This is a genomic window from Actinobacillus indolicus, assembly GCF_004519515.1.
Lineage (GTDB): Bacteria > Pseudomonadota > Gammaproteobacteria > Enterobacterales > Pasteurellaceae > Glaesserella > Glaesserella indolica_A.
Genome location: NZ_CP038145.1, coordinates 461,371 through 519,041, shown reverse-complemented (window position 1 = coordinate 519,041; position 57,671 = coordinate 461,371). Strand labels below are relative to the sequence as shown.

At 40.4% G+C, this 57,671-nt stretch carries 49 protein-coding genes, 2 tRNA genes, 3 rRNA genes, 1 pseudogene and 1 riboswitch; of the genes and pseudogenes, 35 read left to right on the top strand and 20 right to left on the bottom strand.

What is annotated here, in order from left to right; genetic code table 11:
- Positions 1-263 precede the first annotated feature (263 nt).
- The 4 genes from EXH44_RS02460 (at position 264) to rrf (ending at position 5,334) form a co-directional block, all read left to right on the top strand.
- Positions 264-1,803 (top strand): 16S ribosomal RNA (locus tag EXH44_RS02460).
- Positions 1,804-1,906: 103 nt separating this feature from the next.
- Positions 1,907-1,982, top strand: a tRNA-Glu gene (locus EXH44_RS02455).
- A gap of 188 nt (positions 1,983-2,170) precedes the next feature.
- Positions 2,171-5,068: ribosomal RNA gene (locus tag EXH44_RS02450) — 23S ribosomal RNA — on the top strand.
- A gap of 150 nt (positions 5,069-5,218) precedes the next feature.
- Positions 5,219-5,334 (top strand): 5S ribosomal RNA (gene rrf, locus EXH44_RS02445).
- The 16S, 23S and 5S rRNA genes sit together here with 1 tRNA gene alongside, the layout of an rRNA operon.
- Positions 5,335-5,603: 269 nt before the next feature.
- Here the strand turns inward: rrf and tnpA are convergent.
- Positions 5,604-5,908: pseudogene (gene tnpA / locus EXH44_RS02440) on the bottom strand (IS200/IS605 family transposase); the annotation flags it as partial.
- Between the two features lie 320 nt (positions 5,909-6,228).
- Here tnpA and EXH44_RS02435 point away from each other — a divergent pair.
- The gene (locus tag EXH44_RS02435) at positions 6,229-7,119 is read left to right on the top strand and encodes an IS256 family transposase, variant Zn-binding type (RefSeq protein WP_425266860.1); all 891 of its coding nucleotides are present in this window, start codon (positions 6,229-6,231) and stop codon (positions 7,117-7,119) included.
- A gap of 138 nt (positions 7,120-7,257) precedes the next feature.
- Here the strand turns inward: EXH44_RS02435 and secF are convergent, their stop codons facing one another.
- From secF to yajC, 3 genes are read right to left on the bottom strand one after another with little or no spacing between them, the layout of a single operon-like run.
- Positions 7,258-8,229 (bottom strand): protein translocase subunit SecF, encoded by a 972-nt coding sequence (secF, locus tag EXH44_RS02430; protein ID WP_162856120.1) that lies wholly within the window; start codon positions 8,227-8,229, stop codon positions 7,258-7,260.
- Positions 8,230-8,239: 10 nt separating this feature from the next.
- Complete coding sequence (secD, locus tag EXH44_RS02425; protein WP_162856119.1) at positions 8,240-10,084, bottom strand: protein translocase subunit SecD; 1,845 nt, start codon at positions 10,082-10,084, stop codon at positions 8,240-8,242.
- A 28-nt stretch (positions 10,085-10,112) separates the two neighbouring features.
- Positions 10,113-10,406 carry a preprotein translocase subunit YajC gene (gene yajC / locus EXH44_RS02420; protein WP_135672878.1) on the bottom strand — a complete coding sequence of 98 codons (294 nt, stop codon included), beginning with the start codon at positions 10,404-10,406 and terminating at the stop codon, positions 10,113-10,115.
- A gap of 210 nt (positions 10,407-10,616) precedes the next feature.
- On the opposite strand from yajC, the gene EXH44_RS02415 reads away from it, so the two are divergent.
- Entirely contained in the window at positions 10,617-11,177 is a 561-nt protein-coding gene (locus EXH44_RS02415; protein WP_162856118.1) for a YtfJ family protein, read from the top strand.
- A 42-nt stretch (positions 11,178-11,219) separates the two neighbouring features.
- On the opposite strand, the gene ruvX is transcribed toward EXH44_RS02415, so the two are convergent.
- The 4 genes from ruvX to EXH44_RS02395 all read right to left on the bottom strand — a co-directional run bounded on the left by ruvX (position 11,220) and on the right by EXH44_RS02395 (position 13,603).
- Positions 11,220-11,633, bottom strand: coding sequence for a Holliday junction resolvase RuvX (gene ruvX / locus EXH44_RS02410; RefSeq protein WP_162856117.1), 414 nt, complete (start codon positions 11,631-11,633; stop codon positions 11,220-11,222).
- Positions 11,633-12,190 carry a YqgE/AlgH family protein gene (locus EXH44_RS02405; RefSeq protein ID WP_162856116.1) on the bottom strand — a complete coding sequence of 186 codons (558 nt, stop codon included), beginning with the start codon at positions 12,188-12,190 and terminating at the stop codon, positions 11,633-11,635. Before EXH44_RS02405 ends, ruvX begins: the two co-directional genes overlap by 1 nt.
- Positions 12,191-12,925 carry a 16S rRNA (uracil(1498)-N(3))-methyltransferase gene (rsmE, locus tag EXH44_RS02400; protein ID WP_162856115.1) on the bottom strand — a complete coding sequence of 245 codons (735 nt, stop codon included), beginning with the start codon at positions 12,923-12,925 and terminating at the stop codon, positions 12,191-12,193.
- 90 nt (positions 12,926-13,015) lie between these two features.
- On the bottom strand, positions 13,016-13,603 hold the full coding sequence (locus tag EXH44_RS02395) for a YajG family lipoprotein (protein ID WP_162856114.1): 588 nt from the start codon (positions 13,601-13,603) through the stop codon (positions 13,016-13,018).
- Positions 13,604-13,685: 82 nt separating this feature from the next.
- Here EXH44_RS02395 and EXH44_RS02390 point away from each other — a divergent pair, with 82 nt between their 5' ends.
- Both EXH44_RS02390 and EXH44_RS02385 read left to right on the top strand, forming a co-directional pair.
- Positions 13,686-13,997 carry a BolA family protein gene (locus tag EXH44_RS02390; RefSeq protein ID WP_162856113.1) on the top strand — a complete coding sequence of 104 codons (312 nt, stop codon included), beginning with the start codon at positions 13,686-13,688 and terminating at the stop codon, positions 13,995-13,997.
- Positions 13,998-14,104: 107 nt separating this feature from the next.
- Positions 14,105-14,194 (top strand) — tRNA-Ser (locus EXH44_RS02385).
- 148 nt (positions 14,195-14,342) lie between these two features.
- Here EXH44_RS02385 and EXH44_RS02380 read toward each other — a convergent pair.
- Together EXH44_RS02380 and EXH44_RS02375 are read right to left on the bottom strand one after the other, a co-directional pair.
- On the bottom strand, positions 14,343-14,714 hold the full coding sequence (locus tag EXH44_RS02380) for a copper resistance protein NlpE (RefSeq protein WP_162856112.1): 372 nt from the start codon (positions 14,712-14,714) through the stop codon (positions 14,343-14,345).
- Positions 14,715-14,732: 18 nt separating this feature from the next.
- Positions 14,733-15,041, bottom strand: coding sequence for a DciA family protein (locus tag EXH44_RS02375; RefSeq protein ID WP_162856111.1), 309 nt, complete (start codon positions 15,039-15,041; stop codon positions 14,733-14,735).
- Between the two features lie 104 nt (positions 15,042-15,145).
- On the opposite strand from EXH44_RS02375, the gene secM reads away from it, so the two are divergent.
- The 3 genes from secM (at position 15,146) to mutT (ending at position 18,803) form a co-directional block, all read left to right on the top strand.
- Positions 15,146-15,466 carry a secA translation cis-regulator SecM gene (secM, locus tag EXH44_RS02370; protein ID WP_162856110.1) on the top strand — a complete coding sequence of 107 codons (321 nt, stop codon included), beginning with the start codon at positions 15,146-15,148 and terminating at the stop codon, positions 15,464-15,466.
- Between the two features lie 162 nt (positions 15,467-15,628).
- Entirely contained in the window at positions 15,629-18,325 is a 2,697-nt protein-coding gene (secA, locus tag EXH44_RS02365) for a preprotein translocase subunit SecA (RefSeq protein WP_162856109.1), read from the top strand.
- Between the two features lie 70 nt (positions 18,326-18,395).
- Positions 18,396-18,803: an 8-oxo-dGTP diphosphatase MutT gene (gene mutT / locus EXH44_RS02360; protein WP_162856108.1), complete on the top strand. Its 408-nt coding sequence runs from the start codon at positions 18,396-18,398 to the stop codon at positions 18,801-18,803.
- Between the two features lie 53 nt (positions 18,804-18,856).
- Here mutT and recN read toward each other — a convergent pair whose 3' ends face one another.
- Positions 18,857-20,536, bottom strand: a complete 1,680-nt coding sequence (gene recN, locus EXH44_RS02355; RefSeq protein WP_162856107.1) for a DNA repair protein RecN — start codon at positions 20,534-20,536, stop codon at positions 18,857-18,859.
- A 99-nt stretch (positions 20,537-20,635) separates the two neighbouring features.
- The gene (locus EXH44_RS02350) at positions 20,636-21,823 is read right to left on the bottom strand and encodes a BaiN/RdsA family NAD(P)/FAD-dependent oxidoreductase (RefSeq protein ID WP_162856106.1); all 1,188 of its coding nucleotides are present in this window, start codon (positions 21,821-21,823) and stop codon (positions 20,636-20,638) included.
- A gap of 71 nt (positions 21,824-21,894) precedes the next feature.
- Between EXH44_RS02350 and EXH44_RS02345 the strand changes: the two genes are divergently transcribed.
- From EXH44_RS02345 to purT, 3 genes are all read left to right on the top strand, one after another.
- On the top strand, positions 21,895-22,833 hold the full coding sequence (locus EXH44_RS02345; protein ID WP_162856105.1) for a DMT family transporter: 939 nt from the start codon (positions 21,895-21,897) through the stop codon (positions 22,831-22,833).
- Complete coding sequence (locus EXH44_RS02340; protein WP_162856104.1) at positions 22,830-25,142, top strand: Tex family protein; 2,313 nt, start codon at positions 22,830-22,832, stop codon at positions 25,140-25,142. The genes EXH44_RS02345 and EXH44_RS02340 overlap by 4 nt, the downstream gene beginning before the upstream one ends.
- 121 nt (positions 25,143-25,263) lie before the next feature.
- Entirely contained in the window at positions 25,264-26,445 is a 1,182-nt protein-coding gene (gene purT, locus EXH44_RS02335) for a formate-dependent phosphoribosylglycinamide formyltransferase (protein WP_162856103.1), read from the top strand.
- Between the two features lie 44 nt (positions 26,446-26,489).
- Here purT and EXH44_RS02330 read toward each other — a convergent pair whose 3' ends face one another.
- Both EXH44_RS02330 and EXH44_RS02325 read right to left on the bottom strand, forming a co-directional pair.
- Complete coding sequence (locus tag EXH44_RS02330) at positions 26,490-26,687, bottom strand: YnbE family lipoprotein (RefSeq protein ID WP_162856102.1); 198 nt, start codon at positions 26,685-26,687, stop codon at positions 26,490-26,492.
- 22 nt (positions 26,688-26,709) lie between these two features.
- The gene (locus EXH44_RS02325; RefSeq protein ID WP_244238739.1) at positions 26,710-27,039 is read right to left on the bottom strand and encodes a helix-turn-helix domain-containing protein; all 330 of its coding nucleotides are present in this window, start codon (positions 27,037-27,039) and stop codon (positions 26,710-26,712) included.
- Positions 27,040-27,246: 207 nt separating this feature from the next.
- On the opposite strand from EXH44_RS02325, the gene EXH44_RS02320 reads away from it, so the two are divergent.
- The 3 genes from EXH44_RS02320 to EXH44_RS02310 all read left to right on the top strand — a co-directional run bounded on the left by EXH44_RS02320 (position 27,247) and on the right by EXH44_RS02310 (position 31,083).
- A complete protein-coding gene (locus EXH44_RS02320) occupies positions 27,247-28,533 on the top strand; it encodes a transferrin-binding protein-like solute binding protein (RefSeq protein ID WP_162856101.1) in 1,287 nt (428 codons plus the stop codon).
- Between the two features lie 247 nt (positions 28,534-28,780).
- Positions 28,781-29,260, top strand: a complete 480-nt coding sequence (locus EXH44_RS02315) for an REP-associated tyrosine transposase (protein ID WP_162856100.1) — start codon at positions 28,781-28,783, stop codon at positions 29,258-29,260.
- Positions 29,261-29,682: 422 nt separating this feature from the next.
- A complete protein-coding gene (locus EXH44_RS02310; RefSeq protein ID WP_162856099.1) occupies positions 29,683-31,083 on the top strand; it encodes a surface lipoprotein assembly modifier in 1,401 nt (466 codons plus the stop codon).
- 58 nt (positions 31,084-31,141) lie between these two features.
- On the opposite strand, the gene EXH44_RS02305 is transcribed toward EXH44_RS02310, so the two are convergent.
- The gene (locus EXH44_RS02305) at positions 31,142-33,859 is read right to left on the bottom strand and encodes a YdbH family protein (protein ID WP_162856098.1); all 2,718 of its coding nucleotides are present in this window, start codon (positions 33,857-33,859) and stop codon (positions 31,142-31,144) included.
- Positions 33,860-34,684, bottom strand: coding sequence for a hypothetical protein (locus EXH44_RS02300; RefSeq protein ID WP_162856097.1), 825 nt, complete (start codon positions 34,682-34,684; stop codon positions 33,860-33,862).
- 196 nt (positions 34,685-34,880) lie between these two features.
- Between EXH44_RS02300 and EXH44_RS02295 the strand changes: the two genes are divergently transcribed.
- Positions 34,881-35,987 (top strand): ABC transporter substrate-binding protein, encoded by a 1,107-nt coding sequence (locus EXH44_RS02295; RefSeq protein WP_162856096.1) that lies wholly within the window; start codon positions 34,881-34,883, stop codon positions 35,985-35,987.
- 75 nt (positions 35,988-36,062) lie between these two features.
- Here EXH44_RS02295 and EXH44_RS02290 read toward each other — a convergent pair whose 3' ends face one another.
- Together EXH44_RS02290 and EXH44_RS02285 are read right to left on the bottom strand one after the other, a co-directional pair.
- Positions 36,063-36,860 (bottom strand): ABC transporter ATP-binding protein, encoded by a 798-nt coding sequence (locus tag EXH44_RS02290; protein ID WP_135675121.1) that lies wholly within the window; start codon positions 36,858-36,860, stop codon positions 36,063-36,065.
- Between the two features lie 4 nt (positions 36,861-36,864).
- Positions 36,865-37,902 carry a FecCD family ABC transporter permease gene (locus EXH44_RS02285; RefSeq protein WP_425266852.1) on the bottom strand — a complete coding sequence of 346 codons (1,038 nt, stop codon included), beginning with the start codon at positions 37,900-37,902 and terminating at the stop codon, positions 36,865-36,867.
- 305 nt (positions 37,903-38,207) lie between these two features.
- Here EXH44_RS02285 and gloA point away from each other — a divergent pair, with 305 nt between their 5' ends.
- The 13 genes from gloA to oppF all read left to right on the top strand — a co-directional run bounded on the left by gloA (position 38,208) and on the right by oppF (position 50,627).
- Positions 38,208-38,612 (top strand): lactoylglutathione lyase, encoded by a 405-nt coding sequence (gene gloA, locus EXH44_RS02280; protein ID WP_005710446.1) that lies wholly within the window; start codon positions 38,208-38,210, stop codon positions 38,610-38,612.
- Entirely contained in the window at positions 38,612-39,262 is a 651-nt protein-coding gene (rnt, locus tag EXH44_RS02275; RefSeq protein WP_162856095.1) for a ribonuclease T, read from the top strand. The genes gloA and rnt overlap by 1 nt, the downstream gene beginning before the upstream one ends.
- Positions 39,263-39,501: 239 nt before the next feature.
- The gene (potA, locus tag EXH44_RS02270) at positions 39,502-40,614 is read left to right on the top strand and encodes a spermidine/putrescine ABC transporter ATP-binding protein PotA (protein WP_162856094.1); all 1,113 of its coding nucleotides are present in this window, start codon (positions 39,502-39,504) and stop codon (positions 40,612-40,614) included.
- Positions 40,601-41,461, top strand: a complete 861-nt coding sequence (gene potB / locus EXH44_RS02265; protein ID WP_162856093.1) for a spermidine/putrescine ABC transporter permease PotB — start codon at positions 40,601-40,603, stop codon at positions 41,459-41,461. Before potA ends, potB begins: the two co-directional genes overlap by 14 nt.
- Complete coding sequence (potC, locus tag EXH44_RS02260) at positions 41,461-42,228, top strand: spermidine/putrescine ABC transporter permease PotC (protein WP_135672912.1); 768 nt, start codon at positions 41,461-41,463, stop codon at positions 42,226-42,228. Before potB ends, potC begins: the two co-directional genes overlap by 1 nt.
- 137 nt (positions 42,229-42,365) lie before the next feature.
- Positions 42,366-42,974 carry a Holliday junction branch migration protein RuvA gene (ruvA, locus tag EXH44_RS02255; protein WP_162856092.1) on the top strand — a complete coding sequence of 203 codons (609 nt, stop codon included), beginning with the start codon at positions 42,366-42,368 and terminating at the stop codon, positions 42,972-42,974.
- Between the two features lie 22 nt (positions 42,975-42,996).
- The gene (gene ruvB / locus EXH44_RS02250) at positions 42,997-43,995 is read left to right on the top strand and encodes a Holliday junction branch migration DNA helicase RuvB (protein WP_162856091.1); all 999 of its coding nucleotides are present in this window, start codon (positions 42,997-42,999) and stop codon (positions 43,993-43,995) included.
- A 4-nt stretch (positions 43,996-43,999) separates the two neighbouring features.
- Complete coding sequence (locus EXH44_RS02245) at positions 44,000-44,788, top strand: hypothetical protein (RefSeq protein ID WP_162856090.1); 789 nt, start codon at positions 44,000-44,002, stop codon at positions 44,786-44,788.
- Between the two features lie 266 nt (positions 44,789-45,054).
- Positions 45,055-46,692 carry an ABC transporter substrate-binding protein gene (locus EXH44_RS02240; protein WP_162856089.1) on the top strand — a complete coding sequence of 546 codons (1,638 nt, stop codon included), beginning with the start codon at positions 45,055-45,057 and terminating at the stop codon, positions 46,690-46,692.
- Between the two features lie 97 nt (positions 46,693-46,789).
- Entirely contained in the window at positions 46,790-47,713 is a 924-nt protein-coding gene (gene oppB / locus EXH44_RS02235) for an oligopeptide ABC transporter permease OppB (RefSeq protein ID WP_162856088.1), read from the top strand.
- A 12-nt stretch (positions 47,714-47,725) separates the two neighbouring features.
- Entirely contained in the window at positions 47,726-48,643 is a 918-nt protein-coding gene (oppC, locus tag EXH44_RS02230) for an oligopeptide ABC transporter permease OppC (protein ID WP_162856087.1), read from the top strand.
- Positions 48,644-48,651: 8 nt separating this feature from the next.
- Positions 48,652-49,635 (top strand): ABC transporter ATP-binding protein, encoded by a 984-nt coding sequence (gene oppD, locus EXH44_RS02225; RefSeq protein ID WP_135672918.1) that lies wholly within the window; start codon positions 48,652-48,654, stop codon positions 49,633-49,635.
- Positions 49,632-50,627 (top strand): murein tripeptide/oligopeptide ABC transporter ATP binding protein OppF, encoded by a 996-nt coding sequence (gene oppF / locus EXH44_RS02220; protein WP_162856086.1) that lies wholly within the window; start codon positions 49,632-49,634, stop codon positions 50,625-50,627. The genes oppD and oppF overlap by 4 nt, the downstream gene beginning before the upstream one ends.
- Before the next feature lie 64 nt (positions 50,628-50,691).
- On the opposite strand, the gene EXH44_RS02215 is transcribed toward oppF, so the two are convergent.
- Positions 50,692-52,059 (bottom strand): alanine/glycine:cation symporter family protein, encoded by a 1,368-nt coding sequence (locus EXH44_RS02215; protein WP_162856085.1) that lies wholly within the window; start codon positions 52,057-52,059, stop codon positions 50,692-50,694.
- Positions 52,060-52,163: 104 nt separating this feature from the next.
- A riboswitch (glycine riboswitch) is annotated at positions 52,164-52,287 on the bottom strand.
- Positions 52,288-52,526: 239 nt separating this feature from the next.
- Here EXH44_RS02215 and hemC point away from each other — a divergent pair.
- From hemC to EXH44_RS02195, 4 genes are read left to right on the top strand one after another with little or no spacing between them, the layout of a single operon-like run.
- Positions 52,527-53,456, top strand: coding sequence for a hydroxymethylbilane synthase (hemC, locus tag EXH44_RS02210; protein ID WP_162856084.1), 930 nt, complete (start codon positions 52,527-52,529; stop codon positions 53,454-53,456).
- A gap of 1 nt (position 53,457) precedes the next feature.
- Positions 53,458-54,204 (top strand): uroporphyrinogen-III synthase, encoded by a 747-nt coding sequence (locus EXH44_RS02205; RefSeq protein WP_162856083.1) that lies wholly within the window; start codon positions 53,458-53,460, stop codon positions 54,202-54,204.
- 28 nt (positions 54,205-54,232) lie between these two features.
- Positions 54,233-55,621, top strand: coding sequence for a uroporphyrinogen-III C-methyltransferase (locus EXH44_RS02200; RefSeq protein WP_162856082.1), 1,389 nt, complete (start codon positions 54,233-54,235; stop codon positions 55,619-55,621).
- Positions 55,622-55,632: 11 nt separating this feature from the next.
- Entirely contained in the window at positions 55,633-56,901 is a 1,269-nt protein-coding gene (locus EXH44_RS02195; RefSeq protein ID WP_162856081.1) for a heme biosynthesis protein HemY, read from the top strand.
- Between the two features lie 80 nt (positions 56,902-56,981).
- Here EXH44_RS02195 and EXH44_RS02190 read toward each other — a convergent pair whose 3' ends face one another.
- A complete protein-coding gene (locus EXH44_RS02190) occupies positions 56,982-57,326 on the bottom strand; it encodes a DUF5339 domain-containing protein (protein ID WP_162856080.1) in 345 nt (114 codons plus the stop codon).
- Between the last annotated feature and the right edge of the window lie 345 nt (positions 57,327-57,671).

Genomic DNA, 57,671 nt, shown 5'->3' with positions numbered 1-57,671 from the left:
TTTTTTGCAAAAAGTACTTGCGTTGGATTTGAATTTCTCTATAATGCACCGCACACAACGACGCGCTGTTGTGAGTAGTTAAATTTGACAGTGCGTCGTTCTTTTTTGCTCTTTAACAATTTATCAGACAATCTGTGTGGGCACTTGTTGATTGACTTTGTTTGAAAATATTTTTTAATTTTGAAGTCTTGATAAGTGCTTAACTTGAAATTCATATAAAGTGATTTTTTATAGTCAGTACATATTGAGCGATTAAACTTTTTGAATTGAAGAGTTTGATCATGGCTCAGATTGAACGCTGGCGGCAGGCTTAACACATGCAAGTCGAACGGTAGCAGGAGAAAGCTTGCTTTCTTGCTGACGAGTGGCGGACGGGTGAGTAATGCTTGGGAATCTGGCTTATGGAGGGGGATAACTACGGGAAACTGTAGCTAATACCGCGTAATGTCTAAGGACTAAAGGGTGGGACTTTCGGGCCACCTGCCATAAGATGAGCCCAAGTGGGATTAGGTAGTTGGTGGGGTAAAGGCCTACCAAGCCGACGATCTCTAGCTGGTCTGAGAGGATGACCAGCCACACTGGAACTGAGACACGGTCCAGACTCCTACGGGAGGCAGCAGTGGGGAATATTGCACAATGGGGGGAACCCTGATGCAGCCATGCCGCGTGAATGAAGAAGGCCTTCGGGTTGTAAAGTTCTTTCGGTGATGAGGAAGGTGTTTGTTTTAATAGAACAAGCAATTGACGTTAGTCACAGAAGAAGCACCGGCTAACTCCGTGCCAGCAGCCGCGGTAATACGGAGGGTGCGAGCGTTAATCGGAATGACTGGGCGTAAAGGGCACGCAGGCGGTGACTTAAGTGAGATGTGAAAGCCCCGAGCTTAACTTGGGAATTGCATTTCATACTGGGTCGCTAGAGTATTTTAGGGAGGGGTAGAATTCCACGTGTAGCGGTGAAATGCGTAGAGATGTGGAGGAATACCGAAGGCGAAGGCAGCCCCTTGGGAAAATACTGACGCTCATGTGCGAAAGCGTGGGGAGCAAACAGGATTAGATACCCTGGTAGTCCACGCTGTAAACGCTGTCGATTTGGGGATTGGGCTTTAAGCTTGGTGCCCGTAGCTAACGTGATAAATCGACCGCCTGGGGAGTACGGCCGCAAGGTTAAAACTCAAATGAATTGACGGGGGCCCGCACAAGCGGTGGAGCATGTGGTTTAATTCGATGCAACGCGAAGAACCTTACCTACTCTTGACATCCATAGAATTCTGCAGAGATGCGGAAGTGCCTTCGGGAACTATGAGACAGGTGCTGCATGGCTGTCGTCAGCTCGTGTTGTGAAATGTTGGGTTAAGTCCCGCAACGAGCGCAACCCTTATCCTTTGTTGCCAGCGATTCGGTCGGGAACTCAAAGGAGACTGCCAGTGATAAACTGGAGGAAGGTGGGGATGACGTCAAGTCATCATGGCCCTTACGAGTAGGGCTACACACGTGCTACAATGGTGCATACAGAGGGCTACGATACCGCGAGGTGGAGTGAATCTCAGAAAGTGCATCTAAGTCCGGATTGGAGTCTGCAACTCGACTCCATGAAGTCGGAATCGCTAGTAATCGCGAATCAGAATGTCGCGGTGAATACGTTCCCGGGCCTTGTACACACCGCCCGTCACACCATGGGAGTGGGTTGTACCAGAAGTAGATAGCTTAACCGAGAGGGGGGCGTTTACCACGGTATGATTCATGACTGGGGTGAAGTCGTAACAAGGTAACCGTAGGGGAACCTGCGGTTGGATCACCTCCTTACCTAGATGAAGCGATTTGCAAGTGTTCACACAGATTGTTTGGTAATTGTAGACAGTGAAGAGAATATGTTATAATGGCAAAGTGGAAAGCATCTTTAAATGTTGTCCCCATCGTCTAGAGGCCTAGGACATCGCCCTTTCACGGCGGTAACCGGGGTTCGAATCCCCGTGGGGACGCCATTTAAAGATGATTTTTTTGTCGAAAGATAAGTGATTATCGAATTGTTCTTTAAAAATTTGGAAACAAGCTGAAAAACTGAGAGATTTTCGAAAGAAAGTCTGAGTAGTAAGAAAATCTTGACTGAACAAAAGCAGTCAAGTGTTTAGTAGTTAATATCGACTTCGAATAAAAATGTTTGAGGTTGTATGGTTAAGTGACTAAGCGTACACGGTGGATGCCTAGGCAATCAGAGGCGAAGAAGGACGTGCTAATCTGCGAAAAGCTTGGATGAGTCGATAAGAGGCGTTTAATCCAAGATGTCCGAATGGGGAAACCCAGTAGATGAAGAATCTACTATCACTTGTTGAATACATAGGCAAGTGAGGCAAACCGGGAGAACTGAAACATCTAAGTACCCCGAGGAAAAGAAATCAACCGAGATTTTGTAAGTAGCGGCGAGCGAAAGCGAAAGAGCCAGTTAGTGATAGCAGTTTAACTTAGAGGAATGAGCTGGGAAGCTCAATCGTAGAGGGTGATAATCCCGTACTTAAAAAGTAAATTGTGGTACTAGGCTAACAACAAGTAGGGCGGGACACGAGAAATCCTGTTTGAAGATGGGGGGACCATCCTCCAAGGCTAAATACTCCTGATTGACCGATAGTGAACCAGTACTGTGAAGGAAAGGCGAAAAGAACCCCAGTGAGGGGAGTGAAATAGAACCTGAAACCGTGTACGTACAAGCAGTGGGAGCCCTTTTGGGGTGACTGCGTACCTTTTGTATAATGGGTCAGCGACTTATATTTTGTAGCGAGGTTAACTGAATAAGGGAGCCGAAGGGAAACCGAGTCTTAACTGGGCGGATAGTTGCAAGGTATAGACCCGAAACCCGGTGATCTAGCCATGGGCAGGTTGAAGGTTGGGTAACACTAACTGGAGGACCGAACCGACTAATGTTGAAAAATTAGCGGATGACTTGTGGCTGGGGGTGAAAGGCCAATCAAACCGGGAGATAGCTGGTTCTCCCCGAAATCTATTTAGGTAGAGCCTTGAGCGGACACCTTCGGGGGTAGAGCACTGTTTCGGCTAGGGGTCCATCCCGGATTACCAACCCGATGCAAACTGCGAATACCGAAGAGTGATACTCAGGAGACACACGGTGGGTGCTAACGTCCATCGTGGAGAGGGAAACAACCCAGACCGCCAGCTAAGGTCCCAAAGTCTATATTAAGTGGGAAACGAAGTGGGAAGGCTTAGACAGCTAGGATGTTGGCTTAGAAGCAGCCATCATTTAAAGAAAGCGTAATAGCTCACTAGTCGAGTCGGCCTGCGCGGAAGATGTAACGGGGCTAAAATATAGCACCGAAGCTGCGGCATCAGTAGAAATACTGTTGGGTAGGGGAGCGTTGTGTAAGCGGATGAAGATGGATTGAGAAGTCTGTTGGACGTATCACAAGTGCGAATGCTGACATAAGTAACGATAAAACGAGTGAAAAACTCGTTCGCCGGAAGACCAAGGGTTCCTGTCCAACGTTAATCGGGGCAGGGTGAGTCGGCCCCTAAGGCGAGGCTGAAAAGCGTAGTCGATGGGAAACGGGTTAATATTCCCGTACTTGTCTTCATTGCGATGTGGGGACGGAGAAGGTTAGGTTAGCAGACTGTTGGATGTCTGTTTAAGTTGGTAGGTGGGGAGCTTAGGCAAATCCGGGCTCCTACTAACACTGAGAGATGATGACGAGTCTCTACGGAGATGAAGTAACTGATACCACGCTTCCAGGAAAAGCCACTAAGCTTCAGATGAAGATAAACCGTACTGAAAACCGACACAGGTGGTCAGGTAGAGAATACTCAGGCGCTTGAGAGAACTCGGGTGAAGGAACTAGGCAAAATAGCACCGTAACTTCGGGAGAAGGTGCGCTGGCGTAGGTTGTAGGGATTTACTCCCGAAGGCTGAACCAGTCGAAGATACCAGCTGGCTGCAACTGTTTATTAAAAACACAGCACTCTGCAAACACGAAAGTGGACGTATAGGGTGTGATGCCTGCCCGGTGCTGGAAGGTTAATTGATGGTGTTATCGAAAGAGAAGCTCCTGATCGAAGCCCCAGTAAACGGCGGCCGTAACTATAACGGTCCTAAGGTAGCGAAATTCCTTGTCGGGTAAGTTCCGACCTGCACGAATGGCATAATGATGGCCAGGCTGTCTCCACCCGAGACTCAGTGAAATTGAAATCGCCGTGAAGATGCGGTGTACCCGCGGCTAGACGGAAAGACCCCGTGAACCTTTACTATAGCTTGACACTGAACATTGAATTTTGATGTGTAGGATAGGTGGGAGCCTTTGAAGCAGTCACGCCAGTGATTGTGGAGGCGTCCTTGAAATACCACCCTTTAACGTTTGATGTTCTAACGAAGATTGCGGAACGCGGTCTCGGACAGTGTCTGGTGGGTAGTTTGACTGGGGCGGTCTCCTCCCAAAGAGTAACGGAGGAGCACGAAGGTTTGCTAATCACGGTCGGACATCGTGAGGTTAGTGCAATGGTATAAGCAAGCTTAACTGCGAGACAGACAAGTCGAGCAGGTGCGAAAGCAGGTCATAGTGATCCGGTGGTTCTGAATGGAAGGGCCATCGCTCAACGGATAAAAGGTACTCCGGGGATAACAGGCTGATACCGCCCAAGAGTTCATATCGACGGCGGTGTTTGGCACCTCGATGTCGGCTCATCACATCCTGGGGCTGAAGTAGGTCCCAAGGGTATGGCTGTTCGCCATTTAAAGTGGTACGCGAGCTGGGTTTAGAACGTCGTGAGACAGTTCGGTCCCTATCTGCCGTGGGCGTTGGATGATTGAGAGGGGCTGCTCCTAGTACGAGAGGACCGGAGTGGACGCATCACTGGTGTTCCAGTTGTCTCGCCAGAGGCATTGCTGGGTAGCTACATGCGGAAGAGATAAGTGCTGAAAGCATCTAAGTACGAAACTTGCCTCAAGATGAGTCATCCCAGTCTATAAGACTGTAAGGGTTGTTGGAGACTACGACGTAGATAGGCACGGTGTGTAAGTGTAGTGATACATTGAGCTAACGTGTACTAATTGCCCGAGAGGCTTAACTATACAACCTCAAGCGTTTTTGAAGAAGAAGCGCAAGAGAGTTGAAAGCTGAATAAAAGCAACAAACTAACTAAACAAAATAAAGACACTCAGAGCAGCTTGTTTCGAAATGAAAGAACAGACAATAAGATAGAGAAAGTCATCAAAGATTTTCCTGATGGCCATAGTGCTGTGGTCCCACCTGATTCCATCCCGAACTCAGAAGTGAAACGCAGTAACGCCGATGGTAGTGTGGGGTTTCCCCATGTGAGAGTAGGGCACCATCAGGGTTTTATTAAGTTAAAGAAACCGCAAGTTAGAGATAGCTTGCGGTTTTTTGCGTTTGGGGATAAGCATCCCATATAGGCATCTCACCATAGGTATAGTCGAGATACTTCATACAAGTGGTGAGATGGTGGGAGAAATTTGCAAAAAATGGAGGGAATCTGACCGCTTGTCATAAACCGATTGTACTCGCTAATAGAGCAGATGTAAGCGGTTTCTTTATATTTAAAATTTGCAAATTTGTATGAGTGAAAAATGTTTAGCGGGTATTTCTTCACAAAGAAAATAGGGGGAAGTGTTGATACGAAAAATAGAAAAAAGGTACCCCCTTAAAGGGGGCAACATATTCTTTCTTCGATAAACTATCTGAAATCATATCTTCCTTCTCTTGATTCCTGGTATATTCTTCTACTACCTTCGTATTAAACCCACTGTACTTACATAAGACCCTTTCGCCCAAAAATTCTGATTTCCATACTTATATTTTAAATTCGTATGTCTTTCGAATATCATTAGCGATGACTTCCTTTTCAGATAACCCATAAAACTTGATACTGCTAATTTCGGGGGTATTATGATACTTACAGTTCCATCTTGTATGTGATAGACTTGAATCGTCATTGGATTTACTTGCCATGACTTATCCTCCTATATTCTGAATTTTGATTGTCAGCCTTATTCATTATAGGAGGATTTCTTTTATTCTGTTCACCGCTTAAGCTCTTTGATTCCATACGCATAGCGTATGGTTTTTATAGCTAGACAAAATCTAGCTATAATAAAAAGGTGTAATAGACAAAATAGTTGCTAAAAAGTGGCTTAAAGCCTTATAGTACAAGGCTTTAAGCCCTGTTTTTGAAATATGAACAAAAAATTGCCCATTTTGCCAAAGTCAGAAAATAAAGAAACATGGTATACAAAATAATACTCAACGTTATTTTTGTAATGAATGTCATAAAACGTTTATTTTAAAAACTAAATTAGATCCAATTAAAATTTGGACTGATTACACATCTGGAAAACAAACCTATCAACAACTTGCCGTTAAATATCATTGTTCAGTCAGAACGATTCAAAGATATATTGATAAAGCCCCTAAAACACCTTTAAAACCACCTTTAAATCGATACTTGAACATCATCATAGATACGACATTCTTCGGTCGTTATTTTGGTGTATTAGTGTTGATGGATTCAAATTCAAATAACGTCATTTCTCATTATTTTGTGCGAACCGAAAAAGATATTTACTATAAACTTGCCCTGAATAGATTAAGAGAAAAAGGCTATATAATTCAATCAATTATCTGTGATGGCAGGCGTGGTTTAATGAAAGATTTATTTAATACGCCGGTACAAATGTGTCAATTTCATATGGTAGCAATTGTAATGAGAAAATTAAGAAGAAAATATCAATCGCAAGCGGGTAAAGAATTAAAAATAATTGTAAAAACACTCACGAGTAGCTCAAAAAATGAATTTTATCGGCGATTACATTCTTGGTTTATAAAACACCAAACGTTTTTAAAAGAACGGAGTGATAAAGCGAATGAAAAAGGCTATTTCCCTTATAAACATCGCAATGTAAGAAGTGCTTATGCCAGTTTAAAGCGTTATATGGATTATATTTTTACCTACGAGAAATGTTCTGAATTAAATATAGAAAAGACGACAAATCGTTTAGAGGGATTATTTAGTGAACTTAAACGAAAATTAAATAATCATAACGGATTAACGAAAAAGCGTAAGATGTTGTTTATACAGGATTTTTTAAATAAAAAGAGTTGCTAACATTTAAAGAAAATAAACATTAGCAACTGTTTTGTCCACTTGGCATAGTTTTTGACGGTTCAGCAACTATTTTGTCTACTATGCCAATAAAAAAGCTCCACATGAAAATGTGGAGCTTTGAACTTTAATCTTGATAGATTAGTAGTCTGCTAGAGATTTTTGATCTGCGCCTTCTTTTTCTACCACTGGCTGAATCATATGGTCACGTTTTAAGCCTAGTGCAAGTGCAACACCTACCGCAACATAAATGGATGAGTAAGTACCAAAAGCAATACCAATCAATAATGCGAGAGAGAAGCTATGTAGTGTAGGACCACCGAGCCAGTAGAGCGCTAATACAACGAATAAGGTTGTTACCGATGTCATTAACGTTCTAGAAAGCGTTTGGCTTAATGAAATATCAATAACTTCTTGTGATGTTGCTCGACGAATTTTCGGAAAGTTTTCACGTACACGGTCGAAAACAACGATACTGTCGTTTAAAGAGTAACCTACCACAGATAAAATTGCTGCTACGAATGTTAAGTCAATTTCAATTTGTAAGTAAGAGAATACGCCAATAGTCACTATAACGTCATGGAAAAGCGCTAATACCCCACCTGTAGCTAATCGCCATTCAAATCGAATACCTACATAGAGTAAGAGCATAGCGAGTGTTGCTAATGTTCCGTAAATAGCACCTTGCGTTAGTTCTTCACCTACATTCGGACCAACGAATTCAATACTTTGAATTTTGGCTTCGGGATCTAATTTTTGATGAATGATATCCATGACTTTATTGCCTAGCGACATATCTCCAGCGGATGCTGGTAGGCGAATCATGACATCTTTTTGTCCACCAAAAGTTTGTACTAATGCACTGGTATAGCCACTTTCATCTAACACAGCACGCACTTTACCAAGATCAGCAGGCTGTGAGAAATTGGTCTCAATAACCGTACCGCCCGTAAAGTCTAATCCCCAGTTGAATCCTTTTGTTACAACCGAAAAAATACATAATGCTGTCACAATAATGGAGAAAGCAAATGCAACCATTCGGTATTTCATAAAAGGAACCAAGCGGTATGGTAGCTTAATTTCTACCTCTTTTTCTGTTGTTTGAACAGTCATGTGATTCCCCTTAAATCCAAAGTTTCTTCACGCGTTTGCCACCGTAAACAAGATTCACTAACATACGTGTCCCTGTAATTGCGGTAAACATAGAAATCATTACCCCTAATGCAAGGGTAACAGCAAAGCCTTTAACTGGGCCTGTACCTACGGCATAGAGAATTAATGAAACTAAAATGGTTGTTAAGTTTGAGTCGAAGATACTAGTAAATGCACCGTTATATCCCTCATGAATCGCTTGTTGAATAGATCGTCCATTACGGATTTCTTCTTTGATACGTTCATAAATCAATACGTTAGCATCAATTGACATACCTACCGCGAGCACGATACCGGCAATCCCTGGCATTGTAAGTGTTGCACCAATTAACGACATCAACCCTACAGTTAAAATTAAGTTTGCAAGTAATGCTGCGGTTGCAAATAAACCGAAGACTTTATAGAACACCACACAGAATAAGATCGTTAAGCCTAAACCTAATAAACCAGCATCCATACCTTGTGCAACGTTATCTGCACCCAATGATGCACCGATAGTACGCTCTTCAACAATCACGATAGGCGCAATTAATGCACCTGAACGTAGTAATACGGCAAGATTTTGTGCTTCGGCGGCACTATTAATTCCTGTAATTTGGAAAGAGCTTCCTAAACGAGAGTTAATCGTTGCAACGTTAATTACTTCTTCATGTTTTTCTAAGATTACCTTGCCGTTTGCATCACGACGACCAGAGTCTTTAAATTCACTATAAAGCGTTGCCATTGGTTTACCAACAGCAGATTTAGTCGCATTTGACATTAAATCACCGCCAGCAGCATCAAGATTGATACTGACATTTGGTAAACCACGCTCATCTTTTCCAGATGTCGCATTAATAATATGTTCACCGCCTAAAATAGTTTTACGATAGAGAACGGTTGGTACACCATCACGGCTATGTTTGATCTCTGAATCAGCAGGAACAATACCACGACTTGCAGATTCAACGCTTGCATTCGTATTAACTAAACGGAATTCTAGTGTTGCAGTTGCCCCTAAAATTTCTTTTGCTCGAGCGGTATCTTGTACACCCGGTAATTCCACTACGATACGATCTGCACCTTGACGCTGAATCGTTGGCTCAGAAACCCCTAACTCTTCAACACGCTTACGAATGATCGATAAGTTTTGTTCAATCGCGAGATCTCTTGATTCCGCTAAACCTTGTGCTGATTGGGTAAAACGCACAACTGTTGGAGACACAAAAGTCGCTTCTAAGCTTGGGTTTGTGCGGCGAATATAACGAACGGCTTTATCTGCAGTGTCTGTATCATTAAATTCGACTTCGTTAGCAAAATTCTCTGCTTTTTTAACGGATTTATACTGCCATTTTTCTTTACGGAAATCGTTGCGTAGTATGTCTAGTAGCTGCTCTTGCTGTTTAGTCAGCGCGGTGTTCATATCCACTTCCATTAAGAAGCGAACACCACCTCGTAAGTCCAAACCACGTTTCATCGGCTCACCACCAATGGATCTCAGCCACTCAGGCGTTGCTGGTGCAAGGTTTAATGCAACGGAATAATTGTTACCTAATACTTCAGCAATTTTTTCTTTAGCAGGAAGTTGTTCTTCGTCTTTGTTTAAACGAACGAGAATAGAACCATTTTCAAGAATTGCTGATTTAGGTGTGATATTTAATGTATTGAGTGCAGAATGCACCTGGGTGAGCGTCTCTTGTGACGCTTGTTGACCTCGAGTACCTGAAATTTGTACTGATGGGTCTTCACCATATAAATTTGGAAGGGCGTATAAAGCACCAATGGCGACCACAAGGATCACCATTAGGTTCTTCCAAAGAGGGAAACGGTTTAACACAATAAGTCCCCTTTCTCAACGGAAAGAATTAAAGAGATTTGAGTGAACCTTTTGGTAACACTGCAACCACGAAATCACGTTTGATCGTCACTTCAGTTGTATCATTTAATGCGATAACGATATTGTCGCTATCTGCGGTCACTTTGCTGATTTTACCGATTAAACCACCGCTTGTTAGCACTTCGTCACCTTTTGATAAACCCGCTAAAAGCTCACGTTGTTGTTTTTGACGTTTTGCTTGTGGACGATAAATCATGAAATAGAAGATAAGACCGAAAACAATCAGAATAAAGATCATTTCCATTCCGCCGCCTTGTTGCATATAAACTCCTTAAAAATGAATATGTTATAAACTAAAATAGATTTTTCCAACATCATAGGAAAAACGCACAATAAAATAGCACAAAATCAAAGATTAAACGAGTAGAAATTCAGGAAATAAACTCATCGGCTCTGTTTAAATGATTTTTTATTGTATGGTGACTAGATATTGTTTCAATTTACTTTAAATTCAATAGTAAAAGGATAAAAAATGAAAAAAATTGTATTACAAGCGGGTATTTTTAGCTTATTTTTTGCAAATGTCGCCTTAGCGCATAACGTTCAGATCAATCAAACCTTGCCTAATGTCGTAGTTGCACAAGATGGCGAGTTAATTGCCAATGGTAAAAAAGTGGATTATCGTCAATGGCAGTCATCATCTTTAGCAGGAAAAGTGAGAATAGTTCATCATCTTGCGGGCAGAAGTAGTGTGAAAGAAAAAAATCAGCCATTAATGGATGCGATTAAAAATGCAGGTTTTGATCGTGCTAAATATCAAACCACAACGATCATTAATGCCGATGATGCGATTGTTGCCACAGGTGCATTTGTCAAGAGTAGTGCGGAAGATGGCAAGTTAGATAACCCACATTCACAAGTTGTACTTGATCAAAAGGGCAGTGTGAAAAATGCGTGGAAATTAAAAGAAAAAGAGAGCTTTATTGCGGTCTTAGATAAAAATGGCAAAGTGCAATTCACCTCAGAAGGAAAATTATCACCTGCACAGAATCAGCAAGTGATTGATTTAGTGAAAAAATTAATTGCACAATAAGATATGATATGAATGAAATAGGATGCGTGATGCATCCTATTTTTATTGGTTTTCAAACCAACTTTCTAAAATCAGACAAGCAGAAATCGAATCGACTTTATCTTTTTTTAAGGCTTTGAAACCACCCCGAGAAAAAATTTCCGCTTTAGCTTCTACTGTGGTAAGCCGTTCATCTTGCATTTCCACAGGTAAATTGAAACGTCCATTAAGACGGTTTGCGAACTTTTTAGCACGTTGCGTTAAAGGCTGTTCAGTACCATCCATATTGAGTGGTAAACCAACAACCAAGAGATCAGGTTGCCATTCAGCAATCACTTTGCCAATTTGATCCCAATTTGGAATACCATCTTGGGCTTTAAATGCAGGCAGACCTTGTGCCGTACCTGTAATACTTTGTCCGATAGCGCAACCAATACTATTTGTACCGAAGTCAAAGGCAAGAATAGTTTGGCTCATTAGGCTCTCCCTGCTTTTGCGAGAATACCTTCGATGCCAAGTAGCGCATTCGCTTCATTCCAACGATCTAAATAGCCTGTTTCAAATAGAATTTTATTGGAAGCAGGTGCAGTCACCCAATAATTTCGAGCAATTTCTTGTTCTAATTGATCAGCTTTCCAAGTACAACAACCTAAACAAACAATAAAATTCTCTGGCGCATTATCTTTACCGAAGGTATCTAAAATATCTCCAGAAGTGGTTAGCATCAGCTCATCTGCAGTAGGATAACTATGTAAGAACAGTTGATCCGTTGCGGTGTGTAAAATAAATCCCCGTTCTTGCCCAACAGGACCGCCACTCAGCACTAATTGATCTTTCGTATAATTGCGCTCATTTGCCATGAGAAAATCCATTTTAGCGAGTAATTCCATGACGGATAAATCCGTAGGGGAATTAATCATAATCCCCATTGCGCCTTGTTCATTATGCTCGCAGATATAAATCACGGAACGATCAAAATAGTCGTCATTCATATCGGGGGTGGCAATAAGAAATTGACCTTGTAAATTCATCATCTAACTTAAATCTCCATAAAGCAGTTGTAATGCTGTAATGGTCGCAAGAGAAGCAGTTTCCGTTCTTAAAATTCGCTTGCCGAGCAGAACTTCCGTGAAATTTTCCGTTTCTGTCATGGCAATTTCTTCTGGTGATAGCCCGCCTTCAGAACCAATCAGCAATCGAATACCTTCTTTGGGTACGTTAGGCAGAGATTTCAAGGTATATTTGGCTCGTGGATGTAGATTCAGTTTTAACATACCGTCTTGCTCTTTACACCAATCTGTCAATTTCATGATAGGACGAATTTCTGGAATGACGTTACGCCCACATTGTTCACAGGCGGAAATAGCAATTTTTTGCCATTGCTGAATCTTTTTATCTTGGCGTTCACCGTCCAGTTTAACACCACAGCGTTCAGACCATAAAGGTGTGATAGTCGTGACACCGAGTTCAACCGATTTTTGAATGGTAAACTCCATACGATCTCCACGAGAAATCACCTGACCTAAATGGATCGGGAGAGAAGATTCACGATCATCTAATTGACTTTGCGTGATCTTAACGCTGATCTGCTTTTTGCTCACCAGATCAATGATCCCATTAAAAATGTGATTAGAACCATCAAATAAGACAAGCTCATCACCTTCATTCATTCTCAAAACACGTCCAACGTGGTTGGTCGCATCTTCACTTAAAATGCAGTGCTGTTTACCCAATAGTTGTTCTGGGTGATAGATTCTTGGAATTCTCATGTCACTTCTATGTTGAGAGGTTGAAACAAGCGGTGAGATTGCACTCTTTTTTTGCAAAAAAGCACAAAGATCTGACCGCTTGTCTTGGCATTATTTGAATTGGTGAATGGCGTTGCCAACTTCGTTGTCATTGTAGATCGCATAAATTGCATCGTTATAGGCTTGTCCTAGCACTTTATGGATCTCGTTGTTATCTGCACCGAACGCACCTTCATACCCACGTGATGTATTAAAGTTTTTCGCAAAGTTACCACGAGCACCTTGTACCACGACTTCAACATTCACATTGGCGGTGACTTTATAGCGAAGGTTGCCTTGCTCAACATCGGCAAAGAATTTACGAATGTTCACAATGACGTTCGCATTACCTGCACCGTTAACCACGGTAAAACCTTTGCTATTTAAGTTTTGTTGCATCGCTTGTTGGAAAAGTTGTGTCACGCTTGGCACTGCGGTTAAGCGATTCACATTTCCTGCACTGGTATAGCTTGCCACTTCCGCTGAAGTACGTAAGTCTTGTGTGCTAACGTTAACTAATGCAGTTTGATTGTTGGTATTAAACATTGCTGTTGGTGCAGGTGTGGTAAATGTCAGCGTATTAGACTGGCTTTGACAACCTGCAAGGAGCGCAGTAGTTAAGGTTGTTACGGCTAAAATCACTTTTTTATTTAATTTCATGATAGATTCCTTCGTTATGTGAGTAGAAATGTATTAAAGTATAGTATCATCTGCAAAAATTGCCAAATAGGAGAGAATAAAAATGTCAGTTGAACAGATTATTGTGACAAAATTGCAAGCGCAATTTGCGCCAGAAGCCCTTTATATTGAAAACGAAAGCCATCGCCATAGTTCTGGACGAGGGGCTGAGTCGCATTTCAAAGTGACCATGGTGACAGACTTCTTTAAAGGTAAGCGAGCCGTTGCTCGTCACCAAGCGGTTTATGCCTGTTTAGCCGAAGAATTACAAAATGGCGTTCATGCATTAGCGTTACATCTTTATACCCCTGAAGAGTGGGCGGATAGAGACGAACAAATTCCAGCGTCTACAAATTGTCTAGGGCATGGGCACTAATTAAATTATTTTTCTTAATGAAGAAAATACTTGATTAGACTGTAAAAAATCAGTATAGTTCACATGTCTTTCAAATGTGCATTTTAATGCACATTTTTTATTGATTCGGTGAGATGTCCGAGTGGTTGAAGGAGCACGCCTGGAAAGCGTGTATATGGGAAACTGTATCGAGGGTTCGAATCCCTCTCTCACCGCCATTCAGTATTAGAGAGATTCCTTACTGTTTTCATAGATATTTCCTTGGTTAAGTTAAAGTATTTATACTTTTTTAGTTTTATCCCTAAACGAAAGTTTAGGGATTTTTTTATCTCTAAAAACAAAAGGCATCTTGCGATGCCTAGTGAATTATTTTGCTACTTTCTGTAATTTGTAGTTGTGTTGGCTTTTGATTGTATTACCTGATGCATCACAAAATTCAACAAAGGTATCAGCAACTTTCAATGCTAAGTTATCTGAGTTTGTTAAACGAATTACGCCAGATTTGTTACTATCCCAAGTATAAGTACCTTTTTCAGTAAAGGGATGCTGTTCTTTGTTTTTGAAGTAAACGGTATTGTATTGATAGGTTTTATCACTGTTTAATACTAATTCAGCTTCAATTTTCTCACAATCTGCGCATGGTAATGTGCCTTGATAGGTGCCAGAAACATTTTTCTGTGGCAACATAGAACAAGCACTTAACATTGCAACAAGAGTAGCGAATGCGATTTTTTTCATTGTAATATCCTCTTTCGTTTAAACAGATTTAAAGTTTGGATTTACCTTAAATTGTAATTCCGTCACTTGTGGAAAATCTGTTTGAATAAGTTTAAGCAAAGAAGTTTGCTGTAACAATAATCCTTGGCGAATCGTAGCATTTTGTACTTCGAATGTCAGTAGATTATCGGATAAATTTAAAATTCGGTAAAAATGGCGATATTGCTCTGGCAACAAATGCTGAATTTTTTGATTCAATGCATTTAGCTCATTCGCTCGTTGGACAATTTTAGTCAGACTAGAGTTCTGCAAAATTTCATGGATATTTTTAGTTGTTGAATTTTTCATCTTTTATGCATTTATCTCTTGTTTTTAATGAGTTTGCCCCAATTAACCAAGCCATTCTACAAAAATTGTCGTATAATCAACATTATTTTTTTATTGAGTTCTAAATGAATTTTTTTCGTCACTTTCATAAACCTGCATTTTTATCGCAATTCCTACTAGGGATCGTTGCGATTTTTGCGTTGCCTACGGTTCAGCCGTTAGCAAATGAAAGTGAAACATTGCCTACAAATCAGCTTGTATTACGTTTAAGTGATTTTTCTTCAGTTCAAAAAGTTGAGCTAGAATCGGCACATTTATTACATTTAGAACAACAACCTCTCATTATTCCAACAAAACAAGCGGTGGTTTTTTGCGAATTTTTTGCAAAATCATACCGTTTGTATCAAGTGTCAAATCCGCCGATTAGGGCTGGACCAACAGCGTAATTCTTTTCTCTTTCTTCCCCCGTTTATAAGGGAAGACGGAAGGGGGTTAAAGTTTCACTAAATCCCCCCCCCTCAGCCTTCGGCAGCTCCCCCCGCAAGCAGGGGGAGCGGAAATTCGTTACTAATATTTATTACATTATATTTTTATTGGAAAAAATTGATATGTTTACAAAATTAATGACCGCTATTTTTGGTAGTAGCAATGATCGTACTTTACGCCGTTTAAACAAGCGTGTCGCACAAATTAACCGTTTAGAAGCTGAATTTGAAAAATTAACCGATGAACAATTACAAGCAAAAACCGCTGAATTTAAACAACGTTTAGCGGAAGGAGCAACCTTAGACAGTTTATTACACGAAGCCTTTGCCACTGTGCGTGAAGCGAGTAAACGTGTGTTAGGTATGCGTCATTTCGATGTGCAGTTAATCGGCGGTATGGTGCTGACCGAACGTAACATTGCAGAAATGCGTACGGGTGAAGGTAAAACTTTAACTGCCACCTTACCTTGTTACTTAAATGCCTTGACGGGTAAAGGGGTTCACGTTGTGACGGTGAATGACTACTTGGCTCGTCGTGATGCGGAAACTAACCGCCCGTTATTTGAGTTTTTAGGCATGACCGTTGCGGTGAATATTCCGGGGCTTCCGTCCGATGTTAAACGTCAAGCCTATTTGGCGGACATTACTTATGCAACGAACAGTGAGCTTGGCTTTGACTATCTGCGTGATAATTTGGCTCACTCAAAAGAAGAACGTTTCCAACGTCCGCTACACTATGCGTTAGTAGATGAAGTGGACTCGATTTTAATTGATGAAGCGCGTACCCCGTTAATCATTTCAGGTCCAGCGGAAGATGCGACACAAATTTATCAAGCGATTGATAAGGTTATTCCGCATTTAATTGCGCAAGATAAAGAAGATACCGAAGAATACACGGGCGATGGCGATTTCACTCTTGATCTGAAAAGCAAACAAGCCCACTTGACCGAGCGTGGTCAGGTGAAAGTCGAAAATATTTTGACGGAAATGGGCTTAATGCACGAAGGGGAAAGCCTTTATCACCCAGCTCGTATTAGCTTATTACACCACGTTTATGCGGCATTACGCGCCCACAAGCTGTTTGAAGTGAATGTCGATTATATCGTGAAAGATGGCGAGATCGTGATCATTGACGAACATACCGGTCGTACAATGGCTGGTCGTCGTTGGTCAGATGGTTTACATCAAGCGATTGAAGCTAAAGAAGGGGTAAACATTCAGGGCGAAAACCAAACTGTTGCCTCTATCACTTATCAAAACTACTTCCGTCTGTATGAAAAATTAGCTGGTATGACGGGAACAGCGGACACCGAAGCCTTTGAGTTCCAACAAATCTACGGCTTAGATACCGTGGTGATCCCGACTAACCGCCCGATGATCCGTGACGACAAAACCGATTTAATGTTTAAGAGCGAACCAGAGAAATTCCAAGCGGTGATTAAGGATATTCAGGATTGTATGGCTCGTAATCAGCCTGTATTAGTCGGTACGATTTCGATTGAAAAATCAGAAGCACTGTCAGAAGCACTAAAACAGGCAGGTATTCCGCATAAAGTATTGAATGCCAAATTCCACGCACAAGAAGCGGAAATCGTTGCCGACGCAGGTTATCCGGGGGCAGTTACTATTGCTACAAATATGGCTGGTCGTGGTACGGATATTGTGCTTGGCGGTAACTGGAAAGCAGAAATTGCAAAATTAGAAAACCCAACCCAAGAGCAAATTGACGAGATCAAAGCAAAATGGCAAGAGCGTCACGACATTGTAATGCAAGCGGGTGGTTTACACATTATCGGTACAGAACGCCACGAATCTCGTCGTATCGACAACCAGTTGCGTGGTCGTTCAGGCCGTCAAGGTGACCCTGGTTCATCACGTTTCTACCTGTCATTAGATGATGCCTTAATGCGAATTTACCTCAATGAAGGTAAGCTCAATATGATGCGCAAAGCCTTTACCGAAGAAGGCGAAGCAATGGAATCGAAATTGCTGACTAAAGTGATTGCTTCAGCTCAAGCAAAAGTAGAAGCACACAACTTTGACGGACGTAAACAGCTTCTACAATACGATGATGTCGCAAACGAACAACGTAAAGCGATTTACGAGCAACGTAACTACTTACTTGAAACCGACGATATTTCAGCGATGATCAACACCGTGCGTGAAGATGTGTTTAATGCGGTAATTGACCAGTATATTCCACCTCAATCGATCGAAGAAATGTGGGACGTTCCAGCATTAGAGAACCGCTTGAAACAAGAATTTGGTATGGATCTGCCGATTGTGAAATGGTTGGATGAAGAGAGCGATTTACACGAAGATACGTTGCGTGAACGTATCATCAACATTGCTAAAGAGCAGTATCAAGCGAAGGAAGCGATGGTGGGTGCAGAAGTCATGCGTAGTTTTGAAAAAGGCGTGATGTTACAAAACCTTGATGAACTTTGGAAAGAGCATTTATCCGCAATGGATTACTTACGCAAAGGGATTCACTTACGTGGTTATGCCCAAAAAGATCCTAAGCAAGAGTATAAAAAAGAGTCTTTTGCAATGTTCACCAATATGCTTGATCAGCTGAAATCAAACGTCATTAGCGTGTTAAGCCGTATTCAAGTCCGTAGCCAAGAAGAAGTTGAGCAGGCGGAACGTGAGCGTTTAGCTCATGCGGAAGAAGAAAGCGCGCATTACCATGCCGAAGGTGAAGCGGAAAGCGGTGAAGAGAATTATGAAAATTTGAATATCGGACGCAATGAACCTTGCCCATGTGGCTCTGGTAAGAAATACAAACATTGCCATGGTAACAAAGCAAAATATGCATAATTAACAAGCGGTCAGATTGGTAAAATATTTTACGGATCTGACCGCTTGATTTAAAGAGAAAGGAATTGATATGTCTAAACCTATAATTCAAGTTTCAGCAGGTATTATCCGTAATGAATTTGGGCAGATTTATTTAACACAACGCCTTGAAGGGCAAGACTTTGCGCAATCGTTAGAATTCCCTGGTGGAAAAGTAGATAGCAATGAAACCCCAGAAGATGCATTAAGACGAGAGCTAGAAGAAGAAATTGGTATTCATGTTTTAAGTGCCTTTCCTTATGAGCATTTCAAGTTTGAATACCCGACAAAAGTCATTGAGTTTTTCTTCTACCTTGTTGAAGAATGGGTGGGTGAACCTTTTGGGCGTGAAGGGCAAGAAGGCTTCTGGATTGAACAAGCTGAGTTAGAAGAAGGGCAGTTCCCGCCAGCAAATGCTGATTTAATTCGTAAACTAAAAACAGAAGTACTACATAAATAGCAGACTTCTGTTTCGTATTTTAGTAGGGATAGCGAGAGTGCTATCCCATTGTTTTATGCTGTCTCAGCCAAATCTAACATTTCCTGTGCATTCGCTAACACCGCATCGGTAATTTTTTCCCCCCCTAACAATCGGGCTAAGGCTTTTACTCGTTCTTTTGGTGTCAGCAAGCTCATTTTGGTTTCTGTTTGATTATTTTCAACTTGTTTTTGCACGTTAAAATGATGATTACCGTGACTTGCCACTTGTGGTAAATGGGTCACACATAACACTTGGCATTTTTTACCCAACTGGCGTAATAATCTGCCGACCACCGTTGCCGTTGGTCCGCTGATCCCAACATCGACTTCATCGAAAATAATCGTTGGCGTTGAAAGTTTATTCGCCGTCAAAACTTGCACAGCAAGGGAAATCCGTGATAATTCACCGCCAGAAGCAATTTTAGCTAATGGTTGTGCATTTTGCCCTAAGTTACTGCGAAGATTAAATTCAACGAAATCTGCGCCATTTGCGGATAATTTGTCGAGATTATGCTGAATATCAATGAAAAATTCGCCGTTTTCCATTGCTAATTGTTTGATCTGTTTGGTCACTTGGGCTGACAGTTTTTGCCCTGCATCTACCCGCTTGTGATAAATTTTTTCTGCTAATTCAACACATTGTTGATAGGCTTGTTTCTCGTCTGCAATTAACTGTTCTTCATTTTCCGCAAAATCTAATAAGGTTTGTAGCTCTTGTTTTAAATCTAAATGTTTTTGCCATAGCTTATCAGGGCTAATGTGATGTTTGCGAGCCAGTTGCATTGTTTGGCTAATGCGTTGATCTAATTCATTTAATAGCTCAGGATCTTGCTCAATTTTATTGGCAAGATGATTAATTTCAGAACTGGCTTCCTGTACTTGAATTAAGGCTTCATTGAGCATTTCTAATGCTGATTGATATTGGCTATCCACTTCAACTAACGCTTCCAAATCTCGAATAGCACGATAGAGCATGGTGTCCACATTGGCATCATCATCACTTAACAAATTCAATACAGATTGTGAGAGCTCCGTTAATTGCTCGGAATTCGCAAGGCGAGCGTGATCTTCTTCGAGTTGCTCAAATTCCCCTTCTTTAATCGCAAATTCATCGAGTTCTTCCACTTGATATTGCAAAAGCTGTTTGCGTGCTTCATTCTCTTGGCATTGTTGATGGAAATTTTTCACCTGCTTATGCAATTTTCGCCAACAATGATATTGCGTTGTCATTTCCGCTAATAAGGGGTGTAAATTGGCATAATTATCCACCACTTCAAGCTGATACTCACTTTTCAGTAAGAGCTGTGGAGCGTGCTGACCATTCAAATGAATAAGATATTGCCCAAGCTCTCGCAGTTGCGAAACAGGGATTGGGTGATTATTGACAAAGGCTTTGGAACGCCCTTCTTGATTAATCATACGGCGTAAAATGCACTCTTGTGGATTATCTTCATCGAGTAGCTCGTGTTCCTTTAACCATAAATACGCAGGGCTAGTCGGTTGCATTGAAAATGTCGCCGAAATATCTGCCTTATCTGCACCGTTACGGATCATCGAACTTTCAGAACGATAGCCTAAGCATAAGCCCAGAGCGTCAATCCCGATAGACTTACCTGCCCCTGTTTCTCCTGTAATCACGGACATTCCTTCATTTAATTCAAGGGTTAGGTGACGAACAATCGCAAAATTATTGATGGTTAATTGAGTTAGCATAAAAAATACCCATACAAGATACTGTATGGGTACATAGTAAACCTGTTTTTATAAACAGTAAATAGGAGTTGCAAAATTTTTTATTAATCTGACCGCTTGTTACTTTTCTAAAATACTTTCCGCACAAGCAAACGCCGATGACCACGCCCATTGGAAATTATAACCACCAAGCCAGCCTGTTACATCAAGCACTTCACCGATAAAATATAGCCCCTGAACGTTTTTCGCTTCCATTGTTTTGGATGAAATATAATCGGTATCAACGCCACCCATTGTGACTTCAGCGGTACGGTATCCTTCGGTGCCGTTGGGTAAAAACTGCCAGTGATGAATAAAGTGATCTAAAAAGGCAAGATCAGCTTTGTTCAGTTGAGCGATGATCTGATCTTTGATCATCTGTTGCTCAATCCACAGTTCGACTAGTTTTTTCGGTAAATATCGAGATAATACGGTTTTTAACTGCAATTTCGGCGAAGATTGACGCAGTTCGTTCAAAATATCAAGGATAGAGGCGGATGGCAGTAAATCAATTTCCACCGTTTCACCCAAATCCCAGTAGTTTGAAATTTGTAGAATAGCAGGTCCTGATAAGCCACGATGGGTAAACAACATTTGATTGCTAAAGGTTTTATTGCGGTTGCTTACGCTAACGGGTAAAGCGATACCGGATAAAGTGGCGAAGATCTTATCACTCTCTTTCCAAGTAAACGGCACAAGGCTTGCACGAACAGGGATAACGGGAATACCGAACTGCTCGGCAATTTTATAACCGAATGGGCTTGCCCCTAAGCCTGCCATTGACAAACCGCCTGTGGCAATAATCAGATTTTCCGTCTGGTAGCTTTCGCAAGCGGTCTGAATGTGGAAAAAATTTGCAGATTTTTCGATGGAACTGACCGCTTGTCGAAGCTGAATATCCACGTTGCCTTTCTCACATTCAGCTTGTAGCAGATCGACAATCTGTTGCGAACTTTCGTCACAGAACAGTTGCCCCAACTCTTTTTCGTGATAACAAATGCCATAGCTTGCCACAAGGGAAATAAAATCCCAGTTGGTATAGCGAGCCAGTGCTGACTTGACGAAATGGCGATTTTGGCAAATATAATGGTTGGGAGTGACATCTAAATTGGTGAAATTACAAAAGCCACCGCCCGACATTAAAATCTTTCGTCCGATTTTTTTGCCGTTATCCAGCACCAGTACCGATTTTCCCCCTTGTCCAATCTGTGCTGCACAAAATAAACCTGTCGCCCCAGCACCGATGATAATTGCATCAAATTGTTTCATATCGCCCTTTTTATTTGAAATTAGTGTGGTTACCGCTAAAATAGCGTATCTCTCGCTATTTTATACCGATTATGTTAAAAAATCCCCTGATCCTTAATCTTCTTTATGTGCTTGCCATTGGATTAAACATTGTCTTTCTTCGCTATTTCAGTCTACATATTGATGCGTTAAACAATAATGGGGTACGGTTTACGGTGGGCGGATTGGTGTTATTCGGATTAATTTGGTTAAAGCACCGCTATGATTTCCGTAAATTAATCGAAAAACCTAAATTAGCCCTGATTGGTGTGCTAATGGGCGTGATGATGTGCGGCAATATGTACTTTTGGCTGAAAGGTGTGGCATTAACGAATGCAGTGACAGCCTCTGTTTCTGGGGTTTTGGCGATGCCCTTTGGGATCGCTGTCGCTGGAATCTTCTTCCAAGATGAACGGCAAAAGCTCAAAAATAAAACCTTTTGGTTCGGGAGTTTATTGACGATTTTAGGAGCATTAGGCTTTGTCTGGTATGGCAAACAGATCGAAGTAGGGGAATATTTTCTACTGGGTTCTTTTTTCTTATTGCTCTCTATTTTAATCCGAAACGTACAAAATTTAATGGTGAAATTTGTGAATAATCAGATAAATGTTTTCACGTTAAGTTTTCTCACCTCATTTACTGCAGGTATATTAAGCCTCTTATTTAGCCAACAAAGTGGCAAATTATCCGAACTTAGTCAGATTTCCACGTTCTTATTAGTTAGTTTGATTTTAGTCGGTATTTATGCGATAGGCGCTGGCATGGTTCTCACTTTCCATGTAATTCAGCAACAAGGCATTATCACTTACCAAGTGCTTGAATTACTGATGCCTATTTCGACCGCATTTATTGCTTATCTGTTGTTGGGTGAAACTATTTCCCCCATGCAGTTTGTTTTTGCAGGGATTGTAATTGTCGGCGCAAGTATGGCGTTAAATATAGTCCCTTTTTATAAAAAATCCTCATTTAATAAAGGAAGTAACAAACAATGACTGATGTTTTAAACCACCAAATCAGCCAAATTATTGCCGCAGAATTAGCGGTACGATCTGAACAAATTTTTGCAGCGATGACCTTACTTGATGAGGGGAATACTATTCCATTTATCGCCCGTTATCGTAAAGAAGTAACAGGTGGATTGGATGATACTCAACTTCGCCATTTTGAAACACGTTTGCTCTATTTGCGTGAGCTAAACGACCGCCGTCAAACTATTTTGAAATCCATTGAAGAGCAAGGCAAGCTCACCGATGAACTGCGTGAAAAAATTGAACAAACGCAGAGTAAAACGGAGCTTGAAGATCTCTATTTGCCGTATAAACCAAAACGCCGTACTCGTGGGCAAATTGCGATTGAAGCAGGGCTTGAACCGTTGGCTGACAGTCTTTGGAACGATCCTAGCCAAGTGCCTGAAACAGTCGCTGAAGCCTATGTAGATGCAGAAAAAGGTGTGGCAGATGTGAAATCTGCACTTGATGGGGCAAGATATATTTTGATGGAACGTTTTTCCGAAGATGCAGATCTGCTTGCAAAATTACGTCAATATCTGACCGCTAATGCCACTCTTGAAGCGAAGGTGATTGAAGGTAAGGAAGAAGAAGGCGAGAAATTCCGTGACTATTTTGCTCACAGTGAGCCGTTGAAAAATGTGCCGTCACACCGTGCATTAGCGATGTTCCGTGGGCGTAATGAAGGTATTTTGTCGCTCAATTTGAATGCTGATCCTGATGCGGAAGAAGGTAGCCGTTCAAGTTATTGTGAAGAGATTATTCGTGAGCATTTAGGTGTACAACTTCGCCAGCAACCAGCAGACAGTTGGCGTTCGCAGGTGATTGCGTGGACGTGGAAAATCAAAGCGTTGTTACACCTTGAAACGGAATTAATGGGGGCATTGCGAGAAAAAGCGGAAGAAGAAGCAATTGATGTATTTGCGCGTAATTTATCCGCATTATTAATGGCTGCACCGGCAGGGGCAAGAAATACGATGGGATTAGACCCAGGTTTGCGTACTGGGGTGAAAGTGGCTGTGGTAGATAATACGGGCAAATTATTAGATACCGCCACGATTTATCCGCATACGGGACAGATGGACGCAGCAATGGTGACCATTTATAAGCTGATTAAACAGCATAATGTTGATTTAATTGCGATTGGTAACGGCACGGCTTCTCGTGAAACGGAGCGTTTTGCCAAAGAAGTGATTAAAGAGATCAAAGAGAATAAACCGCAAACCGTGGTGGTAAGTGAAGCAGGGGCATCGGTTTATTCGGCTTCAGAATTAGCGGCAGCAGAGTTCCCTGAGCTTGATGTATCCTTGCGTGGTGCGGTGTCGATTGCTCGCCGTTTGCAAGATCCGTTGGCGGAATTGGTGAAAATTGAACCTAAAGCGATTGGCGTAGGGCAATATCAGCACGATGTTAATCAGTCACAACTGGCGCGTAAACTTGATGCGGTGGTCGAAGATTGTGTAAATGCGGTGGGTGTGGACTTAAATACCGCTTCTGCACCATTGCTTGCGCGTGTGGCGGGTATGACGAAAACCTTGGCTCAAAATATTGTGGCTTACCGTGATGAAAATGGGCGTTTTAATTCTCGTTCTGACCTGAAAAAAGTCGCTCGCTTAGGACCAAAAGCCTTTGAGCAGTGTGCTGGTTTTATGCGAATTTTAGGCGGAAAAAATCCGCTTGATGCCTCAAGTGTTCACCCAGAAGCCTATCCTGTGGTGGAAAAAATCTTACAGGCAACCGCTTCTACCTTGGGTGAGTTGATGGGGAACTCAACGAAAATTCATAGTTTGAATGCCAAAGATTTTGTTGATGAACAGTTTGGCTTGCCAACGGTAAACGATATTTTCAAAGAACTTGAAAAGCCGGGGCGTGACCCTCGTGGTGAGTTCAAAACGGCGATCTTTATGGACGGCGTAGAAGAAATCAGCGATTTGAAAGTCGGTATGATTTTAGAAGGCACTGTCACTAACGTAACGAACTTCGGCGCGTTTGTGGATATTGGCGTTCATCAAGACGGTTTAGTGCATATTTCAATGTTGTCGAACAGCTTTGTTGAAGATCCGCACCAAGTGGTGAAAACGGGTGACGTAGTCAAAGTGAAGGTATTAGAAGTTGATGTGGCTCGTAAGCGTATTGCCTTAACGATGCGTTTGGACGATAAACCAACGGATAAACGTGATACAAGCGGTGAGAAACGCAAAGAATTTGGCAAATCCGACCGCTCGCAAAAGCCTGAACGTCAAAGTTTTGGTAACAATGCTTTTGCAGATGCGTTGAAGGGGTGGAAAAAGTAATCTACTGCTAGTAGTTAGGACAAAGTGGTTTCACTTTGTCCTTTTTTCTTACAAAAAAACTAAACGCAAACGTTTGCTTTTGTTATAATGCGACTAAATTCTCAATAAAAGGAACACAATTATGACAACATTAGGCACACCATTAACGGCAAAAGCAACCAAAGTGATGATGCTTGGCTCTGGTGAATTAGGTAAAGAAGTAGTGATTGAATTACAGCGTTTAGGCGTGGAAGTCATTGCTGTCGATCGCTATGAGAATGCTCCAGCTCAACAAGTGGCACATCGTGCCTATACGATTTCAATGTTAGACGGCAAGGCATTACGTGAATTGGTTGAAAAAGAGAAACCTGATTTTATTGTGCCTGAAGTTGAAGCGATTGCGACCGATATCTTAGTAGAACTTGAACAAGAAGGCTATAACGTTATTCCTACGGCAAAAGCGACCAAACTTACAATGAACAGAGAAGGCATTCGTCGTTTGGCAGCAGAAGAATTAGGACTAAAAACATCCCCTTATCGTTTTGTGGATAGCTTTGAGCAATTTACTCAAGCTATTCACGAAATCGGCATTCCTTGTGTCGTGAAGCCAATTATGTCGTCATCTGGACACGGGCAGAGTGTTGTAAAATCCGAAGCGGATATTCAACAAGCGTGGGATTATGCACAACAAGGTGGGCGAGCAGGTAGCGGTCGAGTGATTGTAGAAGGCTTTATCCAATTTGATTATGAAATTTCCTTACTGACTGTTCGCCATATTCACGGTACTTCTTTTTTAGCTCCGATTGGTCATATCCAAATTGATGGCGATTATCGTGAATCTTGGCAGCCGCAAGTGATGTCTGAAACTGCACTGAAAAAAGCACAAGATGTGGCTGAAAAAATTACCACCGCATTAGGTGGACGGGGTATTTTCGGGGTTGAACTCTTTATTTGTGGTGATGAAGTCATTTTCAACGAAGTATCACCACGTCCGCATGATACAGGTATGGTAACGCTGATTTCCCAAGAATTATCTGAATTTGCCCTACACGCCCGTGCGATTTTGGGTTTACCAATTCCTGAGATTACTTTAATCAGTCCTTCAGCTTCAAAAGCTATTGTGGTGGAAGGAAAATCAACTCAAGTGACCTTCGGTAATTTAGAAAAGGTGTTAGCCGAGCCACATACCAACATACGCTTATTCGGTAAAGGGGAAGTGAACGGGCATCGTCGTTTAGGAGTGATTTTGGCTCGTGATGAAAATGTCGAAAAAGCCCTTGAAAAAGTGAGATGTGCTTACGATAAATTGGAAGTTAATTTGTAAAAAATTAAGAGAAAGTGACCGCTTGTTGAGCTTTCAATAAGCGGTTACTTTTTGGCTTCTGTATTATCAATAGTTTTGATCACCGCTCTGGACTTCTCATCCATCTGCACTTCAATTTTGTGATCCAGCACCACATTCATATTAATCGTAATGCCTTCAGGCGGTGTTTCAAGCTGTACTTTAGGTGTACAAGCGGTTAGATTTAAACAAAAAATTGCAAAAAGGGAGTATATGACTTTCATTCTTTAGGGGATTTGGTCTTATTTAATCATCTTTTTTCTTTAATAACGAAATAATCTCTTTCAATGCTGAAATTTCTTCATTTTTCTGAGCTAACATTTCATCTTTATGGGCAATGGTGAGCTTTAGTTTCTCGATTTCGGCGGTAAGGTTTTCTGGGTTTCCATAATAGTTAGTATTATTGGCGTGCTCATTCATTAAAAATAGAACACCTTTCCCTTCACTATTCATTAGTTCTAATACATCAATATTAAAAATTTGAGCGATTTGTTCAAGTTTATGCAAATTGAGCTTGGTTTCACCACGTTCAATTTTAGCGTAACCGTTGGTGGACATATTCATTTTTTCAGCCATTTCTTCCTATGACCACTGGTTCATTTCACGCACCATACGGATTTTCTCATTTACACTCACAAATCATTCCTCTCTTTCTTTTTCCACCCACAAATTGAGTAGATTCACTACACAATTTGTTGTTGGTATAATACAAATACCTACTTTAGAATAGTTCGTATTTTACACATATTTTACTTAAATAACACATTAAAATGAGGGCTTTCTATGCGTTTGTCAGTTAAAACAACAGCAATGGCGATTTTAGTTTCATTAGGTGTAACAGCTTGTAGTTCAGGCGGTGGCGGCTCATCTGCGTCGAATGATAACCCCGAACAGGCAAAGCAAATTGAAGTTTTGAAAAAACAGGTTGAAGCCGAGCGACAAGCGGTTAAATCCGCGCAGGATAATGCAAACCAAGCGTCTGAAAAAGTAAAAGCAAGTGAAGCAGCTAAAGCAAAGGCGGAGGCTGAATTGGCAAAAGCACAGCAAGCTTTAAAAGATGCTGAAAATGCAACTGCAGAAGAAAAAGCGAAAGCTCAAGCTGCGGCAGAAAAAGCCACGCAAGATTTAGCGGCAGCACAACAAGCGGTTAAAGATGCCGAGACCGCAACCACAGCAGAGCAAGCAAAAGCGCAAGCGGCGGCAGATAAAGCGGCTCAAGATTTAGCAGCAGCACAACAAGCGGTTAAAGATGCCAAAGCAGCAACAGCAGCAGAGCAAGCCAAAGCTCAAGCGGCTGCAGATAAAGCTGCTCAAGAGTTAGCAATAGCTCAACAAGATGTAGAAAAAGCAAAAGCTGAATTAGCAAAATTACAAGAAAAACAACTTTATTGGGACTCTACTTGGCGTTATTTAGGGGGAAATGAACCAAATGTCTCACAACGAGTAACAATTGGTAGAAGTTCAGTAAAAATAGATCTTTCTAAATATCCAGAATCAGATGATGTAAGACAAATTGATGTTGTTAATGATGATGGTATAAATGTTGGAAAAGCATATTTTATTAACCAAGCATATTCAAGTTATGAGCAATTTATTCCTGAAAATGTATCTTTTGATACTCCATACTGGTCAGGCAATGATTTTGTATTTATCCCAACGGATGCAAACAAATCATCAGCCATTCAAAATCAAATTACTGCAACTTATACGGGATTAGCACTAGATCGTAACTATAACAATGATAGTGATCGTAGTGGATCGGTAACCAAAGCTAAGTTTTCTTTAACTGCTGATTTTGCTCAAAATACGGTAGAAGGGGCTATTACTGAACGTGAGAATGGGCGTGCGGATATCCAGTTAGAACAAGGCGTTATTGGTTCGTCAGTCGCTAATCAATATATCGATATGCCATATATGGGATTTAGTGGGGTAGCTAAAACGACAAGAAAGAGTGGCGGAATCCGAACTGGTGAGTATATTGGATTCTTTGCTGGTCCTGATGCTGAAGAAGTCGTAGGTTCTGTTAATAACCTTGGCGGACAAACATCTTTTGGTGGAAAACGCCAATAGTTGATCGTAGGGGCGGGGTTTATCCCCGCCCGTTGTAATATATTTTTTGTATAAGATAAATTGTCTGTTACATTCGAATATTGGCTTAACCAACGATTACAAAGTAACGGGCGGGGATAAACCCCGCCCCTACGAACATTTCTTGCTAATTTTGTGATGAGAATCGAAAAAATAAATTTTCTTTCTAGACACGAGGCTATAAATAAGTCAAATTTTTATTTCTTATTACCATTATAGAAAGAAAAATATGACTACAAATTATCCTCGTCGTAGAAATAATATGAGATTAGCACATTATGATTACTCTCAATATGGCTGTTATTTCGTAACAATATGCACTAAGAATAAACAGCATATATTTGGAGAAATTATAAATGGAAAAGTGAGTCTAAATGAAATTGGTATATTTATTGATTTATCATTAAATAAACTAATAGACCTTTATCCTAATAGTAAAATCCCCAAATATGTAATTATGCCAAATCATTTACATTTTATTTGGTTTAATCAAGATAATGCTAATTTATCTGATGTAGTAAGAATATTTAAAGGTATTACGACCAAATACTATCGAGATAAAATGAATAAAGAAATTAAAATATATCAGCCCTTATGGCAAAGAAGTTTCTATGAACATATCATTCGCAATGAAGAAGACTTTATTAGAATTTGGGAATATATTGATAATAATCCGTTGCAATGGCATTTAGACCGTTTTTATAAATGATATTCAGAAAAAATTTCGTGGGGGTGGGGTTTCTACAATAGGTTTGTGAGAATAAATAAATCATACTCACTTAAATTTTATGAATATATCATCTGTAATTATATAAATGATGTTCAGAAATATTTCGTAGGGGTGGGGTTTATCCCCACCCGAAAATATTAATATCGCAACGGGCGGGGATAAACCCCGCCCCTACGGTTCCTACAATATGTTTGTGAAAATAAATCATACATACTTAAATTTTATGAATATACCATTTTTCATTTTATAAATGACATTCAGAAATATTTCGTAGGGGTGGGGTTTATCCCCACCCGAAAATATCAATATTACAACGGGCGGGGATAAACCCCGCCCCTACGGTTCCTACAATATATTTATAAGAATAAATAAACAATACTTGATTAAATAAAAAATTCAAAATGAAAAAACACTTACCCCTTACCCTTTTTATCCCCCTAGTAGCAAACGCAAACCCCGAATTGGAAATCAAATCCGCCGAACCAACCTTGCCAACACAAGCGGTTATTTTTTCAGAGAAATCTACACATAATGGGGAAATCACTTTAACCCAAGAGCTTATTAGTAAGCCTGAACTGACTCGTCAAATGTTAAATCGGGCGATTGATAGCCGACAATTTCATTTATTGCCTGAACTGGTGCGGATTTATCAACAAACACCTAATCCCGATTTGATACTGATCGATTATGCCAACGGCATTATTTTGGCAAGTCAGGGGGATTATAAAACGGCAATCGCTCTCTATCGTGGCATCATTGCGAAGCACCCTAATTTTCAGCCTGTGCGCTTTCGTTTGGCACAAATGTTGTTTGAAGATCGGCAAAATGAAGCCGCACTTGCACAATTTCGTAAGCTACAAGCGGACGGATTGCCACCACAAATTGCAAATGGGGTGGAACAATACATTGCCGCTATTCAAAAACGTTCAGATTGGTCATTCGACTTTGGTGTGAATTATTTACACGAAAGCAACGTCAATAATGCCTCAAGCTCGCCTTATGTTCGAGTGGGGAATGTGCCATTTAAGAAAACGGAAGATGCGTTACCGCAATCGGCAAATGGGCTAAGTTATCATCTCAATTTGGCTAAAAATTGGAATGTCAGCGGCTCGCATTATCTGCATTTTGAGAACCAATTTAGCGGAAAATCCTATTGGGATAATCATCAATTTGACGATCAACAAAACCGTTCAAGCCTTGGCTACCAATATCAAAATGCTCAAAGTCGTCTTGCCTTTTTGCCTTATTACGAAATGCGTTGGTATGGCAATCATCGCTACAATCACGGCTATGGGGTTCGGGTTGAAGCCGAACATTGGCTTACCTCTCAATGGCAACTTTCTACCGCAGGCGAGATGGGCAAGCTCAAACATCGGGGCGAAAATCAGCTGGCGGATAGCACAACATTATTTGGTTCCGCTACGCTACTTTATGCCTTTAATGCGAAAAGCTATCTCTATGGCGGTGTAGATTTGTTGCGAGATAGAACATTAGAACGTTCTTTGGCTTCTAGACGTTATACAGGGCGAGTCGGTTGGGGGCAGGAATGGTGGGGCGGCATTTCCAGCCGTATTCAGCTCAGTTATGGCAAACGTGAATTTGACCAAGCTCACCGCATTTTTAATCAAGTTCGTAAAGATAGGGAAGTAGGTTTGAACGTCACACTTTGGCATCGTAACCTGCATTTCTGGGGAATTACACCGAAAATCAGCTATCAATATCAGCGTGTGAACTCAAATTTAGCGGATCTCTATTCGTATAAACGGGATAGGGTTTATTTGAGTTTTGAGAAAAGTTTCTAAATAAATTAAATGGCTTAGATAATTCTGAGCCATTTATTTTGGCATGTACTGAGTGTGGTTATTGCTTATCTAATCGCTGGTAAATGGAATGTTCAATATTCTGCTCAAACTGAGAGCCGTAGTTAATCAATTTCCACAAGTCGAACATATTCTCTTTATGGTTATAATTCAAATTGACTTTCGCTTGTTTATGCTCAGTCAATCTAGAATGGATTTTAGCTGATAAATCCATATCGCCTTTGCTGTCTAAATTCACCGTTGCGGTGAAATCGTCAATCTCACTTTTATTGACCATATAAGCCAAAATCTGTTCCGTATAGCCCCCTTGTTTAATCGCTTCAAGCAATTCAGGGGTAAATTTTAGGTAAGATCTATCCGCTTGTGTCAATGTTCCATTGCAGATGTAGCAAGGTTTGCCCGACAGCCAAAATGGAAATTCACCGTTGAATTTGCCGGTTAAATCCAATTGGTGATATTGTGCCAATTCTAAAATACGTTCAAAACGAATATCAAACAGCTTTAAATAAGCGATTTTCGTTTGTGGCAGAGCAAAATGTTCGATATTTAAACGTCCACCGAGCAAATTTAAACTTAACTCTCGTAAAAACAGGGGCTTACGTTTAGTGTAGGGTAAGTGCCCTTGAATTTTTACTTTGACATTGGTTATCGGAATACCGATATTCACCTCGTCAATCTTCACATCAAGGGCTTTTTTCACACCGATATCCACTTCACCCTGTTTGTATTGATAAGGGAGTGAGAAATCAATGCCCTTGATCTCACCGCTTGGTAGAGAAACTGCACCGTTGCGAATAGCAAAATGCCCGCCAGCCATCAGCCCACGAGTTGCATTCGCACTAAATGCCGTTTCACCTTTGATGGTGCCGTTTGTGATGACCCATTGATTTCTAAAAGGAAAAAGGCTTTGGAATACATTTGCAGGCTGCTCCGACCAATACAGTTTACCGATTAAATCACTGGCATTATTGGTTAATTTTCGGCGAGCAAAGAGTTTAATCGGTCCTAATTGATTGGCGGTAACATCACCCCTAAAGTTAAGATTTTCCACTTCGCCGTAAAAATTTAAGTTAGCCGTTGGTTTTTCTAATAATCCACCATAGGCGAAATCCATTTGTGAGGCTGAAAGTTTTACGCCACCTGTAAGATAAAATTTCTCATAATCAAATTTTATTGGTTCATTTAATACCAGCTCTAATTTTGGAATAAATACCCCATTTTTACGAATCTGCTCCAGACTGCCTTTAAATTCAGACAGTTGCACTAAATCTTTATGCCACAAACCACGTCCCGACACTGCAAGCGGTCGGTTTAAGGCTTTTATTTGCGAACTGCCCCAAAAACGCCAATTCCATTGATCTTTCACCGCTTTTTTATCGGTCGGATCTTGGAAAAAGTGTAATGCTCCCGCTTTGAAATTATTGGCGTAACCGTCCAACCGCATTTCGATTTTGTTAAAATCGGGACTTTCACCACGGAAAATCGCTTGTAAACGCCCGTGAATACCCTGTTTATCTACCCGCACGCCCGCTAGGGGAAAACGTAAATCGTTGATGGTGAGAAAACGTTCAGTCCCTGTTAGACGTAGCAAAGCGCCTTGTAGAAAGCGTAAAGTAAGGTCATCAAATTTTCCTCGTACATCTAAAGGAATAGTGCTATACAAAATATGCTCACCTTGTTTGATATTTCCTGTGATTTGTAGTGGCAAAATCAAACTATCTTGCTGAATTTCCCCTTGTGGGCTACTGATTACCACATTGCCTTTCCCTTTGGCATTTTGAGTGAGCAGACTGATACGAACCGCCGTTTTTATCGGATAAAGCCCATCTAAAGAAAAACGGTTAGGGGTAATGGTGGTGGTCAGATACGCATTGAGCGGAAAATCATTTGAGAGTTGCCAGTCAATTTTCCCTTTTTCAATCGTCAGGCTTTGCTTATCAAAACGAAACGGCAAGTTGAATTGATTTTCAGGCGTTATGGCGGAATGTAGTTGCCAATTTCCGTGAAGTTGCTGATCTTGTTTATGCCAGCTGAGCGTTGAATGACCTTGTTGCAAACTTGGTTCAGCGATCAAGGTTTCAGGCAAATTCCATTGATAATTCAAACTCAGTTGTTGGGGCAACGCTAAAAAATGTTCATCTAGCTGAGCAGAAAGTGTTGCGTGATGTTGCTCATCATTATTCGGCTGATAGCTAAGTTGTGCGGTGAGTTGCTGATTTGCAAAATTCGCGTCCAATGTGACCGCTTGTTGCTTAATGTAAGCGGTCAGTTTTTGCTGAAAAAATGCAAATTTGATTTCACTTGGCGATTGCAGTAGCCCCTTCACTCGTTCGTGCATGTCATCAGGAAGATTTTTCCAGGCCAAAGATTTAATTTCTACGCTACCTTCTGGCAGTAACGTAAGGATCGTTTTAATGGTTTCTGTGGGATCAGTTTGGCTTTTCTCCGATTTAGGAAAAAGAGATAAGCAGGCATAATCAATGGTTGCTTGATTAAGACGAATAGATTGCTCATCAAGCCATTGCACCGCAAGGCGATCTGCCGAAACAATCGGACAATTTTGATAGTAAAGGGTAAATTGTGGCAAGATGGCTTTTTCTAAATGTGGCTCGATGCCGTCGAGTGTTTCTATTTTCCAGCCCGTTGGCAATGCCAAATTAATCGCAGAAGCTAATTGAGTGCCTGAAAGCAACGAGGCACCGCCAGCCATTAAAATGGCAAGTACTGCACCGATAATCAATAAACTTCTGCGTAACATTTAGAGAATATTTGTCAAAGGATAAAGCATTGCAAGGAAGGTTGCGACCGTCCAAGCGGTTGGATTTTTGATGTTTTTTCCCTGTTTACCGAGTAACAACCAAGCTAACATCATCAAAATCACAAACTGAACCCCAAAGAAGATAAAGTAAGGATAAATCACCATTTCAGGCATAATCGCAAGTTGTTGATATAACACGAAAATCACCCAAACATAGTTGATGATTAACACCACAAGTGCCAGCAATACCAACAGTTTTAAAAAGCCTTCCAAACGGCTTTTCGCCAGCATTAAATACCAGCCACTTAATAAAATGCCGAGTAAAATCTGAGCAAAATTATTGGCTCTAATCCAGTTAAACAGCGATGGCACTTCATACCAATAAATCAGCAAGTATTGCACCATACCAATGGCGGTGATGCCTAAGCCACAATAAATCACTGTGCGATAAATATCTTCATCTTTGGGCAATTTCCAATAGATAAACGGCAGAATAACAGAAGCAAATCCAGCGACTAAAGCAGGGGAATGTTTCGGGGTAAAGGCAAGGGAATAGAGAAAATTTCCTACCGCAAAGACCAAGAGCCACGGCAGAATAGCCGTTAAACGCCCTTTTTGCCCAGGGCAAATTTGTCCTTTCCACAGCACCACAAAGCTAATCAAGCAAACAGTAAAAAAGGTAAGCAGATAAGGCGAAACAAAGATTGCATTTTGTGGTGCAAAATAGTGATTGAGCGACATCTCAATCAATAACATCGTCACCAACGGCAAAATAGCGTGCGTGGCGATTTCTAATTTAGAAGGAGTATCGTGATCGTGTGACATAGAACACCAAAAAAATAATATTGACTTGAAGTAAAGCTATGATAGCAAAATTACCTTCTAAATTTATAAGAAAATATAGGTTTAGTGTTATTTTCTACAAATAAACCTAAAAAATTATTTGAGAATAGTTTCTATTTGTAAAAATGGAGGCGTATGTGTAGAATGCACTTCTCTTTTTTATTTTGGAGTAAAAATAATGAAAAAAGCATTTTTTCGTAACCTAATAGCGATGACAGTATTTTCTTTATCAACTTTTTCAAATGCTGAAATTACGACTATCAAAGACGTACTCGGACGAGAAGTCAAAGTAGATGTACCGGCTAAACGAGCGGTTGTAGCCTTCTATTATCCTGATTATATTGCAGTAACCGGAGTAGAAAACTTTAAGAATGTAGTTGGAATTTCTCGTGAGTTTTGGGAAAAATTTAATCCCGGTAGTTGGGCATTATTTGCGGAAAAAATACCGACTCTCAAAGATATGGCTGATATAGGAAATATCAATACGGGTACTTTTTCTACTGAGAAAACACTAGCACTTAAACCCGATGTACTTGTTTTGGCTGATTGGCAATATCAAACGATTGCAAGTGAAATTCCACGTTTGGAACAAGCCGGAATTCCGATTGTTGTTGTCGATTTTAATGCTCAAACTATTGAAAAACATACTCAAAGCGCTCGCATTTTTGGGCAAATTGCAGGTACACAGGAGCGTGCTGAAAAAATCGCTAAAGAGTATGCTGACGGCATTAAGGAAATTCAACGTCGAGTAAAAGAGGCTAACTTACCAAAACCGAAAATCTATGTTGAATTCGGAAATAAAGGTCCAAATGAGCATAGTTTTACCTTTGGTAAAAATATGTGGGGAGCAATTGCTAATACAGTTGGGGGAGATAACATTAGTGCTCCGTTTGTGGAAAACTGGGGACCAATTAACCCAGAGCAAGTACTCGCATCAAAGCCTGAAGTCATTATGATCTCTGGCACAGAGATGGAAAATAAAACCAATAGTGAAATTATGTCGATGGGTATTGACATCAAGGAAGAAGATGCTCAGAAACGATTAAAAGGTTTTACGCAACGTACCGGTTGGTCTACACTGCCTGCTGTGCAAACAGGACGTGTTTATGGGCTTTACCACACCGCCTCTCGTTCACTAATAGATTTAGCGAGTGCACAATTTATGGCAAAAGCACTTTATCCAACGTTATTTACTGATATTAATCCGCAACAAACTTATGATAGTTTCTATAAACAGTATCTACCAATTAAACCAGAAGGGACGTTCTTCATTCAGTTGAAATAAAACTGAACAAGCGGTCAGTTTGCGCAGTAATTTTGCAAAAAAATGCTTAAACCTGACCGCTTGTAAGCCCAATTTTTAAAGATTTAGATCCAAGCAACACTTATCAGATAGACATTTTCGTAGAGGTCGAATAACAGGGCTGCCTGTACTGTCATATAAAATTTCAATGTGGACCTTATACAATCGACTGATAGTATCCGGCTGTAATACTTGCTGTGCCGATCCCAATCCTTGAACCTTACCTTCTCCCAGCAAAATGATGCAATCAGAGAATTGAGCAGCAAGGCTTAAATCGTGAAGAACTACAATAGTGATAAGATTATGTTGATGGGTGTAATCACACACTTGTTCCAGTAAATTAATTTGATGATGCATATCTAATGCACTAACGGGTTCATCTAACATCAAAATTTCTGGGTTGCGTAGTAAGACTTGAGCAAACATCACCATTTGACGTTGTCCACCACTTAACTGTGTCACATCTTTATGTGCAAGATGGGCAATGCCAAGTTTATCCATAATTTGTGCAACTTCTCGCAATAATTCATCGCCGACGTGCATATGTAAAGCATCTAGCCTACCCAATAAAATAACTTCAAGTGCTGTTAGTGAAACATCAACTTGAGTATCTTGTGGCATATAGCCTATGCGTTTACGCCAATTTATTAAATTGTGTTTAGTCAAGATTTCTTTGCCGTAGCGAATTGAACCATCAAAAGAAAGTTCACCGAAAATAGTTTTAATGATTGATGATTTTCCGGCTCCATTAGGACCAAGGATAGTATACACTTTGCCCTTTTCTAAATTCAGATAGATACCATCAGCAATACACTGCGTACCACGCTGAATAGTTAAATTTTCTAACAATAACATTGAGCTATCCACGCTTACTTAACACGATCCAAAAGAAAAATGGCACACCAACAAAAGAAGTTATAATACCAACAGGAAATAACGCTCCAGGGATAATCACCTTAGAGAGGACAGAAGCAATTGATAAAAAAGCTGCACCAACTAACATTGCGCCAGGCAAAAAGAAACGTTGATCTTCACCAAGTAACATCCTTGCAATATGTGGCGCCACCAAACCAATAAAACCGATAATTCCCACAAAACTAATTGATGTCGCTGTCATAACTGCAACAATCACTAAGGTCTTTAAACGTAGTAGCTGCAAATTAATACCTAGACTCAACGCACGTTCCTCACCAAGACGTAAAGCAGTCAGTTTCCATACATCTTTTGATAAGAGTAGTATACTTGTAGCTGTTACCAATGTTGCAACACTAAGGGTTTCCCACGTTGTTTTTGTTAGGCTGCCAAACAACCAAAACAGAATCTGTTGGGAAACTTCAGGTGCAGAAATAAACTGAATTAATGATAATAGAGATTGAAACAGAAAAAGTAAGGCAATTCCAACTAACACCAGCATAGCAGAGCTGAAACGACGTAGGGAGGCAAACACAAAAAGAATACCTGAAGCCAACATTGTCATAACAAATGCACCAATCGGTACAGCAAAACTAAAAGGGAGACCAAAGCCACCAAAAGCTATTACTGTCGAAGCACCAAATCCTGCAGCGGCAGCAAGACCTAAAGTATAGGGACTTGCCATTGGATTATTCAATAATGTTTGAATCTCAGCACCTCCGACACCTAATGCTGCCCCCACAACCAATGCCATCAATGCCATAGGTAAGCGGAGATCAAATACAATGATACTCGTGGTTGTATCTACATTATCTAAATGTAAAAGTGCTTTAATCACTTCTCCAAGTGGTAGCATGGATGGTCCTGTAACAATATCAAATACCAAACCAATAATGCCGATTACGAAAAAAAGAATAACAGTGAACCAACGTTTACGCTCTAGCGAACGTTGGTTGTGAATAATATGTTCAACCGCTGAATTCATTATTTACTCTCTCATTAAATTAGAAGGTAGACTATACCTAAAATACGAGTAATACCAAAGTATAAAGTTTAATTTTAATATAAGGCTATTTCGAAAAAAACGAGAATAACTCTCAATTATAATAGTTTAAATTGAGTATTTTCTCAATCTTATTACCTATTACCTGAATAATCACTTACCTAATCAAAGAACATTTTGAGAGAGATAATACGTAGGCAAAAGATAAAAATAGAATCACGTCATGATTTCAAACTCAGAATATGCAATAATGTTGCCGTCTTTATCCATTTTTAAGGAGCTTTACGATGCGAATTTTACATACAATGTTACGTGTAGGAAACTTAGAACGTTCTATCAAATTCTATACAGAAGTGCTTGGTATGCGTTTATTACGCACCAGCGAAAATGAGCAATATAAATATACCCTTGCATTTTTAGGTTATGCAGATGAAAGTGAAAGTGCCGTGCTTGAGCTGACTTATAACTGGGGAGTTGAGAGCTATGAGTTAGGTACTGCTTATGGTCATATTGCGATTGGGGTGGATGATATTTACGCAACGGTTGAAGCGGTTCGTCAAGCAGGTGGAAAGGTCACTCGTGAGGCAGGCCCTGTGTTAGGTGGCAAAACTGTGATTGCGTTCGTAGAAGATCCTGACGGTTACAAAATCGAATTTATCGCTAACAAAGATGCACAAAAGGCGTTAGGTTAATGGCTGAAACAGAAGCAACCAATTACAATCTATTGAAAAATCGCTTTCGTGGCTATCTTCCTGTTGTGATTGACGTTGAAACAGGGGGATTAAATGCTCAAACAGACGCATTGTTAGAAATTGCAGCGATTACGCTGAAAATGGACGACGACGGCTATTTGCATTTAGATGAAAAATTTCATCGCCACGTTAAACCTTTTGAAAATGCCAATATCAATCCAGAGGCATTAAAAGTAAATGGAATTGATGTAGATAACGCCGAGCGTGGTGCCGTACCAGAAGATATTGCCATTACCGAGATGTTTAAAATGGTACGCAAAGCAGTAAAAGACAACGGTTGCCAACGTGCTGTGATTGTGGCACATAATGCGACTTTTGATCAGGCATTTCTACAAGCGGCGGTAAAACGCATTAATACCAAAAGAGATCCATTCCACCCTTTTGCTATGTTTGATACTGCAACCTTGGCTGGCTTTATGTACGGTCAAACGGTCTTAGTTAAAGCCTGCCAAATGGCACAAATTCCTTTTGACGGCAAACAAGCCCATTCTGCTTTGTATGATACGGAGCGCACTGCAGAGCTGTTTTGTGCAATGGTGAATAAGTTGAAAGATTTGGGGGGATTTCCTCCCGTAGTTTCAGAAACATAACTTATTTCGTTGCTGTTAGGCGAAAGTGATTTCGCCTAATTGCAAAATTTAAGCAAAATCTGACCGCTTGTATCCAAACAATTTCCCCAAAAGTGTAATTTTTACTTTCATTCCCCCCCCATTCGCTATATCATTGCAAGCTATTTCAAGAACGTATTTATTGCGTTTCGGTCACGCTGAATTTTTAGTCAGCTTTTTTGCATTTTCTCAACAATGCCCTAGGGGGAAAACAAAAATCAATGGAAAAGTTAGAGCAAAAACCAATTATTGAGCTTCGTTCTATAACGAAACGTTATGGTGAAAAAACGATTATTGATGGCTTAGATCTTACAATTAACGATGGCGAGTTTTTAACTATTCTCGGTCCATCAGGCTGTGGTAAAACAACCGTATTACGTTTAATCGCGGGTTTTGAAGATTTAACAGACGGTTCAATTATTCTTGATGGACAAGATGTATCGAATATCGATGCAGAACAACGTCCCGTGAATACGGTTTTCCAAAGTTATGCGCTTTTCCCTCATATGACTATTTTTGATAACGTAGCTTTCGGCTTACGTATGCAAAAAGTGCCAGAAGCGGAAATCAAACCTCGTGTTATGGAAGCGTTACGCATGGTGCGTTTAGAAGAAATGGCGCCTCGTAAGCCGTCACAACTTTCAGGTGGTCAGCAACAACGTATTGCGATTGCGCGTGCGGTGGTGAATCAGCCGAAAGTATTATTATTGGACGAATCACTTTCTGCCCTTGACTACAAATTACGTAAAGAGATGCAACATGAATTGAAACAGTTGCAACGTCAGTTAGGCATTACCTTTATCTTCGTTACCCACGATCAAGAAGAAGCATTAACCATGTCAGATCGTATTATCGTGATGAACAAAGGTAAGATTCAACAAGACGGTTCGCCACGTGAAATTTATGAAGAGCCAAGTAACTTATTCGTTGCTCGCTTTATCGGTGAGATTAACGTGTTTGATGCAACGGTGATTGAGCGTGTAACAGAAAAAACCGTCAAAGCGAATGTAGAAGGTCGTATTTGCGAAATTTATACCGATTTACCGGTTCGTCCAAATCAAAAATTAAAAGTGTTACTTCGTCCTGAAGACATTGTGATCGAAGAGTTGGATGAAAATGAAAGTTCAAAAGCGGTCATCGGTCATATTAGCGATCGTACTTATAAAGGGATGACACTTGAATCTAACGTGGTATTAGATCATAACCAAATGAAAGTGTTAGTCAGCGAATTCTTTAACGAAGATGATCCACACATGGATCACTCAGTAGGGCAAAAAGTGGCATTAACATGGCACGAAGGCTGGGAGGTTGTACTCGACGATGAAGACTGCTAGTAATAAATTTCAAAAAGTTACTGTAGCGGTTATCTTCGGTTGGTTAATTTTCTTTGTATTAATCCCGAACTTACTGGTGTTGTTCACCAGTTTTATGACCAAAGACAGTAGCAATCTGATTGAGTTTTCATTTTCACTTGAAAGCTATGGACGTTTAATTGATCCACTTTACTCACAAGTCTTGTGGAACTCGCTCTATATGGCGGGGATTGCGACAATTATTTGTTTAGTTGTCGGCTATCCGTTTGCCTTTATGATTGCGAAATTACCGGCAAAATATCGTCCATTTTTACTCTTTTTGGTGGTATTGCCTTTCTGGACAAACTCCCTTATTCGTATCTATGGAATGAAAATCTTCCTTGGCGTGAAAGGTATTTTGAATGAAACGTTATTGTCCTTAGGCATCATTAGTGAGCCAATTCGTATTTTGAATACGGAAGTCGCGGTTATTATTGGTTTAGTTTACATTCTATTGCCATTTATGATTTTGCCACTCTATTCGTCTATTGAAAAAATTGATGGACGTTTACTTGAAGCAGCAAAAGACTTAGGTGCAAATGCATTCCAGCGTTTTGTTAAAGTGATTATTCCACTTACTATGCCGGGTATTGTCGCAGGTTGCTTATTAGTATTGCTTCCAGCAATGGGTATGTTCTATGTCGCAGACTTATTAGGTGGTGCGAAAGTATTACTTGTGGGTAACATCATTAAGAGTGAGTTCTTAGTCACACGTAACTGGCCATTTGGCTCTGCAATCAGTATTGCATTAACTGTCTTAATGGCATTAATGATTTATGTGTACTACCGTGCAAATAAACTGATGAATAAGAAAATGGAGTTAGAATAATGAATCGCGTATTGAAAAGCTTTTTTATGTTTGTCGTGTACGCATTCTTGTACATTCCAATCATCATTTTAGTCATTAACTCTTTCAATGCAGATCGCTATGGTTTGACATGGAAGGGCTTTAGCTGGAACTGGTATGAGCGTTTATTTAGCAATGACACGCTTATCCAAGCGGCAACAAACTCAATTACCATAGCCTTTTTTGCGGCGACTTTCGCAACATTAATTGGTGCATTAACATCGATTGCCTTATATCGCTACCGTTTCCGTGGGAAACAATTCGTAGGCGGTATGTTATTTGTAGTCATGATGTCACCTGATATTGTTATGGCAGTTTCTTTACTTGCCTTATTTATGTTAGTGGGGGTTGCATTAGGCTTCTGGTCATTGTTACTTGCTCATATTACGTTCTGCTTACCTTATGTTGTAGTCACAGTATCTTCACGTTTAAATGACTTTGACTCAAAAATGTTGGAAGCTGCGAAAGACTTAGGGGCAAGTGAATTTACGATTTTACGTAAAATCTTATTCCCACTTTTATTACCTGCGATTATTTCAGGTTGGTTATTAAGTTTTACGATTTCACTTGATGACGTTGTGGTTTCTTCTTTCGTGACCAGTGCGAGTTACGAAGTTTTACCATTGAAAATCTTCTCCTTGGTAAAAACAGGGGTAACACCTGAAGTCAATGCGTTAGCAACCATCATGATTATTTTCTCATTAGCGTTGGTTGTATTAAGTCAGCTTGTGTTACGTAAAAAAGATTAACCTTTCTTTTTTCTTTGCTAAGCGGGTGTGATGCCCGCTTTTATTTTGCAAAAAATTCACAGAATCTCACCGCTTGCTCTGTTATTTTATCCAGTTTTCCGCTATTCTAGCGCCTTTATATTAGATGGATAAATACAATGATCGGACGACTTCACGGCAAAATTCTCGAAAAATCACCACCAGAAATGGTACTAGATGTGCAAGGTATTGGCTATGAATTACTGTTACCTATGACGAGTTTTTATAGTCTGCCTGCAGTGAATGAAGAAGTGACTATTTTTACTCACTTAGTTGTGCGTGAAGATGCGCATTTATTGTTTGGGTTTGCACAAAAACAAGATAGAACCTTATTCCGTGAGTTAATTAAAACTAACGGTGTTGGTCCTAAACTTGCCCTTGCGATTTTATCTGCAATGTCTGTCTCCCAATTTGCTACGGCAGTAGAGCAAGAAGAGTTAGCTAAGCTCACGAAAATTCCAGGCATTGGACGTAAGACGGCTGAGCGTTTGCTCGTGGAGCTTAAAGGCAAATTTAAAGGTATGGCGCAGAGTGACTTCTTTGAAGAACATACTACTACAAATCATGTTGTGGCACATGATAGCCAAGATCCTGCAGATGAAGCTCAAGATGCCTTAATTGCATTAGGGTATAAGCCAGCCGATGCAGAGAAAATGATTAAGAAAGTGAATAAAGCGGGCATGACAAGCGAACAGCTTATCCGTGAAGCATTAAAAAATGCATTATAACGTAAGAAATAGATAACGAATTATGATTGAAGCAGACCGAATTATCAGTGCAACAGCAAAAAATGAAGATGAAACGATTGATCGTGCAATTCGCCCTAAAATGCTTGCGGACTATGTGGGGCAGGCATCAGTGCGTGAGCAGATGGAAATTTTCATTAAAGCGGCAAAGTTGCGTAACGATGCATTAGATCATCTTTTGATTTTTGGCCCACCAGGTTTGGGGAAAACCACCCTTGCGAATATTATCGCCAATGAAATGGGGGTAAATATCCGTACCACATCAGGTCCTGTACTTGAAAAAGCAGGGGATTTGGCGGCGATGTTGACCAATCTTGAACCTTATGATGTGTTGTTTATTGATGAAATTCACCGCTTATCGCCAGCGATTGAAGAAGTGCTTTATCCTGCGATGGAAGATTATCAATTAGATATTATGATTGGCGAAGGGCCTGCGGCACGTTCTATTAAACTTGATCTTCCTCCCTTTACACTCGTTGGTGCGACAACGAGAGCGGGATCCTTAACTTCGCCATTGCGTGATCGTTTTGGGATCGTTCAACGCCTTGAATTTTACTCTGTGGACGATCTCACTTCTATTGTGAGCCGCAGTGCGAACTGCTTAAACTTAAATTTATCGCCAGAAGGGGCATACGAAATCGCACGCCGTTCACGTGGTACTCCTCGTATCGCCAACCGTTTATTACGCCGAGTGAGAGATTTTGCTGACGTACGAAACAATGGCGTGATTTCTTCTGATATTGCTAAACAAGCCTTAACTATGTTAGACGTGGATTCCGAGGGCTTTGATTTTATGGATAGAAAACTGCTTTCTGCAGTTATTGAACGCTTTGACGGAGGCCCTGTTGGGCTAGATAACCTTGCAGCTGCTATTGGTGAAGAAAGAGATACCATCGAAGATGTCCTTGAACCTTATCTCATTCAACAAGGTTTTTTACAAAGAACACCACGCGGGCGAATTGCCACATCACGCACTTATAGCCATTTTGGGGTAGTTAAATAGAAGAATGACGACAGTAATATATATTCCTAAGGATTTTGTTGCTTGTGATGGACTATGGTCTACACCATTTGGACAATTAGCCCTTGAAAATCACTATATTGCTAAGTATTTATATGTAAATGATAAAATCATCGTATTTGCAGGTAGTGAGTATGCTATTGTATGTTTGCAAGCACTTTTTAGAAAAATAATATCAAGGGAGTATTATCAAAAGATTGCCGAAAAGCATTTTTTAACGGGCGATTCTCTTGAGTATCTCATTATCAATATACATACAGGGGAATTAGAAAAATTTCTATTGCCTAAACACTATCGACCTTTTGCTAATGAAATTTATCATTTAGGTTCAGGCGGTGAGTTTGCTGCACATTTTTTCTTTTATGCTAAAAAATATCATTTTCAAACTAAAAATGGTAAAAATAATGTGGAAGGTGCTTTAAAATATGCTTATTATAAAGACTCTCTTTCTTCAGGAGAGCCGACCATGATCAAATCATGGAATCCTAAATACATTATAGATACGACCGTCAACAACGATAATGCAATTTATGATTTCCTACTTGAAACTCGATTTAAGGAGCTAGATATGTATATTAACCATCTACATCAAGATTTACAGACATCTCTACCTAAAAATCTGACGCTTTTAAGTGCCTCGCTTAACTATGCATATCATAAATATCGACCTTTAGAAACAGCACCTTCTACAGAAGCCGATATTGTTATGCCTTGCGATGTTGAGAATATTTTAAAAGATGTTGATTTTGTTTTAAATTCGACATTCTCTGAATAAATATCAACGCTTACTTTATTTTAATCTAAATACTCAAGCACATATCTTTTCGGCTTTAGTAACAACAAGCGGTCTGATTTTAAGAAATTTTTGCAAAATTTTCTCATGAATATACCGCTTGTTTTTTATGCAAAAGTAATTAAATTTCTTGATATAACTCACATATCTAAAAAATCTCTTGGAAAAACTTTAACAAAAACTTTACAAACTAAATTTTTTGCGATACTAATTAGCGAATTCTCACAACATCATATGGAGACATTTCTATGCAAACAACGTTTACCCGTTCTTTATTGGCAAGTGCGATTGCACTTGGTCTTTCTGTTTCTGCTTTTGCAGCAAAAGTACCTGAAGGTACTGTGCTTGCAGAGAAGCAAGAAGTTATTATTAATAACAGCTCAGAACCATCAAGTTTTGACCCTCATAAAACGGAAGGCGTGCCAGAAGCACAGGTTTCATACCAATTATTAGAAGGTTTAGTGACTAAAGATTCAGCGGGTGAAGTGATTCCGGGTGTAGCGGAAACATGGACAAACTCGGATGATTTCAAAACATGGACATTCAAATTACGCAAAGATGCGAAATGGTCTAATGGCGACCCAGTTACCGCACACGATTTTGAATTCTCTCTTAAACGTTTAGGCGATCCGAAAACCGCATCACCTTATGCGAGCTACTTAAACTACCTTCAAGTTGAAAATGCACAAGACATCATTGATGCGAAAAAAGCACCAAGCGAGTTAGGTGTTAAAGCGCTTGATGATTACACTTTAGAAATCAAATTAAGCAATCCAGTGCCATACTTAGTTGGTATGATGACTCACCAAACCATGTTACCAGTGCCAAAAGCGGTGGTTGAAAAATTAGGTGATGCATGGGTGAAAAAAGAGAATTATGTAGGTAATGGTGCATATAAACTCGCAGAACACGTGATCAACGAAAAAATCGTCTTTGAACGTAACCCACTTTATTGGAACGATAAAGAAACTGTGATCAATAAAGCGACATTCTTAATGATTTCAAATGCAAGTACAGACGTACAGCGTTACCGTGCGGGTGATTTACATATCACAGGTTATGCATTACCGCCGGAACAATTCCCAACACTCAAAAAAGAAATCCCGAATGAAGTGTTTGTAACCCGTACACTTGCAACCTACTACTATGAACCAAACAACGAAAAAGCACCGTTTAACGATGTGCGTGTACGTAAGGCATTAAACCTTGCGTTAGATCGTAACGTGATTACGGATAAAGTATTAGGCCAAGGTCAAACCCCGACTTACGTATTTACACCACCGTACATCACGGAAGGTCACTTAATCCAACAGCCTGAATATTCAAAACAAGATATGGCATCTCGTAAAGCGGAAGCGATCAAATTGTTAGAAGAAGCTGGCTTTAGCAAATCAAATCCACTTAAATTCACGTTGTTGTATAACACCAACGAGAACCACAAAAAAGTGGCGATTGCAGCGCAATCTATCTTAAAACAAAACACAAATGGTATTGTCGATATCAAGCTTGAGAATCAAGAGTGGAAAACCTTCTTAGATACTCGTCGTAGCGGTAACTATGATGTAGCGCGTGCAGGTTGGGCGGCTGACTATAACCAAGCATCGACTTTCGGTAAATACTTCTTGTCTAACTCAAGCAATAATACAGCTAAATATAAGAGCGAAGCTTATGATGCAGCAATCAATGCAGCATACAAAGCGGGCAATGCCGAAGAGCGTGCAGCAGCCTATGCGAAAGCCGAAGCACAGTTAGCGAAAGATTATGCGATCATTCCTATCTATAACTATGTAAACCCACGTTTAGTGAAACCATTCGTGAAAGGTTATGAAGGTAAAGATCCACAAGATGATATCTTCTTAAGAAACTTATATATTATTAAACAATAATTTTTTGTAAGCGGTGCGATCTTCTTAAAAATTTGCAAATTTTTGAGATGATCGCCCCGCTTGTTTTATTTATTAAGTGTGGATTGGAGATTTGCCTATGTTGAAGTTTATTGTGAAAAGGATTTTAGAAGCAATTCCGACGCTTTTCATTTTAATTACATTTTCATTCTTCCTAATGCGTCTTGCACCAGGTAGCCCGTTTACCTCCGAGCGTGCTTATCCGCCTGAAGTGATGGCGAATATTGAAGCGAAATATCACTTAAATGAACCGCTCTATAAACAGTATTTCATTTACTTGGAAAACCTGTCTAAAGGGGATTTTGGGCCGTCTTTCAAATATAAAGATCAAACGGTGAATGATTTGATTGCTTCTGCTTTCCCTGTCTCCATTAAATTAGGGGTTGTCGCCTTTATTTTTGCGGTCACATTGGGATTATTGGCAGGAACGGTTGCCGCCTTGAAGCAGAATAGTAGGTGGGACTATATTGTGATGTCCTTTGCCATGACGGGCGTTATTATGCCGAGCTTCGTCTTTGCACCGTTATTAGTGCTATTCTTTGCGATTTACCTCAAATGGCTACCCGCAGGTGGCTGGAACGGCGGACAACTTTATTACATGGTCTTGCCGGTATTATCATTAACCATTGCTTATGTAGCAGGGATTGCACGTATTACCCGTGGTTCGATGATCGAAGTGTTACACTCTAACTTTATCCGTACCGCAAAAGCGAAAGGATTACCGCTAAGCAGAATTATCTTTAAACATGCTTTACGCCCTGCGTTATTACCTGTGATCACCTATTTAGGCCCTGCTTTTGTCGGGATTATTACCGGTTCAATGGTGATTGAAAGTGTTTTCGGTTTACCGGGTATCGGACAGCTTTTCGTCAACGGTGCGTTAAACCGTGATTACTCTTTAGTGTTAAGTTTAACGATTTTGGTCGGGACATTAACCATTACCTTTAATGCGATTGTGGATATTCTGTACGCCGTGATTGATCCGAAAATTCGTTATTCATAAGGAGTCAGTGAGATGTTAAATAACAAAAAGAATCAGGAACTTGCTGAAAAATTGGCGGAGCAAAATACCGATCTGATTTTAGAAGGTCGTAGCCTTTGGCAAGATGCTCGTCGCCGTTTCTTCCGCAATAAAGCGGCGGTTGCCAGTTTGATTATTTTATTCTTTGTGGTGCTGTTTATTACCTTTGCACCGATGCTTATGCCGTTCAGCTATGAAGATACCGACTGGAATATGATGAGTGCCGCACCAGATATGGAGTCAGGACACTATTTCGGTACAGATGCTTCTGGGCGTGATTTGCTTGTGCGAATTGCCATGGGCGGACGGATTTCATTGATGGTCGGGATTGCCGGAGCATTAATTGCAGTGGTGATCGGAACAATTTACGGTGCGATTTCAGGCTATGTCGGTGGTAAAGTGGATATGGTAATGATGCGCTTATTGGAAATCTTAGGATCATTCCCATTTATGTTCTTCGTGATTTTATTGGTGACATTCTTCGGTCAAAACATTCTCTTGATTTTCGTGGCAATCGGGATGATTGCATGGCTAAGCCTTGCTCGTATTGTGCGTGGTCAAACGCTCAGCTTGAAAAACAAAGAGTTTATTGAAGCGGCGATTGTCTGCGGTGTGCCGAAACGCCAAATCATCTGGAAACATATTATCCCGAACGTATTAGGTATCGTGGTCGTTTATGCCTCGTTAGAAGTACCTTCTCTCATCTTATTTGAATCGTTCTTAAGTTTCTTAGGCTTAGGCACACAAGAGCCGATGAGTAGCTGGGGTGCATTATTAAGCGATGGCGCAGCTCAAATGGAAACATCGCCGTGGTTATTGGCATTCCCAGCCTTTTTCCTCTGCTTAACCTTGTTCTGTTTTAACTTTATTGGCGACGGTTTACGTGATGCCCTCGATCCAAAAGATAGATAGGAGATCTCATGTCAGCGATACATAATTTACTTTTAGACGTGCAAGATCTGCGTGTCAATTTTAAAACCCCCGATGGCATGGTCACCGCCGTAAACGATCTCAACTTTACCCTTGATGCAGGGGAAACATTAGGGATCGTAGGGGAATCTGGTTCAGGGAAATCTCAAACTGCTTTTGCGCTAATGGGCTTATTGGCGGCAAACGGGATTGTATCAGGCTCGGCAAAATTTCGTGGTAAAGAGTTAGTTAATTTACCGACTGCGGAGCTAAATAAAATCCGTGCCAATGAAATTGCGATGATCTTCCAAGACCCGATGACCTCGTTAAATCCCTATATGAAAGTCGGCGAGCAGTTGATGGAAGTGTTAATGCTCCACAAAGGGTTAGGTAAAGAAGCCGCATTCAATGAATCGGTCAAAATGTTAGATGCGGTGAAAATGCCAGAAGCCAAAAAACGTATGGGCATGTATCCCCATGAGTTTTCAGGCGGTATGCGTCAACGTGTGATGATTGCCATGGCATTACTGTGTCGCCCGAAATTATTGATTGCTGATGAGCCGACCACTGCATTAGATGTGACGGTTCAAGCTCAAATCATGACCTTATTGAATGAACTTAAACGAGAATTCAATACTGCCATTATCATGATTACCCATGATTTAGGGGTAGTGGCAGGGATCTGCGATAAAGTGTTAGTTATGTATGCAGGCAGAACCATGGAATACGGCACGGCGGATCAAATTTTCTATCATCCGACCCACCCTTATTCGATTGGTTTAATGGATGCAATTCCACGTTTAGACGGACAAGCGGAAACCTTAGTCACCATTCCAGGCAATCCGCCGAATTTATTACAATTACCAAAAGGTTGTCCGTTCTCGCCACGTTGTAAACATTTTAGCTCTCAATGTCTAGTTGCCCCGCAACTCGAGCGTTTAGATGACGGTCGTTTACGTAACTGTTGGATTCCAGTGGAGAAGTTTGCCCTATGAACCAAAATATGACAGAGAAAAAATTGATTCTTGAAGTCACAAACTTGGATGTGAACTTCAAAATTAAAGATAAAAAAGCCCTTTTTTTTGCCAAACCGCAAACGCTCAAAGCGGTCAATAACGTATCGTTTAAATTATACGAAGGTGAAACCTTAGGTGTGGTTGGAGAATCTGGTTGTGGTAAATCAACCTTAGCTCGAGCCATTATCGGCTTGGTTCAATCATCAGCAGGGAATATCGTTTGGTTAGGCAAAGATTTGAGTCATCAATCAAAAGCAGAATGGAAAAATACCCGAAAAGATATTCAGATGATTTTCCAAGATCCGCTGGCTTCACTCAACCCTCGTATGAATATCGGCGAAATTATCGCAGAACCGTTGAAAATTTATCAACCGCAATTAAGCGATGCGGAAGTGAAAGAACGTGTACAAGCGATGATGATGAAAGTGGGATTATTACCAAACTTAATCAACCGCTATCCTCACGAGTTTTCAGGCGGACAATGTCAGCGTATCGGGATTGCCCGAGCGTTGATTATTGAACCGAAAATGATTATTTGTGATGAACCTGTTTCAGCGCTCGATGTATCGATTCAAGCTCAAGTGGTGAACCTATTGAAATCGTTACAAAAAGAGATGGGCTTATCACTGATTTTCATTGCCCACGATTTAGCAGTGGTAAAACATATTTCCGATCGTGTGTTGGTGATGTACTTGGGTAATGCGGTGGAGCTAGGCACTGATGATGAAGTGTATAACCACACTAAACATCCTTATACCAAAGCATTAATGTCTGCGGTGCCGATTCCTGATCCAAAATTGGAACGTAATAAAGAAATTCAATTACTGGAAGGGGATTTACCATCGCCAATTAACCCACCGTCTGGCTGTGTGTTTAGAACACGCTGCCCACTTGCCGATGAAAGTTGTGCGAAGGAAAAGCCGGTATTGAAAGGCAGTGATAGCCATTTTGTCTCTTGCTTTAAAGCCTAAATACAAGCGGTTGGATCTGTAAAATATTTTGCAGATCTGACCGCTTGTTTATCTTAGAAGGTTGTTATTCAATCAACCCTTTTTTCAATCGTTCAAAATAACTTCTCGTTTCTTCAATCACCACATGGCGTAATGCCACTAATGCAACTAGGTTCGGGAATGCCATTAAACCATTCACAATATCAGCAATCGTCCAAATAGTGCTTAATTTAATGAATGGTGCAACAGCGATCAATGCAATAAACACTAAACGATAAAACTTGATCCATTTTGTTTTGCCCCCTGTTAAATAGACAAAACAGCGTTCGCCATAGTAGCACCAACCCAAAATCGTGGTGAAGGCGAAAAAGACAAGGCTTACAGTCACAATAACTGCACCGAGAGAGCTACTTAGCCCTTCAGAAAAGGCTAAATTAGTTAATTTTGCTCCTTCTGCGGAACCACTCCAAACACCTGTTAGTATGATGACTAAACCTGTCATTGTACAAACGATGATGGTATCGAGGAATGTTCCTGTCATAGAGATTAACCCTTGACGTACTGGCTCTTTTGTATGAGCTGCAGCTGCTGCAATAGGTGCTGAGCCTAAACCTGATTCGTTCGAGAAAATACCTCGAGCGACACCAGCTTGAATGGCCTGCATTACGGTAAAGCCAAAAATACCACCAAGTGCAGCTTGCGGATTGAAGGCTGCATGAATAATCAATCCAATCGTTTCAGGAATTCTGTCAGCGTGAATAATTAAGATGAAAACAGAGGCTGCCACGTAGCTTATCGCCATAAATGGCACGATCACCATAGAAATTTTAGAAATACGTTTTACGCCACCCAGTGTAATTGCCGCTACGGTTAAGGTTAAAATAACCGCAGTAATGTTGATTGGTAGGCTAAAGGTATCTTCTAATGCGGTTGTGATACCGTTAATCTGAGGGAATGTGCCGATACCAAATAGGGCGACCATTACACCAAATACAGCGAATAATTTCGCGAGCCATTTCCATTTTTGTCCCATGCCTAATTCGATGTAATACATTGGGCCACCAGCAATAAAGCCGTCTTTATCTTTGGTACGGAATTTGAGTGCAAGTAAACATTCAGCATATTTGGTTGCCATGCCAAAAAGAGCAATAATCCACATCCAAAAGACTGCGCCGGGTCCGCCTGCTTGAATGGCAGTGGCTACACCAACAATGTTTCCTGTGCCAATAGTGGCAGCGAGTGCAGTGGAAAGCGCACCAAAGGCAGAAATATCACCTGATTGATTATCGCCTTTTTCTCGTTTAAACATATAAGAAAAAGCACGTGGTAAGCTGAAAAATTGGATAAGCTTTAATTTTAAGGTGAAGTAAATGCCTACACCTGAAATTAAAATGAGGAGGGGAGGTCCCCAAACGATACTGTTGATATTATTTAGAATGGTGTCGATTGACATAATTGATTCCTCGTAAAAACTACTTACAAGGAAAGAAAAGCGACAAAGACAAGCGGTCAGATTTTGCAAAAAATTTGCAAAATGTCACCGCTTGAGTGATTCTACTTTTCTCCCCTGTCCTTTTGCCTGAGCGTTTCACATGACTTACTGTATATCGTTATGTCGTTGCTTGCGCCTTCGGCGTCCATTTTCTGCTTTTGCAGAGTGGATCTCTCCAAGGGTTCGTCCAATAGCTGTCCTCGCTGTCGCACCTGAAAGATTTTACCTCGTCGGTGTAGGGTTGATTCCCTACTCTCCAGCTATCTTCATCCGAACTATCTTCTTCATATAAGAAGGGCGCAAATTCTAGCAATTTTTATTTATCAGTCAATGGGGAATTTACGGAAAAATCGCTGTAATCTTTTGGCAGATGAGGCAAATAGTGGTAGGATAAGCACTATTTTCATGGCTGATAAAAAGTATAATAAATGAAAGAGATTCTACGTATTGCCACTCGCCAAAGCCCTTTAGCATTATGGCAGGCCAACTTCGTTAAAAACGCATTGGAACAGCGTTTCCCTCAATTATCTGTCGAATTAGTCACGATGGTGACAAAAGGCGATATCATTTTAGACACTCCGCTTGCAAAAATCGGGGGGAAAGGTCTATTTGTCAAAGAACTAGAATTAGCGTTATTAGAACATCGAGCAGATATCGCAGTACATTCGATGAAAGATGTGCCGATGGAATTTCCTGAAGGGTTAGGCCTTGCTGTGATTTGTGAGCGAGAAGATCCTCGAGATGCGTTTGTTTCGAATAAATACAATTCCCTTGCTGATTTACCAAAAGGGGCAGTGGTCGGGACTTCAAGTTTACGTCGTCAATGTCAATTAGTCGCCAAATATCCTCATTTACAAGTTAAGCCATTGCGTGGCAATGTGGGAACACGTTTGAGTAAGCTTGATAATGGAGAGTATGATGCCATTATTCTTGCGTCTGCAGGCTTGATTCGTTTAGGTTTAGCTGAACGTATTCGTGATTTTATTTCAGTAGAAGATTCATTACCTGCGTGTGGACAAGGTGCTGTGGGCATTGAGACCCGTTTAAACGATGAGCGCGTGTTAGGCTATCTTGCAGAATTAAACCACCAACCGACCGCTTGTTGTGTACAAGCAGAGCGTGCGATGAATACACGTTTACAAGGTGGTTGCCAAGTGCCTATTGGCGGTTATGCAACTTTGCATGGTGATGAGATTTCATTAAATGCTTTGGTAGGAGCGTTAGATGGTTCAAGTATTGTTAGAGCATCTGCCAAAGGCCATGTAAAAGACGCTGAAAAACTAGGTGTTGATGTGGCGGAAATGCTACTTGCAAAAGGTGCTGACGAAATTCTAAAAGCAGTTTACCAAAGCGAATAAGATGAATGTTTTAGTGACACGCCCAGACCAACGTGGGCAACAGCTCGTTGAGTTATTAGCAGAAAAACAGATTTTTGCCTTACATCAGCCACTTTTTTCGGTTGCATCAGGTAAGGATTTACCTCAATTACCCTCTGCGATTGCTCGACTAAATCGTGGTGATTATGTTTTTGCGGTGTCTAAAAATGCGGTAGATTTTGCCTATGAAACATTAAAGGAAACGGGGTTTCATTGGCGAAGTGATTTACATTATTTTGCGGTAGGACAAGGAACTGCACAATATTTTTGTGCTCAGATAGAGCAGAAGGTCATTTATCCGATAGAATCAGAGAATAGCGAAGGCTTGCTTGAGCTGCCTCAAATGCAAGATTTAAGCGATAAAAATGTATTAATTTTACGTGCAGATTCAGGGAGAGAGTTATTCCCAGAACAAGCTCAATTAAGAGGCGCTCAGGTTCACATTTTAGAATGTTATCAGAGAATTATTGCTTCTGATTTGCCGGAACAAATTAGCTTGGCAAAACGCATCGGCATTGATGTGATTGTGATTACAAGTGGTGAAATCCTGCTTACTCTTTTTGAGCAGACAGCAGAAAGTGAGAGAAATTGGTTATTTGAATGTCGGTTGGTGGTTGTTGGGCAACGTATTGCTAAATTAGCGATTAAATTAGGCTGGAAGCCAGAAAACATTCAAATTTCAGAGAAAGCAGATAATCAAAGTTTATTGAAGTTGTTAATCAATCATTGAATTTAACTTAACAAAACAGGTGGGATCTATGTCAAAACAGACCAAAAAACAACATGCGAATGACACTGTTGTCGAGAATACAGCAGAAACTGTGGAATCCGCTGTAAATAGTGAAGTCGAACAAGCGGAGAGTTCTTCTCAACATTTTACAAAAGAGGTTGAGATAGAAAAATCTGAAAGCAGAGTAGAGAGTGAGCCCGTGGAAAAAGAAGTCAAAGTGGTCGAAAAAACAAAATCAGGTGGTACTGCACTTGCATTACTTGCGTTATTAGTGGCGTTAGGTATTGGTGCAACAGGGCATTTTTTAACAAATAATAAATTTGCTCAGGTGGAATCTCAGATCCAAGCATTAGCACAAAAAGCATCAACAGCTCAGACTGGTTCAGTTGAGATTCCAAATTTCGATAAGGAAAAGGCACAGATTGCGGAGTTAGTGAGTAATTACCAAAAATCGTTATCGAAAGTAGAGCAATTAGAGCGTGAACAGGCAGTTTATACACAACAAATTAATGCGTTGAAAGATCAGATTCAAAAATTAGGCGCAGGTCCAAAAACGGATCAAACTGTTTGGTTATTATCTGATGCCGATTTCCTCCTCAATAACGCACTACGTAAGGTTGTATTAGATAATGATATTGATACAGCACGTAGCTTATTGATTGAAGCAGATAATGTGTTAAGTCAAATGTCTGATTCTCGTGTGTTAGCAGTGCGTGATGCCATTAAAACCGATTTAAACCAATTAGCGAGTGTGAATAAAGTTGACCAAAATAATTTGATGCAACGTTTAGCACAGCTTGCAAATCAGGTTGATGATATGCCTTTAGTTGCACCAGAAGATGAAGAAGCTGCTGTAAGTAATGGGGAAGTGAGTGATTCAATCAACGATTGGCAAAAAAATATCGAGAAAAGTGCAGATTCATTCTTAAATCACTTTATCCGTATTAGTGACAAAGGGGCTGTCAGTGAGAAAGCCTTTATTGCACCAAATCAAGAGATTTATTTACGTGAAAATATCCGTTTACGCTTACAGATTGCGATTTTGACCATTACACGTCAGCAAAATGAGCTATATAAACAATCGCTTGAAGCAGTAAGTACGTGGGTAAGAAGCTACTTTGATGTGCAAAATGAGCAAGTGAAAGCATTTTTAAATGAAGTCGATGATTTAATTGAGCAGTCTATTTATATTGATGCACCAAGCCGTTTACAAAGCTTAGGATTATTAGACCAATTACTGAATAAAGCACCACAGCCGATTGGTAAAATTCAGCTAGATGCCGATAAATCATTGGAGCAATTGAGTGTGAAACCTGCAGAAGCTCCGGTCGCACAACCAGCTCAAACGCCAGCAGAACAGCCGGTTCAAGAGGCTCCTGCAGCGGCTGAACCAAAACCTGCAACTGAGCAGCAATAAGGAGATAGATTATGTTTCGAGTTCTCTTTTTAATGATACTGGTTTTAGCAGGATTAGTATTAGCACCTTATATTTCAGGGCATCAAGGTTATGTGCGTATTGAAACCGCAGGCAAAGTGATTGAAATGAGCCTTGTGATGTTGGTGATTTTTTTTGCGGTTGCTATGGCGGTAGTTTACAGTTTAGAGTGGATTTTCCGTCGTTTCTTTGGCTTAAGCCGCGGAGCATACCAGTGGTTTGGTACGCGTAAACGTAAAAAAGCACAGCAACAGACTCTCGAAGGCTTAATGAAGATGACCGAAGGGGATTATTCTAAAGCTGAGAAATTGATTGCGAAAAACGCAAAACATTCAGATGAGCCTGTATTAAACTTCATTAAAGCCGCAGAAGCTGCACAGCAACGTGGTGATGAATTAAGTGCGAATAAACATTTAATTGAAGCAGCTAAAATTGCAGGTCCAAATAGTGTTGCAGTAGAATTAGCACGTACACGTATTTTATTACAACAAGGTAAATTACCAGCAGCTCGTAGTGCAGTTGATAGTTTATTAGTACTTGCCCCAAATAATGCTGAAGCATTACGCTTAGCGATTGAGATTTATCGTAAATCAAAAGCCTATAATGCGTTAGATGATGTGTTGGAACAAGTTGGTCAACGTAGTTTCCTTTCTGTAGAAGAATTTGAGGCTCTTGAGCGTGAAGTTGATGATGGCTTACTTGACGAAATTATGAATGAAGAAGGTCAAGAAGGCTTGCTCAAATGGTGGGATAACCAACCAAGCCGTCGCCGTCGTTCTGTCTATGTACGTGTTGGCTTAATTAAACGTTTAATTGATACAGATGATCATACCTCAGCTGAGGAGCTTGCTCTTGAAACTGTGAAGAAATTCCAAGATGAGCAGTTGGATCTCTTATACCCTCAATTAACACGTTTACAAGTTGATGAAGAAAGTAAGCTATTAAAACTCTTGAAAAAACGTAGTGAGAAAGCGCGTGAAAATTATCAAGATGATTATGCAAGAGTACTTGGCTACATTTACGCACGTGAAGGTCGCTTTAGTTTAGCTAAGCCATACTTTGTTCAATTATTAGATCACAAAGAGTGTGTGAATAAAGATCGCATTATGGCGCTTTATGTTGCTGAGCAAACAAATGATTTCGCTCTAGTTAATCAATTAAAAGCAGAAAATCTGAAAGAAGTGAACGTAGATATTCAACCTACTGCTCAAATAGAGCCTGTATTGGTACTACCTGTACCAGAAGAGATGAATAAGTCATAAATGAAAAAATCCTACCAGCTTTGGTAGGATTTTTTTTATCTATATTAAGGTTGAGGCCTCAAGCCTATTTCAATTACCTTTTATTCAGTAATATTATTTTGTTTTAAGTTATTTAATGCAACAAGACCTTTATCACAGCTTTTCTCTTGTAATGTTAGATCCATTTTTAAGATCTGCTGTTTAGAAGATGATAACTTATTTTTCATCTTTTGCATTTGGGTATGTGTTCCAGGTTGCTTTTCTGCATCAGCAATAAGTCTATCAATTTCTTTGAACATTTGTTGGCATTGCTGTGGCAATTTCCCGCTAGACTGTGCTTTAGCAATTGAAAGAGAAGACGTTTTCAACTCAGTTGCTGAACCACTTACCGCAATGAGCAATGTACTGCTTGCAATAATTATTGAACGTAAAAGAGATATTTTCATCGTTTTCCTAATGGTTAGTTAAACTGTTTGATTAAGGATTTCGCATACTAACATAATTAAAAAGGTTTCGTCACGGATTATTTGGATCTATTTTTGATCTTCAATTGTAAATATTTTGTTAATTTATTCAGTTTAATGATCTAATATTTGATTAAAAAAGTAGGATATAAATTAATTTATAGTTAAATAAGTTGATTTATATCAAGTAGATATTTGGAGTAGGTCTCTATTTTTTAAATATTTAGCTCTAAAATGTGATCAATGTAATAGATTTGCTATTTTTTATTTTGTGGTTTACGAGTAAAATAGATTCTTGACATTGATACATAAATAGTCAATTTATTG

Coding starts and splice junctions, on each gene's coding strand:
- ruvB (WP_162856091.1), top strand. CDS start 42,997: ATGATTGAAGCAGACCGAATTATCAGTGCAACAGCAAAAAATGAAGAT.
- recN (WP_162856107.1), bottom strand. CDS start 20,536: ATGCTAACTCAATTAACCATCAATAATTTTGCGATTGTTCGTCACCTA.
- EXH44_RS02320 (WP_162856101.1), top strand. CDS start 27,247: ATGCGTTTGTCAGTTAAAACAACAGCAATGGCGATTTTAGTTTCATTA.
- hemC (WP_162856084.1), top strand. CDS start 52,527: ATGAAAGAGATTCTACGTATTGCCACTCGCCAAAGCCCTTTAGCATTA.
- EXH44_RS02345 (WP_162856105.1), top strand. CDS start 21,895: ATGTTAAAAAATCCCCTGATCCTTAATCTTCTTTATGTGCTTGCCATT.
- gloA (WP_005710446.1), top strand. CDS start 38,208: ATGCGAATTTTACATACAATGTTACGTGTAGGAAACTTAGAACGTTCT.
- potC (WP_135672912.1), top strand. CDS start 41,461: ATGAATCGCGTATTGAAAAGCTTTTTTATGTTTGTCGTGTACGCATTC.
- EXH44_RS02205 (WP_162856083.1), top strand. CDS start 53,458: ATGAATGTTTTAGTGACACGCCCAGACCAACGTGGGCAACAGCTCGTT.
- ruvA (WP_162856092.1), top strand. CDS start 42,366: ATGATCGGACGACTTCACGGCAAAATTCTCGAAAAATCACCACCAGAA.
- oppC (WP_162856087.1), top strand. CDS start 47,726: ATGTTAAATAACAAAAAGAATCAGGAACTTGCTGAAAAATTGGCGGAG.
- secM (WP_162856110.1), top strand. CDS start 15,146: ATGAATTTTTTTCGTCACTTTCATAAACCTGCATTTTTATCGCAATTC.
- secF (WP_162856120.1), bottom strand. CDS start 8,229: ATGACTGTTCAAACAACAGAAAAAGAGGTAGAAATTAAGCTACCATAC.
- oppD (WP_135672918.1), top strand. CDS start 48,652: ATGTCAGCGATACATAATTTACTTTTAGACGTGCAAGATCTGCGTGTC.
- EXH44_RS02325 (WP_244238739.1), bottom strand. CDS start 27,039: ATGGCTGAAAAAATGAATATGTCCACCAACGGTTACGCTAAAATTGAA.
- EXH44_RS02375 (WP_162856111.1), bottom strand. CDS start 15,041: ATGAAAAATTCAACAACTAAAAATATCCATGAAATTTTGCAGAACTCT.
- oppF (WP_162856086.1), top strand. CDS start 49,632: ATGAACCAAAATATGACAGAGAAAAAATTGATTCTTGAAGTCACAAAC.
- EXH44_RS02285 (WP_425266852.1), bottom strand. CDS start 37,902: ATGAATTCAGCGGTTGAACATATTATTCACAACCAACGTTCGCTAGAG.
- oppB (WP_162856088.1), top strand. CDS start 46,790: ATGTTGAAGTTTATTGTGAAAAGGATTTTAGAAGCAATTCCGACGCTT.
- EXH44_RS02330 (WP_162856102.1), bottom strand. CDS start 26,687: ATGAAAGTCATATACTCCCTTTTTGCAATTTTTTGTTTAAATCTAACC.
- EXH44_RS02395 (WP_162856114.1), bottom strand. CDS start 13,603: ATGAAATTAAATAAAAAAGTGATTTTAGCCGTAACAACCTTAACTACT.
- EXH44_RS02310 (WP_162856099.1), top strand. CDS start 29,683: ATGAAAAAACACTTACCCCTTACCCTTTTTATCCCCCTAGTAGCAAAC.
- secA (WP_162856109.1), top strand. CDS start 15,629: ATGTTTACAAAATTAATGACCGCTATTTTTGGTAGTAGCAATGATCGT.
- EXH44_RS02295 (WP_162856096.1), top strand. CDS start 34,881: ATGAAAAAAGCATTTTTTCGTAACCTAATAGCGATGACAGTATTTTCT.
- potB (WP_162856093.1), top strand. CDS start 40,601: ATGAAGACTGCTAGTAATAAATTTCAAAAAGTTACTGTAGCGGTTATC.
- EXH44_RS02315 (WP_162856100.1), top strand. CDS start 28,781: ATGACTACAAATTATCCTCGTCGTAGAAATAATATGAGATTAGCACAT.
- EXH44_RS02405 (WP_162856116.1), bottom strand. CDS start 12,190: ATGATGAATTTACAAGGTCAATTTCTTATTGCCACCCCCGATATGAAT.
- EXH44_RS02290 (WP_135675121.1), bottom strand. CDS start 36,860: ATGTTATTGTTAGAAAATTTAACTATTCAGCGTGGTACGCAGTGTATT.
- EXH44_RS02200 (WP_162856082.1), top strand. CDS start 54,233: ATGTCAAAACAGACCAAAAAACAACATGCGAATGACACTGTTGTCGAG.
- rsmE (WP_162856115.1), bottom strand. CDS start 12,925: ATGAGAATTCCAAGAATCTATCACCCAGAACAACTATTGGGTAAACAG.
- mutT (WP_162856108.1), top strand. CDS start 18,396: ATGTCTAAACCTATAATTCAAGTTTCAGCAGGTATTATCCGTAATGAA.
- EXH44_RS02305 (WP_162856098.1), bottom strand. CDS start 33,859: ATGTTACGCAGAAGTTTATTGATTATCGGTGCAGTACTTGCCATTTTA.
- EXH44_RS02190 (WP_162856080.1), bottom strand. CDS start 57,326: ATGAAAATATCTCTTTTACGTTCAATAATTATTGCAAGCAGTACATTG.
- ruvX (WP_162856117.1), bottom strand. CDS start 11,633: ATGAGCCAAACTATTCTTGCCTTTGACTTCGGTACAAATAGTATTGGT.
- EXH44_RS02390 (WP_162856113.1), top strand. CDS start 13,686: ATGTCAGTTGAACAGATTATTGTGACAAAATTGCAAGCGCAATTTGCG.
- EXH44_RS02240 (WP_162856089.1), top strand. CDS start 45,055: ATGCAAACAACGTTTACCCGTTCTTTATTGGCAAGTGCGATTGCACTT.
- EXH44_RS02195 (WP_162856081.1), top strand. CDS start 55,633: ATGTTTCGAGTTCTCTTTTTAATGATACTGGTTTTAGCAGGATTAGTA.
- potA (WP_162856094.1), top strand. CDS start 39,502: ATGGAAAAGTTAGAGCAAAAACCAATTATTGAGCTTCGTTCTATAACG.
- rnt (WP_162856095.1), top strand. CDS start 38,612: ATGGCTGAAACAGAAGCAACCAATTACAATCTATTGAAAAATCGCTTT.
- EXH44_RS02245 (WP_162856090.1), top strand. CDS start 44,000: ATGACGACAGTAATATATATTCCTAAGGATTTTGTTGCTTGTGATGGA.
- EXH44_RS02300 (WP_162856097.1), bottom strand. CDS start 34,684: ATGTCACACGATCACGATACTCCTTCTAAATTAGAAATCGCCACGCAC.
- EXH44_RS02340 (WP_162856104.1), top strand. CDS start 22,830: ATGACTGATGTTTTAAACCACCAAATCAGCCAAATTATTGCCGCAGAA.
- purT (WP_162856103.1), top strand. CDS start 25,264: ATGACAACATTAGGCACACCATTAACGGCAAAAGCAACCAAAGTGATG.
- EXH44_RS02380 (WP_162856112.1), bottom strand. CDS start 14,714: ATGAAAAAAATCGCATTCGCTACTCTTGTTGCAATGTTAAGTGCTTGT.
- EXH44_RS02350 (WP_162856106.1), bottom strand. CDS start 21,823: ATGAAACAATTTGATGCAATTATCATCGGTGCTGGGGCGACAGGTTTA.
- EXH44_RS02415 (WP_162856118.1), top strand. CDS start 10,617: ATGAAAAAAATTGTATTACAAGCGGGTATTTTTAGCTTATTTTTTGCA.
- yajC (WP_135672878.1), bottom strand. CDS start 10,406: ATGCAACAAGGCGGCGGAATGGAAATGATCTTTATTCTGATTGTTTTC.
- EXH44_RS02215 (WP_162856085.1), bottom strand. CDS start 52,059: ATGTCAATCGACACCATTCTAAATAATATCAACAGTATCGTTTGGGGA.